At 70.7% G+C, this 57,671-nt stretch carries 40 protein-coding genes (1 of these 40 running past the window's edge); 20 read left to right on the top strand and 20 right to left on the bottom strand.

Annotated elements, in window-relative coordinates; all coding sequences use genetic code 11:
• The 3 genes in view from ABZU74_RS21175 to ABZU74_RS21165 are tightly spaced (at most 47 nt apart) and all read left to right on the top strand, a layout consistent with a single transcriptional unit that may run on beyond the window.
• Window positions 1-432, top strand: partial view of an RNA methyltransferase gene (locus ABZU74_RS21175; RefSeq protein WP_355426377.1) — the 3' end only. It extends 483 nt beyond the left edge of the window; 432 of the gene's 915 nt are visible here — the last part of the coding sequence; its start codon lies off the left edge, out of view; its stop codon occupies window positions 430-432.
• A gap of 47 nt (window positions 433-479) precedes the next feature.
• Window positions 480-1,931: an argininosuccinate synthase gene (gene argG / locus ABZU74_RS21170; protein ID WP_355426374.1), complete on the top strand. Its 1,452-nt coding sequence runs from the start codon at window positions 480-482 to the stop codon at window positions 1,929-1,931.
• Window positions 1,928-3,868 carry a PucR family transcriptional regulator gene (locus tag ABZU74_RS21165; RefSeq protein WP_355426503.1) on the top strand — a complete coding sequence of 647 codons (1,941 nt, stop codon included), beginning with the start codon at window positions 1,928-1,930 and terminating at the stop codon, window positions 3,866-3,868. Before argG ends, ABZU74_RS21165 begins: the two co-directional genes overlap by 4 nt.
• A 35-nt stretch (window positions 3,869-3,903) precedes the next feature.
• Here the strand turns inward: ABZU74_RS21165 and ABZU74_RS21160 are convergent, their stop codons facing one another.
• Window positions 3,904-5,256 (bottom strand): hypothetical protein, encoded by a 1,353-nt coding sequence (locus ABZU74_RS21160; protein WP_355426372.1) that lies wholly within the window; start codon window positions 5,254-5,256, stop codon window positions 3,904-3,906.
• An 82-nt stretch (window positions 5,257-5,338) separates the two neighbouring features.
• Here ABZU74_RS21160 and murD point away from each other — a divergent pair, with 82 nt between their 5' ends.
• Window positions 5,339-6,685, top strand: a complete 1,347-nt coding sequence (murD, locus tag ABZU74_RS21155) for a UDP-N-acetylmuramoyl-L-alanine--D-glutamate ligase (RefSeq protein ID WP_355426369.1) — start codon at window positions 5,339-5,341, stop codon at window positions 6,683-6,685.
• A 33-nt stretch (window positions 6,686-6,718) separates the two neighbouring features.
• Here the strand turns inward: murD and ABZU74_RS21150 are convergent, their stop codons facing one another.
• Window positions 6,719-7,687 (bottom strand): hypothetical protein, encoded by a 969-nt coding sequence (locus ABZU74_RS21150; RefSeq protein WP_355426367.1) that lies wholly within the window; start codon window positions 7,685-7,687, stop codon window positions 6,719-6,721.
• Window positions 7,688-7,774: 87 nt separating this feature from the next.
• On the opposite strand from ABZU74_RS21150, the gene ABZU74_RS21145 reads away from it, so the two are divergent.
• Window positions 7,775-8,647, top strand: coding sequence for a hypothetical protein (locus ABZU74_RS21145; RefSeq protein WP_355426364.1), 873 nt, complete (start codon window positions 7,775-7,777; stop codon window positions 8,645-8,647).
• A gap of 33 nt (window positions 8,648-8,680) precedes the next feature.
• Entirely contained in the window at window positions 8,681-9,493 is an 813-nt protein-coding gene (locus ABZU74_RS21140) for a hypothetical protein (RefSeq protein ID WP_355426362.1), read from the top strand.
• On the opposite strand, the gene ABZU74_RS21135 is transcribed toward ABZU74_RS21140, so the two are convergent.
• The gene (locus ABZU74_RS21135; RefSeq protein ID WP_355426359.1) at window positions 9,477-10,373 is read right to left on the bottom strand and encodes a glutamate cyclase domain-containing protein; all 897 of its coding nucleotides are present in this window, start codon (window positions 10,371-10,373) and stop codon (window positions 9,477-9,479) included. The genes ABZU74_RS21140 and ABZU74_RS21135 overlap by 17 nt on opposite strands.
• Before the next feature lie 239 nt (window positions 10,374-10,612).
• Here ABZU74_RS21135 and ABZU74_RS21130 point away from each other — a divergent pair, with 239 nt between their 5' ends.
• Both ABZU74_RS21130 and ABZU74_RS21125 read left to right on the top strand, forming a co-directional pair.
• Complete coding sequence (locus tag ABZU74_RS21130; RefSeq protein ID WP_355426356.1) at window positions 10,613-11,911, top strand: aspartate aminotransferase family protein; 1,299 nt, start codon at window positions 10,613-10,615, stop codon at window positions 11,909-11,911.
• Window positions 11,908-13,395, top strand: a complete 1,488-nt coding sequence (locus ABZU74_RS21125) for a CoA-acylating methylmalonate-semialdehyde dehydrogenase (protein WP_355426354.1) — start codon at window positions 11,908-11,910, stop codon at window positions 13,393-13,395. Before ABZU74_RS21130 ends, ABZU74_RS21125 begins: the two co-directional genes overlap by 4 nt.
• Here the strand turns inward: ABZU74_RS21125 and ABZU74_RS21120 are convergent.
• Window positions 13,367-14,830: an acyltransferase gene (locus ABZU74_RS21120; protein WP_355426351.1), complete on the bottom strand. Its 1,464-nt coding sequence runs from the start codon at window positions 14,828-14,830 to the stop codon at window positions 13,367-13,369. The two genes, ABZU74_RS21125 and ABZU74_RS21120, sit on opposite strands and share 29 nt — an antisense overlap.
• Window positions 14,831-15,023: 193 nt before the next feature.
• Here ABZU74_RS21120 and ngcE (ABZU74_RS21115) point away from each other — a divergent pair, with 193 nt between their 5' ends.
• The 3 genes from ngcE (ABZU74_RS21115) (at window position 15,024) to ABZU74_RS21105 (ending at window position 18,299) form a co-directional block, all read left to right on the top strand.
• Complete coding sequence (gene ngcE / locus ABZU74_RS21115) at window positions 15,024-16,439, top strand: N-acetylglucosamine/diacetylchitobiose ABC transporter substrate-binding protein (RefSeq protein ID WP_355426348.1); 1,416 nt, start codon at window positions 15,024-15,026, stop codon at window positions 16,437-16,439.
• A 64-nt stretch (window positions 16,440-16,503) separates the two neighbouring features.
• Window positions 16,504-17,412 carry a sugar ABC transporter permease gene (locus ABZU74_RS21110; protein WP_355426346.1) on the top strand — a complete coding sequence of 303 codons (909 nt, stop codon included), beginning with the start codon at window positions 16,504-16,506 and terminating at the stop codon, window positions 17,410-17,412.
• Window positions 17,409-18,299: a carbohydrate ABC transporter permease gene (locus ABZU74_RS21105; protein WP_355426343.1), complete on the top strand. Its 891-nt coding sequence runs from the start codon at window positions 17,409-17,411 to the stop codon at window positions 18,297-18,299. Before ABZU74_RS21110 ends, ABZU74_RS21105 begins: the two co-directional genes overlap by 4 nt.
• A gap of 331 nt (window positions 18,300-18,630) precedes the next feature.
• Here the strand turns inward: ABZU74_RS21105 and ABZU74_RS21100 are convergent, their stop codons facing one another.
• Together ABZU74_RS21100 and ABZU74_RS21095 are read right to left on the bottom strand one after the other, a co-directional pair.
• Window positions 18,631-19,383 carry an SDR family oxidoreductase gene (locus ABZU74_RS21100; protein ID WP_355426340.1) on the bottom strand — a complete coding sequence of 251 codons (753 nt, stop codon included), beginning with the start codon at window positions 19,381-19,383 and terminating at the stop codon, window positions 18,631-18,633.
• Window positions 19,384-19,566: 183 nt separating this feature from the next.
• On the bottom strand, window positions 19,567-20,553 hold the full coding sequence (locus tag ABZU74_RS21095; RefSeq protein WP_355426337.1) for a BadF/BadG/BcrA/BcrD ATPase family protein: 987 nt from the start codon (window positions 20,551-20,553) through the stop codon (window positions 19,567-19,569).
• Window positions 20,554-20,759: 206 nt separating this feature from the next.
• On the opposite strand from ABZU74_RS21095, the gene ABZU74_RS21090 reads away from it, so the two are divergent.
• The 5 genes from ABZU74_RS21090 to ABZU74_RS21070 are packed head-to-tail and all read left to right on the top strand — an operon-like array spanning window position 20,760 to window position 25,793.
• The gene (locus ABZU74_RS21090; protein ID WP_355426334.1) at window positions 20,760-21,713 is read left to right on the top strand and encodes a MurR/RpiR family transcriptional regulator; all 954 of its coding nucleotides are present in this window, start codon (window positions 20,760-20,762) and stop codon (window positions 21,711-21,713) included.
• On the top strand, window positions 21,710-22,459 hold the full coding sequence (locus ABZU74_RS21085) for an SIS domain-containing protein (RefSeq protein ID WP_091403970.1): 750 nt from the start codon (window positions 21,710-21,712) through the stop codon (window positions 22,457-22,459). Before ABZU74_RS21090 ends, ABZU74_RS21085 begins: the two co-directional genes overlap by 4 nt.
• A 26-nt stretch (window positions 22,460-22,485) precedes the next feature.
• Window positions 22,486-23,937 carry an N-acetylglucosamine/diacetylchitobiose ABC transporter substrate-binding protein gene (gene ngcE / locus ABZU74_RS21080; protein ID WP_355426330.1) on the top strand — a complete coding sequence of 484 codons (1,452 nt, stop codon included), beginning with the start codon at window positions 22,486-22,488 and terminating at the stop codon, window positions 23,935-23,937.
• A gap of 18 nt (window positions 23,938-23,955) precedes the next feature.
• The gene (locus ABZU74_RS21075; protein WP_238660884.1) at window positions 23,956-24,864 is read left to right on the top strand and encodes a sugar ABC transporter permease; all 909 of its coding nucleotides are present in this window, start codon (window positions 23,956-23,958) and stop codon (window positions 24,862-24,864) included.
• A complete protein-coding gene (locus ABZU74_RS21070) occupies window positions 24,864-25,793 on the top strand; it encodes a carbohydrate ABC transporter permease (protein WP_355426327.1) in 930 nt (309 codons plus the stop codon). Before ABZU74_RS21075 ends, ABZU74_RS21070 begins: the two co-directional genes overlap by 1 nt.
• Before the next feature lie 6 nt (window positions 25,794-25,799).
• On the opposite strand, the gene ABZU74_RS21065 is transcribed toward ABZU74_RS21070, so the two are convergent.
• The gene (locus tag ABZU74_RS21065; RefSeq protein ID WP_355426500.1) at window positions 25,800-27,491 is read right to left on the bottom strand and encodes an ABC transporter ATP-binding protein; all 1,692 of its coding nucleotides are present in this window, start codon (window positions 27,489-27,491) and stop codon (window positions 25,800-25,802) included.
• Between the two features lie 50 nt (window positions 27,492-27,541).
• Complete coding sequence (locus ABZU74_RS21060) at window positions 27,542-29,275, bottom strand: ABC transporter ATP-binding protein (protein ID WP_355426497.1); 1,734 nt, start codon at window positions 29,273-29,275, stop codon at window positions 27,542-27,544.
• Window positions 29,276-29,395: 120 nt separating this feature from the next.
• On the opposite strand from ABZU74_RS21060, the gene ABZU74_RS21055 reads away from it, so the two are divergent.
• Both ABZU74_RS21055 and ABZU74_RS21050 read left to right on the top strand, forming a co-directional pair.
• Complete coding sequence (locus tag ABZU74_RS21055; RefSeq protein WP_355426495.1) at window positions 29,396-31,105, top strand: bifunctional 3'-5' exonuclease/DNA polymerase; 1,710 nt, start codon at window positions 29,396-29,398, stop codon at window positions 31,103-31,105.
• A 270-nt stretch (window positions 31,106-31,375) separates the two neighbouring features.
• Complete coding sequence (locus ABZU74_RS21050) at window positions 31,376-31,969, top strand: nucleotidyltransferase family protein (protein WP_355426492.1); 594 nt, start codon at window positions 31,376-31,378, stop codon at window positions 31,967-31,969.
• A gap of 49 nt (window positions 31,970-32,018) precedes the next feature.
• On the opposite strand, the gene ABZU74_RS21045 is transcribed toward ABZU74_RS21050, so the two are convergent.
• The 12 genes from ABZU74_RS21045 to ABZU74_RS20990 form a co-directional block, all read right to left on the bottom strand.
• Window positions 32,019-33,428: a GH1 family beta-glucosidase gene (locus ABZU74_RS21045; protein WP_355426324.1), complete on the bottom strand. Its 1,410-nt coding sequence runs from the start codon at window positions 33,426-33,428 to the stop codon at window positions 32,019-32,021.
• Window positions 33,425-35,656 (bottom strand): alpha-xylosidase, encoded by a 2,232-nt coding sequence (gene yicI, locus ABZU74_RS21040; RefSeq protein ID WP_355426322.1) that lies wholly within the window; start codon window positions 35,654-35,656, stop codon window positions 33,425-33,427. The genes ABZU74_RS21045 and yicI overlap by 4 nt, the downstream gene beginning before the upstream one ends.
• A complete protein-coding gene (locus tag ABZU74_RS21035) occupies window positions 35,653-36,540 on the bottom strand; it encodes a carbohydrate ABC transporter permease (RefSeq protein ID WP_355426319.1) in 888 nt (295 codons plus the stop codon). The genes yicI and ABZU74_RS21035 overlap by 4 nt, the downstream gene beginning before the upstream one ends.
• A gap of 1 nt (window position 36,541) precedes the next feature.
• Window positions 36,542-37,510 carry a sugar ABC transporter permease gene (locus tag ABZU74_RS21030; protein ID WP_355426316.1) on the bottom strand — a complete coding sequence of 323 codons (969 nt, stop codon included), beginning with the start codon at window positions 37,508-37,510 and terminating at the stop codon, window positions 36,542-36,544.
• Window positions 37,511-37,577: 67 nt separating this feature from the next.
• Window positions 37,578-38,882: an extracellular solute-binding protein gene (locus ABZU74_RS21025; RefSeq protein WP_355426313.1), complete on the bottom strand. Its 1,305-nt coding sequence runs from the start codon at window positions 38,880-38,882 to the stop codon at window positions 37,578-37,580.
• 84 nt (window positions 38,883-38,966) lie between these two features.
• Window positions 38,967-40,016 (bottom strand): LacI family DNA-binding transcriptional regulator, encoded by a 1,050-nt coding sequence (locus tag ABZU74_RS21020; RefSeq protein WP_355426488.1) that lies wholly within the window; start codon window positions 40,014-40,016, stop codon window positions 38,967-38,969.
• Between the two features lie 299 nt (window positions 40,017-40,315).
• Window positions 40,316-41,224 (bottom strand): amidohydrolase family protein, encoded by a 909-nt coding sequence (locus ABZU74_RS21015; protein WP_355426310.1) that lies wholly within the window; start codon window positions 41,222-41,224, stop codon window positions 40,316-40,318.
• Complete coding sequence (locus tag ABZU74_RS21010) at window positions 41,221-42,030, bottom strand: metal-dependent hydrolase (RefSeq protein ID WP_091404025.1); 810 nt, start codon at window positions 42,028-42,030, stop codon at window positions 41,221-41,223. Before ABZU74_RS21010 ends, ABZU74_RS21015 begins: the two co-directional genes overlap by 4 nt.
• A 103-nt stretch (window positions 42,031-42,133) precedes the next feature.
• The gene (locus tag ABZU74_RS21005; RefSeq protein WP_355426307.1) at window positions 42,134-43,756 is read right to left on the bottom strand and encodes a serine/threonine-protein kinase; all 1,623 of its coding nucleotides are present in this window, start codon (window positions 43,754-43,756) and stop codon (window positions 42,134-42,136) included.
• A gap of 119 nt (window positions 43,757-43,875) precedes the next feature.
• Window positions 43,876-45,582, bottom strand: a complete 1,707-nt coding sequence (locus ABZU74_RS21000; RefSeq protein WP_355426305.1) for a serine/threonine-protein kinase — start codon at window positions 45,580-45,582, stop codon at window positions 43,876-43,878.
• Window positions 45,583-45,665: 83 nt separating this feature from the next.
• Window positions 45,666-47,000: a glycosyltransferase family 4 protein gene (locus tag ABZU74_RS20995; RefSeq protein ID WP_355426302.1), complete on the bottom strand. Its 1,335-nt coding sequence runs from the start codon at window positions 46,998-47,000 to the stop codon at window positions 45,666-45,668.
• Window positions 47,001-47,136: 136 nt separating this feature from the next.
• Window positions 47,137-49,080 carry an amylo-alpha-1,6-glucosidase gene (locus ABZU74_RS20990; RefSeq protein ID WP_355426299.1) on the bottom strand — a complete coding sequence of 648 codons (1,944 nt, stop codon included), beginning with the start codon at window positions 49,078-49,080 and terminating at the stop codon, window positions 47,137-47,139.
• Window positions 49,081-49,122: 42 nt separating this feature from the next.
• On the opposite strand from ABZU74_RS20990, the gene ABZU74_RS20985 reads away from it, so the two are divergent.
• Entirely contained in the window at window positions 49,123-51,831 is a 2,709-nt protein-coding gene (locus tag ABZU74_RS20985; RefSeq protein ID WP_355426296.1) for a glucosidase, read from the top strand.
• A 135-nt stretch (window positions 51,832-51,966) separates the two neighbouring features.
• Window positions 51,967-57,671, top strand: a 5,705-nt coding sequence (locus tag ABZU74_RS20980; RefSeq protein WP_355426293.1) for a DNRLRE domain-containing protein, incomplete at its 3' end; no start/stop codon positions are given.

The following is a 57,671-nucleotide window of genomic DNA, read 5'->3' as shown; positions in this document are numbered from 1 at the left end:
CTGGGCGCGATCTTCCGGGGTGCCGCCGCGCTCGGTGTCGACGCGGTGCTGCTCTCGCCGACCTGCGCCGATCCGCTGTACCGGCGCAGTGTCCGGGTCAGCATGGGTGAGGTCTTCGCCATGCCGTACGCCAAGCTCGACCACTGGCCCGGGGGCCTGGACCAGGTACGGGAGGCCGGCTTCACGGTGCTCGCCATGACGCCCGCGCCGGACGCCGTACCGATCCAGCGGTTGACCCCGGCGCAGCGTGAGCGGGCGGCGCTGCTGCTGGGCGCCGAGGGGCCCGGCCTCACCGCGGCGGCCCAGGCCGCCAGCGACGTGCGGGTGGTCCTTCCGATGCGCCGTGGCGTCGACTCGTTGAACGTGGCCGCCGCGGCGGCGGTGGCGTTCTGGGAGCTGGGCCGCGACGATCCGCCGTTCGGTGGCGAGTAGAGCGCATCAGCTTGCATGGCCATGCGTTCTATTGCATAATTTTCCCCGTGTCCAAGGTTCTCACCTCCCTGCCCACCGGCGAACGTGTCGGCATCGCCTTCTCCGGCGGCCTCGACACCTCGGTCGCGGTCGCGTGGATGCGCGACAAGGGCGCGATTCCGTGCGCCTACACCGCCGACATCGGCCAGTACGACGAGCCCGACATCGCCTCGGTGCCCGGTCGCGCGCTCAGCTACGGCGCCGAGGTCGCCCGCCTGGTCGACTGCCGCGCCGCCCTGGTCGAGGAGGGCCTGGCCGCGTTGACCTGCGGCGCCTTCCACATCCGCACCGGCGGGCGGGCGTACTTCAACACCACCCCGCTGGGCCGCGCGGTGACCGGCACCCTGCTGGTGCGCGCGATGGTCGCCGACGACGTCCAGATCTGGGGCGACGGCTCGACCTTCAAGGGCAACGACATCGAGCGGTTCTACAGGTACGGCCTGCTGGCCAACCCGATGCTGCGGATCTACAAGCCGTGGCTCGACACCGCCTTCGTCACCGAGTTGGGTGGGCGTAAGGAGATGTCCGAGTGGCTGCTCGAACGCGGCCTGCCCTACCGGGACAGCACCGAGAAGGCGTACTCGACCGACGCCAACATCTGGGGCGCCACACACGAGGCGAAGACCCTGGAGCACCTCGACACCGGCATCGAGACGGTCAACCCGATCATGGGCGTCCGGTTCTGGGACCCGTCGGTCGAGATCCCGACCGAGGACGTCACCGTCGGCTTCGACCAGGGCCGCCCGGTCACCATCAACGGCAAGGAGTTCGGCAGCGCCGTCGACCTGGTGCTGGAGGCCAACGCCATCGGCGGCCGGCACGGCCTGGGCATGTCGGACCAGATCGAGAACCGGATCATCGAGGCCAAGAGCCGCGGCATCTACGAGGCGCCCGGCATGGCGCTGCTGCACTACGCGTACGAGCGGCTGGTCAACGCAATCCACAACGAGGACACCCTGGCGAACTACCACAACGAGGGTCGCCGCCTCGGTCGGCTCATGTACGAGGGCCGCTGGCTGGACCCGCAGGCGCTGATGCTGCGCGAGTCGTTGCAGCGGTGGGTCGGCACGGCGGTCACCGGCGAGGTGACGTTGCGGCTGCGCAGGGGCGAGGACTACTCGATCCTGGACACCACCGGCCCGTCGTTCAGCTACCACCCGGACAAGCTGTCGATGGAGCGTACCGAGGACTCGGCGTTCGGCCCGTCGGACCGGATCGGCCAGCTCACCATGCGCAACCTGGACATCGCCGACTCGCGGTCGAAGCTGGAGCAGTACGCCTCCCTCGGCCTGGTCGGCGGCGGGAACCCGCAGCGGATGATCGGCGCCGCGCAGGCCGCCTCGACCGGGTTGATCGGCGCGATGCCCCAGGGCGGCGCGGAAGCCATCGCCTCCCGGGGCGTCACCTCGGCCGAGGACGAGGCACTCGACCGCGCCGCGATGGAGTTCGGCGTCGACTGAGCCCGGCTGCCCCGAACGCCGGTGGCAAGTCGAGTTCCGACGTCACGGACGGTAGCGTGGCGGCCGTGTTCCCTACCGTCCGTGAGGTCCTCGCCCTGGACCCGGTCCGCCACGGCGCGCCACGCGTGGTCGCCGGCGACGAAGGGCTGGACCGACCCGTCCGGTGGGTGCACGTCGCCGAGGTACCGGACATCGCCACCCTGCTCGGCGGCGGCGAACTGGTGCTCACCACCGGCATCGGTCTGCCCGGGGACGACGCCGGGTTGCGCGCGTTCATCGGCGATCTCGCCGACGTCGGAGTCTCCGGGCTGGTCGTCGAGCTGGGCCGCCGGTACGTCAGCGGGGTGCCCCGGGTGATGGCCGCCGCCGCCGAGCGACGTGGACTGCCCCTGGTGGAGCTGCGCCGGGCCACCCCGTTCGTCCGGATCACCGAGGCGGTGCACGCGCTGATCGTCGACGCGCAGCTCACCGAGCTGCGCGCCACCGAGGAGATCCACCAGCGGTTCAACGACCTCTCCGTCGAGGGCGCCGACGCCACCGAGGTGATCCGACAGGCCGCCGAGCTGTCCGGTTGCCCGGTGGTGCTGGAGAACCTGTCCCGGCAGGTGCTCGGGTACGACCCGGCGGGGGAGAGCGCCGAGCTGCTGCTGGACGGCTGGGAGCAGCACTCCCGACGGATCCGTCCGGCCGGGCGGACCGCGTACGACCCGGACAGCGGTTGGCTCGTCACCACCGTCGGCGCCCGGGGGCAGGACTGGGGTCGGCTGCTGCTGCGCTGGCCGGCCAGCGGCGACGTGCCCAGCGCCCAGGCCATCGAGCCGACCGTTGGCCCGCCCACCCGGCTCACCATCCTGATCGAACGGGCCGCGTCCACCCTCGCGCTGGGCCGGCTGATCCGCCGCGACGCCGAGGGCCTGGAACGACAGATCCACCGCACCCTGCTCACCGCGCTGCTCGACCACTCCCGCCCGGTGGACGAGGTGGGGCTGCGGGCCAAGGCCCTCGGCGTGGTGCTCGACAGGCGACACCTGGTCGGCGTGATGGTCCGGCACCGCGCCGACGACCCCGCCGGGGAGGTCGGCCCCGAGGCCGGCCAGGCCCGGCTACGGGACCTCTCCGAGGCGGTCGGCCAGGCCCTGCGGGAGGCGAAGCTGACCGCGCTCACCAGCGCCGTCGACGACCACTCGGTGGGCGCGCTGCTGGCCCTGCCGGACCCGGCCGCCGAGGACCGGGCACTGTCCGCGTTCGCCAGCGCCCTCCGTCGGGTACGCCTCGACGCCGGCACCGGCCGGGCGGGGCTCGGCGTCGAACCGGCGCGGGCTGCTTCCGGCGTCGACGTGGCCCGTTCGGCGTCCGACTCCTCCCGCGCGGCTCTCGGCGCCGATCCGTCCCGTGCGGCGTTCGGTGTGGATCCGTCCCGTGCGGGCTTCGGAGTCGAGGCCGCTTGGTCGGGGGTCGGCGTCGATCCGCTCCGTGGTGCCGGCCCGGGTGCCGTGATCGTTGCGGCCGGGTCCGGGGTGAGCACTCTGCGAGAGGCCCGGCGCTCGCTGGTCGAAGCGCGGCAGATCGCCGAGGCGGCCCGGCGGGACCGGCGTGACCTGCCGATCTTCCGGCTGCCGCACGTCGGCCTGGCCGGGCTGCTGCACCTGCTGCGCGACGAGCCCCGCCTGCAGACGTTCGTGGAGCGCGAACTCGGCGCGCTGCTGGAGTACGACGCCCGGCACCCCCGGGAACGGCTGCTCGACACCCTGCGCGCGTACCTGGAGCAGGGGCGCAACAAGTCCGCCGGCGCCGCCGCCGCCCACCTGTCCCGGCCGGCTTTCTACGAACGCCTGGCCCGCATCGCCCGCATCCTCGACGTGGACCTCGACTCGGTAGAGGCCAGCCTCTCCCTACACGTAGCCCTACTAGCCCTAGAAGCAGTCCGAACCCCCTAACCCCACCCAACGGGGGGCCGGGGAGGGGGAGGGGGTCAGGCTCCGAGGGCGTTGAGGGCTTTGGCGTAGGTGGGGGGGATGTGGTTGGGGCCGCCGGGGGTGAAGACGTCGGACGTCGCCACCGCGGACCAGGCCGTCTCTGGGACGGCGTCGACCAGGGCTTGGACCACCGGGGCGTCGCGCCACTGGTCCTGCTCGGCGAGCAGGCCGAGGGCCACCACCGACTCCTCGACCTCGCCCACGCACTCGAACGGCTTGTGCCCGTCCACGCCCAGCAGCTCCCGGTAGCCGGGGATCTGCTCCGGGTCGGCCAGCAGGTCCCCGCCGAAGATGTGGGTGACCCGCTCCCGAGGCATGAACGGCGCCATGGCCAGGAACACGAACCGGCACTTCGGGCAGTCACGACACCAGCGCTCACTCGCGTCGCGCAGCTTGAACGCCTGGTTGCAGCTGGTCACCACGTCGTCGTACCGGGTGAACTCGGCGAACAGCCGGGCGATGTGCAGCTCGGACAGCGAACGCAGCAGGGAGAAGTACGGGTCGGTCAGGCCGGCGTGCTCGGCCAGCGACGCCCGCAGCAACCCCTCCGCCTCGACACCCTTGGACCACTGGTGGTTGATCTCGTGGCCGTCCCAGACCAGGTTCGGGTCGGACGCCGAACGCTCGTTGGACATCACCACCGGGCCCAACCCGTGCAGGACGGCGGTGGCCACCGCGATCAGGGAGTTGATGGCGGTGACCGGGATGTGCCCGTTCAACGCGCCGGCCGCGTTCAGGTCGAACAGCACCGGGTCGATGCGCCGCCGGGCGGCCAACGGGACCAGCCCGGACGCCTCGTTGACGGCGACGATCACGTGGTTCGGGTTGACCGAGAACGGCACCGGGTCCAGCTCGGCTCGGCGCAGCGCCTCCAGGCTGACGATCGAGTCCTTACCGCCGCCGACCGCCGAGAGCGGGCGACGCTCCGAGTCGTCGTACACCCGGGGAGACTCCGGCGTCCCGGCCGGCACCTCCGGGCGCAGCTCGAGCACGTGCGGGAGTTGGTTGCGGTACGCGAACTCCGCGAGGCCCTTGGTGTAGACGGCCGTGGCGTAGTCGACGGTGGCTGCGCCCAGCGGCGCCGGCAGCACGAGTCGGGGCGGCGCGGCGGCCTTGTAGTAGCTGACCCCGGCGACGACGTGCAGCACCTCCAACACCCGGTTGAGGGTCGCCACCGTCTCGTCGGAGGGCGGCTCCGCCGGCAGCGGAAGTGTGATCACCTCGGTGAACCGCTGCTCACCGGCCGGGCCGGTCAGCGCGTAGTCGAACAACACCTCGCCGGTGGCGAAGTCGATCGAGTAGGACGGGAAGGTGAAGGCGTCCATCCGCCGGAGCTGCTCGTTGGGCACACGCCATACTAGGCCCTGGTTCGTCCGGCCGTGTCCGGACCGGGCCCGCCCTGCCGCCGCCGTGACCCCCGAGGAGAGCCCCGTGCGCCTTTCTGACCTGCGCGGACGTACCGTTGCCGTCTGGGGCACCGGTCGGGAGGGCCGGGCCGCTGTGACCGCCATCGCCGCACACGGCCCGGCCGAGCTGGTCGCCGTCGACGACAGCGCGAACTTCCTGTCGCTGCCCTGGGACGGCCCGCTGGCCGAGGCGGCGCCGCTGGTCACCGGCGAGGCGGGCTTCGAACGACTGGCCGCCGCCGACGTGGTGGTCCGCTCCCCGGGCGTGCCGCAGACCCACCCGTGGCTGGTCGAGCTGCGCCGTCGCGGGACCCTGGTGACCCAGGGCACCGCGCTGTGGATGGCCGACCACGCCGCGCGCACCGTCGGGGTCACCGGCAGCAAGGGCAAGAGCACCACCTCCAGCCTGATCAGTCACCTGCTCACCGCGATGGACCGGCCGAACGTCTTCGGCGGCAACATCGGGGTGCCGACCCTGGACCTGCCGGACGCGGAGCTGTACGTGCTGGAGCTGTCCAGCTACCAGTGCAGCGACCTCACCGACTCGCCCCGGGTGGCGGTGGTCACCGCGCTCTTCCCTGAGCACCTGGACGCGCACGGTGGGGAACGGGAGTACTACCGCGACAAGCTCAACCTGCTCGCCCACGACCCGCAGGCGATCGTGGTCAACGGGGGCGACCCGCGGCTCGCCGCGGAGCTGGGTGAGCTGCCGGCGGTCCGGGCCGGTCGCCCCGATACCACCCACGTCGCCACCGGCGCCGACGGCACGCAGTGGTTCCACTTCGGCGACCAGCCGCTCTTCCCGCGTGCCGTGCTGCCGCTGGTCGGCCGGCACAACGAGGGCAACCTCTGTGTCGCGCTCGCCGTGCTCGACGCGCTCGGCGTGGACGTGGTGGCCGGCAAGGACCACCTCGCCGTCGCGGTCGCCGAGTTCCAGGGGCTGGCGCACCGGCTCACCGAGATCACCGACCCGTCCGGGCTGACGTTCGTCGACGACACCCTTGCCACCAGCCCGTACGCGGCCATGCACGCCATCGACGCGTACGACGGACGGCCGTTGACGGTGATCGTCGGGGGCAACGACAGGGGTCTGGACTACACCCCGCTGGCCGAGCACCTGGCCGAGCGGGAGCTGACCGTGATCGGGATTCCGGACAGCGGCGCCCGCATCGTCGAGGTGCTCGCCGGCCTGCCGAAGGTGCGTACCGAACTGGTCGACGACCTGGTGGACGCGGTCCGGCTGTCCCGGGAGGTGACCCCGGCCGGTGGGGTGGTGCTGCTGTCCCCGGCCGCGCCCAGCTACGGCCGGTTCCGCAACTTCGAGCACCGCTCCGAGGTCTTCGCCCAGGCCGTCGCCGACACCGCCCGTTGAGCCGGGATCAGCGGCGGGTCAATACCAGCGAGGTCAGTGCGGGCGAAGGCCGGCGTGCAGGGCGCGCATCGAGCGGATCGCCGACCGGATCTCCTGGAGGTAGCGCCCCGGCGTGAGGGTCTGCTCGGGCAGCACCGCCAGGTCGGCCAGCGTCGGGTTCACCCCGACCGTGTCGATGGCGCACCCGTACGGCAGGGCCAGCGTGCGCAGTGCGTCGCAGTGCTGGAACGGCACGTAGATCGGCGCGGTGACGATCAGGACCTGGTCGCCCGGGGTGAGTCGGACGTGGCCGGCCCAGAACCGCTGGGTGTCGGCGGTGTGCGCGCGTCGCTGGTCCGGTTCGCTGGACGGCGCGGCCAGCACCCGGATCGGGGGCAGTCCGTCCGGTCGGTAGGTCCGCGACGACCAGGAGTGGTGCGGATGGCCGGCGTCGACGCCGTCCTGCTCCGCCGGGGCTGTCACCTCGAACACCCGGCGGACGGCCGTGTCCAGCACGTCCACCTCGGTGTCGTCGGCCGGCAGGCCCGCGTCGGCGAGCGTGCGGCGTTCCCACTCCGACAGCTGCCGGAAGCTGCCCAGGACGGCGACCTCACCGCTGACCGGTAGGCCGGCGCGGAGCAGGTGCGCGGCGTACCCGACACGGCGTACGCAGGCGTGCGCCAGGCCGCCGAGCACCACCAGGTGGGCGTACGCCGACCGGGCCGGTGGCACCGCGTGGATCAGCCCGAGCGCGGCAGCCGCGTCGAGCACACGTGTCGCGGTCACCGGGTCGAGGTCGGGCTCCCGGGCGTCCGACCGTTCCCGGCCGCCGCGGAAGTCCCAGTGGTGGGCGGAGAAGTCGTCGAGGAAGCGGAGCACGTCGGTGAGGTCGCCGTCGGGCCAGGTGCCGCCGAAGTGGGCGACCAGGTCGCGGAGCGGGGTGGAGCAGACCCAGGCCCGGACCTCCGCCGTGATCCGCTCGTCGTCCGTTCCGCGCGACGGCGCCGCGTCCGCTCTGTGCATCTGCCGGATGCTACCGGCCCGCTGCGACGGCACCTGCGGTTGTGGTTGCTGTCTACGCTGGCGGGAGCGGCTGATTGGGGGATCTCGATGAACCGTGACGTGGCCCGTCAGCGGTTACGGGAGGGCGGCGGTTCCAGCGCGGGCTTCGTCCGGCTGCTGGCGCACACCGACCCGGTGGCGTTGGTCGGCATCACGCTGTCGGTCACCCTCAGCATCGTGCTCGACCTCAGCAACGCCGCCTCCGGGGTGGAGTCGCTGTTGGCCGGCCTGATGGGCATCACCATCTCGCTGTTGGTCGACTCACTGGCCCGCGCGGAGCGCCGCTTCCACCTGCGCACCCTGTTGGACGGTCCGCCCTGGCTGGTCCGCACCACCACCGAGCTGGCCGGGGCCATGCGGGAGGCGGCCGAGCAGCACGCGGGCACCCGGGTCGCGGTGGAGGCGCAGCGGCGGTACGAGCAGTTCCGGTTGGAGGCCGAGCAGCTCGCGGACGGTCGGATCATCCGGCGCGGCGACGAGGACGAGGACCTGGTCGGCGCGACCCGCACCTGCGTGCAACGGTTGGATGGGTTGACGAATGTGATGCCCCGGGTGAGCGGGGAGTTGAGCTGGTGGCGCAGCGAGATCGGCCGGCGCTACTGGGAGGCCAACGTGGAGGCCCTGCAACGGGGCGTCCAGATCACCCGGGTCTTCGTCTACGCCACGCTGACCGAGGAGTTGTCCGCCCTGGTGCAGAAGCAGCGCGCGGCCGGGGCCCGGGTGGGTCTGCTGCCCCTCGGGGTGGTCAGTCCGCACCTGCACGTCAATTTGACAATCTGGGACGGGTCGAGCTGTTGGGAGGCCCACATGACCGCGCACGGCGAGATCGGCGAGAATCAGTTCTCGGTCAACCGGACGGACGTCGCTCGGCTCACCCGCGTGTTCGACAGCTGCGCGAACGCCGCGACCTTCCAGGACTGACGGCCCCCCAACCGGGGCGGGAACGGGTGAGCCATGACGTGGAGCGCGGTAGTGCTGGTGACGGCCGTGGTCTGGGCGGTCAGCGTGATCCGCTCCGTCCGGCTTCGCGCGCTGGTCTACAGTCTGCCGCTGCCGATGACGCTCGCACTGGTCACCACCGACTACCGGGTGGCCGGCGCGCAGTTGCTCGGCGTGCTCGGGCTCAACCTCTTCTTCGTCATCGTGGCGGTCACCCACCAGCGGTGGCGTTGGCCGATCCTGCTTGCCGACATCGCGGGGATCGCCGGGTACGTGGCGCTGAGCGCCGGCCTGTTGGCCGTCGACATCCCGTTCGAGGTGGCCCTCGCCGGCACCCTCGTGCTCTGGCTGGCGACCATTCTGTGGTTGCGTCGTGCCCGCCGACGGGTCGCTTCCGCTGCGGCGGAGGCGGTCGCCGTCGCGGAGACTCGCCCGGACGGGTTGCCGGCGTTGCTCAAGCTGGTGGTGATCTTCGTCGGGGCGGTCCTCACCCAGCTGCTCGGTGCCGTGCTGCGCGGCATGGTGGTGACCTTTCCGTACTCGGGGGTGCTGGTCGCCGTCGAGGCCCGCCGGCAGTTGGCCGAGTTCAGTCGACACTTCGCCCGCAACAGCCTCGCGCTGGTCGGCTTCCTGACCGCGTACCACTACCTTCAGGACGTCTCGTCGGTCGTGGCGTTGGGCGCCGGCTGGGCGACCTTCGCGGTGGTTGCCGTCGCCCTGCATCTGCCGTTGCGTCCCCGCCGGGTTGCCCAGGCGCGAGCGGCGAGCCGCCCGCCGAGGGCATTGCGGCCGGCGACCGAGCCACCCACCCCTACCGGTCGGCCCTGACCAGTTCGGCGATCGCGGTGAGCGGTTCGGTGTACGCCTGCCAGTCGAGGCCGTCGACGCTGAGCGTGGGGCGGCGGCGCACCCCGTCCACAGCGCCCGCCCGCACCATCGCGGTCAGCAGGTCGTACGACCAGGTGGGCGCCAGCAGCGTCCGCAGCTCGGGCACCTCGGGCCGGAGCAGCGACAGCGCGCCGACCAGTGCGGCGGCGGCCCAGTTGGAGGTGCCGCCGACGATCAGCGCGTCCGCGCCCACCACGCACCGGATCCGCTCGCCCGAGGCGACCACCCGTCCGATCAGGTCCGCCGGCAGCCGGCCCATGCCGAGTTCGTTGCCCCCGTCGCCGATGCCGATCCGGTACGCCGATCCGGCGGTGTAGAGCCGGTCCAGGGGTGCCGTGTGCGCGCCGATGTCCTCGCCGCGCATGTTGCGGGGCCGACCGTCCACCCCGGGCCCGACCCGTTCGCAGGCGATGAGGTGGGTCAGCCGGCCGTACTCGGGCAGGCGGGCGGCGGCCCACTCCTGGTAACCCCGCAGCGGCGCGACGTCGACCGGCAGGCCGGGCGCGGCGGCGGCGACGGCCGCCTCGACCACCGGGGCGCAGGGCTCGTCGGTGAGGAGCCGGCACCGGCCATTGAGCAGGCGCAGGGCGGCGGCGATCTGGACCGCGCCGAGCGGGCCGTCGGTCTCCGCGGCGGGTGGCTCGGCACCGGGGATGAAGAACCCGGTGAAGACCGCGGCGTCGGGCGCTCCGGCGGCGGCGAGCGACCGGGCGGCGGCCAGCAGTCCACCCGCGGCGGGCGCGGCCAGCGCCTCGCTGCCCCGGCCCACCTCGCGCGCCGCGACGCGCTCCAGTTCGGCGATCGTCTCTTCGATGCGCACCGTGTGCCTCCCCGGCGACAGTGGACCGACCCAGGGTAACGGTGGGCGGCCATGCTGCGGATCGAGTGGATGGAACCCACGAGCGCTGCGGAAATCAGTGGTCGATCCCGATCATGGCCGTGGAAACCGTTGACGTGCTGTCAGCTGGCGACGTCCTTGCGCTACAGGCTGACAGTTGTTCGCGTCGGCCGGCGGTGGGAGCGTGCGGTATCCACGATCGCCGCTGAAGGGTTGCCACGATGACCGACGACCTGCTGGCCCGGCACCGGGCCGTGCTCCCGTCCTGGATGCCCCTCTACTACGACGAGCCGATCGAGCTGGTGTCCGGCTCGGGCCGCCGGGTCACCGACGCGCAGGGTCGCAGCTACCTGGACTTCTTCGGCGGCGTGCTGACCAACATGATCGGGTACGACATCCCGGAGATCCGGGAGGCGGTCGAGCGGCAGCTCGCCACCGGCATCGTGCACACCTCGACGCTCTACCTGATTCGCCAACAGGTGGAGCTGGCCGAGAAGATCGCCCAGCGCTCCGGCATCCCGGACGCCCGGGTGTTCTTCACCAACTCCGGCACCGAGGCGAACGAGGCGGCGCTGCTGGTCGCCACCAACCACCGTCGCTCGCACCAGATCCTGGCCGTGCGCAACAGCTACCACGGCCGGTCGTACGCGGCGATGGGCGTCACCGGCAACCGCAACTGGTCGGCCAGCGGCCTCAACCCGCTCCAGGTGGCCTGGCTGCACTCAGGTGACCGGGTGCGCGGTCTGCTGGCCCGGCTCAGTGCCGAGGAGCAGGTCGACGCGGCGGTGGAGGACCTGCGCGAGGTGTTGGCCACCCAGACCGCCGGGGACGTGGCCGCGCTGATCGCCGAGCCGATCCAGGGCGTGGGCGGTTTCGTGCACCCGCCGGACGGGCTCTTCGCCGGTTGGAAGAAGGTCCTCGACGAGCACGGCATCCTGTTCATCGCCGACGAGGTGCAGACCGGCTGGGGCCGTACCGGGGAGCACTTCTGGGGTTACCAGGCGCACGGCGTCACCCCGGATCTGCTCACCTTCGCCAAGGGCATCGGCAACGGGTTCGCGCTGGCCGGTGTGGTCGGCCGGGCCGAGGTGCTCCAGGCGGTGCCGGCGATCAGCTTCTCCACCTTCGGCGGCAACCCGATCTCCACAGCCGCCGGCAACGCGGTGCTCGACTACCTGATCGAGCACGACCTGCAGGCGAACGCGGCCCGCGTCGGCGCGATCCTCGCCGACGGCCTGCGGTCCGCCGTGGGCGGGCTCGACTGCGTCGCCGAGGTACGCGGAAAGGGGCTGATGCTCGGCGTCGAGTTCGTCCGGCCGGGCGGCAGTGAGCCGGACCCGGCGCTGACCAACCAGGTCTTCGAGGCGTGCCGTTCCGGTGGCCTGCTGGCCGGCAAGGGCGGTCTCTACGGCAACGTGCTGCGGATGGGTCCACCGTTGACGTTGACCGAGGAGGAGGCCCGCGAGGGCCTGGCGATCCTCGTCGACGCGATCCCTTCGGCGGCGGGGGTGGCGGCATGAGCATCGGTCACTTCATCGACGGTAAGCGGGTCGGCGGCACGTCGCAGCGGCACGGCGACGTGTTCGACCCGGCGACCGGTCGGCGTACCGCCGCTGTCGAGCTGGCCTCGGCCGCGGACGTCGACGTCGCGGTGCAGGCCGCCACCCGCGCCGCGCGGGCCTGGCGGGACGCGTCGCTCGCGAAGCGGTCGTCGGTGCTGTTCGCGTTCCGGGAGTTGGTGCACGCCCGCCGGGACCGGCTCGCCGAGGTGATCACCGCCGAGCACGGCAAGGTGCTCGCCGACGCCGCCGGCGAGGTGCAGCGCGGTCTGGAGGTCATCGAGTACGCGTGCGGTCTGCCGTCGGCGTTGCGCGGCGCGTTCAGTGAGAACGTGTCCACCGAGGTCGACTCGTACACCATCCGGCAGCCGCTCGGGGTGGTCGCGGTGATCTCCCCGTTCAACTTCCCGGTGATGGTGCCGTTGTGGTTCGTGCCGGTGGCGGTGGCCTGCGGTAACGCGGTGGTGCTCAAGCCGAGCGAGAAGGATCCGAGCGCGGCGTTGCTGCTGGCCGAGTGGTTCGCCGAGGCGGGCCTGCCCGACGGGGTGCTCAACGTGGTCAACGGCGACAAGGAGGCGGTCGACGCGTTGCTGGAGCATCCGGAGGTGCGGGCGGTGTCGTTCGTCGGCTCCACCCCGATCGCCAGGTACGTCTACCAACGTGGCACGGCCGCCGGCAAGCGGGTGCAGGCGCTCGGTGGGGCGAAGAACCACATGGTGGTGCTCCCGGACGCCGACCTGGACCTGGCCGCCGACGCGGCGGTCAACGCCGGGTTCGGCTCGGCGGGGGAGCGGTGCATGGCCATCTCGGTGCTGGTGGCGGTGGAGCCGGTGGCGGACGCGCTCGTCGAGCGGATCGCCGCGCGGGTGACCGGTCTGCGCACCGGCGACGGCCGACGGGGCTGCGACATGGGCCCGCTGGTCACCGCCGCGCACGCGGCGACTGTGCGCTCCTACGTGGACGCCGGTGTCGAGGCCGGCGCGGTGCCGGTGGTGGACGGGCGGGACGTCACGCCGGACGGCGACCCGGCCGGGTTTTGGCTCGGCCCGACGCTGTTCGACCGGGTGACCCCGGACATGTCGATCTACACCGACGAGATCTTCGGGCCGGTGCTCAGCGTGGTCCGGGTCGACTCGTACGACGAGGCGGTGGACCTGGTTAACGCCAGCCCGTACGGCAACGGCACGGCGATCTTCACCAACGACGGCGGTGCGGCCCGGCGCTACCAGCACGAGGTGGAGGTGGGCATGGTCGGGATCAACGTGCCGATCCCGGTGCCGATGGCGTACCACTCGTTCGGCGGCTGGAAGTCGTCTCTCTTCGGTGACCTGCACGCCCACGGCGAGGACGGGGTGCGCTTCTTCACCCGGGGCAAGGTCGTCACCAGCCGCTGGTTGGATCCCCGGCACGGCGGGGTCAACCTCGGGTTCCCCACCCAGACCTGAGCAGTCGCAGCACGCCCGCCCCGGCCAGGTACGCCAGCAGCGCCGGGGCGGGTGTGCCGAGCGGCTCCGGGGCCTGCTGCGGTGTGGTGCTGTTGACCAGCAGCGCGGCCACCACGGCGGCGTAGCCGGCCACCGCCAACACCGTCCGGGCCGGGGTGCCCCGACCGGTCCGCCGCCCGGCGCGGTGCCGGCCGCTGCGCGCCTCCACCGGCCCGAAGATGGCGACCAGCACCACCAGGACGGCGCTGAGCAGCAGCAACCAGGGCACCCGCCAGGCCCACCAGGCAGCGGTGCCGACCGCCGGGGTGGGCAGCGTGCCGACCGCGTCGAGCAACCCGATCAGCAGGATCGCGGCGGTCAGGTGCCAGAGGAAGACGGTCAGCACCACCAGGTTGACCCCGATCACCAGCTGCCACGGCCGGGTGCGGCGCAGCAGCCGCTCGGCCGGGCCGCGCAGCAGCAGGATCACCCCGAGCTGGCCGGCGGCGACGGCCAGCAACGCGAGGCTGGGCGGCGCCGCGTTGTCGAGCCGCTCGTCGGGCACCTTGAGCATGGCCACCGGCCAGGGGCCGAGCACGGTGAGCAGCAGCACCGCCGCCAGCCCGCCGGCCAGGAACGCCAGGGCGGCCCGGCGGGAGGTGGGCAGCCGCTGTCGGCGTACCCCTGGACGGTCGGGAGCCGACGGCCCGGCGGCGTCGGTCGCCGCCTGCGGTGGCGCGGTCTGACCGGTGGCGTCGGTCGCCGCCTGCGGTGGCCCGGTTGGACCGGCGGGTGGGGGCACGGCGCGGGTGTCATGCCAGGCGAAGCCGAGCTGGTGGACGGCCAGCCAGCCGAACAGGTAGTTGCCGTAGCTCAGCTGCTCCGGCCCGGTCAGCCGGCCGAGGTCGCCCAGACCGACCAGGGCGACGAGCGCCAGCGGTACGGCGAGGCCGAGCCGGCGGTGCAGCGCGTACATCGGTGGGGTGAGCGCGACCGCCGCCAGGTAGGCGACCAGGAACCAGAGCGGAATGGTGGCGAACCAGAAGACCTCGCGGATCTGGGTCGGGTCGGCGCCGCCCAGCCGGGCGGCCGCCGCCGCGGCGGTGAGCACCAGCAGCAGCGTGCTGGTGGGGCGGACCAGGCGGGCACTGCGGTCGATCAGCCAGCCGGCGGCGTCGCCGCCGCGGGCCCGCAGCCGGGTCAGCGAGGCCGCGTTGGCGTAGCCCCCGACCAGGAAGAAGACGGGCATCACCTGGGCCAGCCAGGTGAGCGGGTACGCCCAGGGCAGGTCGCCGAGCGCGGAGTGCCCGGTGGCGCGCCCGGCGGCGTCGCGCCCGATCACCGCGACGCCCCAATGTCCGAAAACGACCATGATGATGGCGAGGGCGCGGAGCAGGTCGACATACCGCTCCCGCCCAGCCGGGGTGCGCTCGGCCAACTGGCGCAGACGGCGCATCGCCTCAGGCTAGGCGACCCCGCGACGGCTGGTGGTGATAACGGTTCGACCGTCAGGACTTGAAGTCCGGGCCCGGCTGTCGTAGAAATTCTTCAGCAACAGAGCATGAACTGAAGAGAATCACCGCCCCTCGCGCGGCGAACGCCTCCCCCCACAGACCGGCGATCCGCCCGACCCGACCCGAGGAGAACCCATGAACAGGCGTGACATCCTGCGGCGCAGCGCCGCCGCCGGCCTCCTGGCCACACCCGCCGCCGGCCTGCTGTCCGGCTGTGCCACCGGCGGTGGCGGCGACAAGAACGATGCCGAGACCTACCAGGGCACCAAGAGCGCGGAGAACCCGCTCGGCGTGAAGGAGGACGCCCCACTCGAGGTGGTGATCTTCGGCGGCGGGTTCGGTGAGGAGTACGCAAAGGCCCACGAGGCCATGTACACCGAGAAGTACCCGAAGGCGAAGATCAAGCACTCGTCCACCCAGGAGATCAGCAAGACGCTCCAGCCGCGCTTCGTCGACGGCTCCCCGCCGGACGTGGTGAACAACTCCGGCACCGGCCAGATCGACTTCAACGGCCTGGTCAGCCAGAACGCACTCGCCGACCTCGGTGAGCTGCTCGCCGCCCCGAGCCTCGACGTGCCCGGCAAGACGGTCAAGGACACCCTGCTGCCCGGTGCGGTCGAGATCGGCTCGTACGACGGCAAGTTCCTGGTGCTCAACTACACCTACACCGCCTACGGCATCTGGTACTCCAACAAGCTGTTCACCGAACGCAAGTGGGAGTACGCGAAGACCTGGGACGAGCACATCGCGCTCTGCAAGCAGATCAAGGCCGCCGGCATCGCCCCCTGGACGTACGCCGGCCTGCACCCGCGCTACATGAGCTGGCCGCTGATCTCCACCGCGATCAAGCTCGGCGGCCCGTCGGTGGCCCTCGCGCTCGACAACCTGGAGCCGAACGCCTGGAAGTCCGACTCGATGAAGGCCGCGGCCGACGCCTGGCACCAGATCGTCAAGGACAAGTACATCCTGGAAGGCTCGCCCGGCCTGGACCACAAGCAGTCGCAGACCGCCTGGTGCCAGGGCAAGGCCGCCTTCATCTCCTGCGGCTCCTGGCTGGAGAGCGAGCAGAAGGACGTCACCCCGGCCGGATTCAACATGACCATCGCGCCGACGCCGAGCCTGGGCAGCGGCGACAAGCTGCCGTTCGAGGCGATCCGGGGCACCGCCGGTGAGCCGTTCCTGGTGCCGGCCAAGGCCCGCAACGTCGCCGGCGGCCTGGAGTACTTCCGGACCATGCTCTCCAAGAAGGGCGCCCAGGACTTCACGAAGAAGGTCGCCAGCCTCACCGTGGTCGCCGGCGCCAGCGAGGGCGTCGAGCTGCCGTACGGGCTGAACACCGTGGTCAAGGCCCTCGACGCGTCCGGCGCCAACGGCTTCAACTGGGTCTACAACAACTACTACCGCAAGTTGGAGCGCAACCTCGTCGACGCCGCGTGCGGCGAGTTCTTCAGCGGCCGGATCGGGCCCGCGGAGTTCCTCGAACAGTGCCAGAAGGGCGCCGACTCGATCGCCCAGGACAGCTCGATCAAGAAGTACAAGCGAGCGGCCTGACCGCCCGGCCGGTGGGGGAGACATCCGCCTCCACCGGCCGTCCCCCCTCGGAGAGGTCCTTCTCGTGAAACATGGCAAGTGGCCGCTGATCGTCACGTTCCTGGTGCCGCCGGTGCTGCTGTACGTGTTCTTCGTCGTCTCGCCGTACCTGCAGGCGTTCCAGATCTCCACCACCGACTGGCTCGGCTACTCGGCCGACGCCAACCCGGTCGGCCTGGCGAACTTCAAGACCCTCTGGCACGACGACTACGTGTGGAACGCGCTGAAGAACAACGTGATCCTGCTGGCCCTGGTACCGGTGCTGACCATCGTGCTCGGGCTCTTCTTCGCCACCATGCTCGCCATGGGCGGGCGCAAGGGCAGTGCCGGCGTCACCGGCGTACGAGGCGGCGCGCTCTACCGCACCGTCTACTTCTTCCCGCAGGTGCTCTCCGTGGTGATCATCGCGTTGCTCTGGAAAGAGGTGTACCACCCCAACCAGGGGCTGCTCACCAGCGCCGCACACGCTGTCGGCCTGCCCGCGCCAACCTGGCTCGGTGACCCGGCGACCGCCTTCTGGTGCGTAGTGGCGGTGATGGTCTGGAGCAACGTCGGCTTCTACGTGGTGCTGTTCGGCGCGGCGATGTCGGCAGTGCCGAAGGAGATCTACGAGGCGGTCCTGCTCGACGGCGCGTCCCGGTTCACCACCCTGCGCCGGGTCACCCTGCCGCTGCTCTGGGACACCGTCCAGGTCGCCTGGGTCTACCTGGCCATCTTCGCCCTGGACGGGTTCATCCTGGTGCAGCTGATGACCAACGGCGGGCCGAACTTCTCCACCGACGTGATCGGCGTACGGATGTACGACACCGCCTTCGGCAGCGAGACCAAGTTCGGCTACGCCTCCGCGATCGGCGTCGTGATGTTCTTCCTGACCCTCTCGGTGGCGGTGCTGTCGCTGCGCATCGGCCGGCGCGAACGGATCGAGTACTCGTGACCACTCTGGATCAGCCCACTGCCACCTTGGTTGTCAGCCGGGACCGCCCGGTGCGCCGGGAACTCGGCGTGGCCAACGCCCTCTCGCACGGCTTCCTGCTGCTCTGGGGCCTGCTCACCGTGCTGCCACTGCTGTGGATGTTCATCAGCTCGTTCAAGACCAACGGTGAGATCCTCGCCGACCCGTGGGGGCTCCCCGGCGCGCTGCACCTGGACAACTGGGCGCGGGCCTGGACCGGCGCGCACATCGGCAGGTACTTCCTCAACAGCCTGGTGGTGGTGGCCGGCTCGGTCAGCCTCACCATGCTGATGGGCGCCACCGCCGCGTACGTCTTCGCCCGGTACGAGTTCCGTGGCCGCCAGGTCGTCTACTACCTGTTCGTCGGCGGCCTGATGTTCCCGGTGTTCCTCGCCCTGGTGCCGCTCTTCTTCGTGGTCCGCAATGCCGGCCTCTTCAACACCTGGCTCGGGCTGATCCTGGTGTACGCGGCCTACTCGCTGCCGTTCACTGTGTTCTTCCTGACCGCCTTCTTCCGGACTCTGCCGACCTCGGTGGCGGAGGCCGCACTCGTCGACGGCTGCGGTCACTTCCGGCTCTTCTTCCGGGTGATGCTCCCGATGGCACGTCCGGGACTGATCAGCGTGGCGATCTTCAACTTCCTCAGCCACTGGAACCAGTTCCTGCTGCCGCAGGTGCTGTTGCAGGGCGACGAGTCCAAGTGGATGCTGGCGCAGGGGCTGTTCGCGCTCTCGGTCAGCCAGGGCTACGCCGGTGACTACGCCCGGCTGTTCGCCGGACTGAGCATCGCGGTGCTGCCGGTGCTCGCCGTCTACGTGGCCTTCCAACGGCAGGTGCAGGCCGGCCTGACCGCAGGGCAGCTCAAGTAGGCTCCGTTTCTGCCTCCTCGCCATCGTGCCTGCAGCTGCTCTCCGTACCTTCGACGACCGCGACGGCACTGGCATCGTCCTCCAGGTAGTCCAGGTCTGACCGATTCCGATCAGTCGCCGGTGCACCCATTCGGTGCACCAGGGCCGTTGAGACCCGAGGGGCGGGCACAGGGGCTCCCCAGCTCCGCTGCGGGAGCCCCTGTGCGTACCGACGACGTTGCGAGGAGTCGAGCTGTCGTTGTGCGCTCGCCAAGGGTCGTGGGACAGCCCTCGCTGGTCGATGAGGGCTACTCGCGGAGGCTCGGCGCCGACGCGCCAGGCCGGCCTGTCCTCAGATCGCGAGGGCCCCGCCGTCCACGGGGAGGAGTACACCGTGGATGTGTGACGCGTCCTCACTGGCGAGGAAGATCACTGCCGCGGCGGTGTCCTGCACGTTGCCCGTACGCCTGTCCGGGTTGCTCTCGGCGAGCTTCTCCAGGAGAGGGCGGAGGTCTTCGTTCCCCTGCGTGATGGTGGGTCCTGGGGCGACGGTGTTCACCCGCACACCGTCAGCGGCCAGCTCCGCGGCCCACGACCTCGTCAGCGAGTGCAGGCCTGCCTTGCTGGCGCCGTACAGCGAGGTGAACTTGATTCCGTCCACGCCGCCGATCGAGCCGATGTTGATCACAGAGCCGCCGCCGTGCTCCACCATGCCGGGCACCAGGGCTGCCGTCAGAAGGTACGGGGCCTTGATGTTGACCTCCAGCACCTTGTCGATCTGTTCCTCGGTCGACTCGGTCATGGGGTGAGGCGGCACGAGAAAGGCCGCATTGTTGACCAGGATGTCGATCGGCCGACCCGCCAGGGCTGTCGCCTCCTGTGCAAGGCGGCGGATCTCGGAGGCACCCGCGGAGAGGTCTGCCTCGACGAAGTGCGCGATGCCGCCCTCCGCGACGATTCCGTCGACGATTTGAGCACCCTGCTCCGCGCCAAGTCCGGTCACGACGACGACGGCGCCTTCGCGGGCCATCGCCTCCGCCACACCGCGCCCAATTCCGCTCGTCGAGCCGGTGACCAGGGCGGCGCGCCCTTTGAGACGGTTCATGTCAGTACCTCCGGTTCCTACCTTAAATGTCGTGACGCGGAACGGCTGAACCTCTCGTCGAACCCGTCAGTATTTGGTTGCTTGAACAAGCAAATATACTCGGTGATTCCCTGGTGGGTGGCGGGCTCTGGCGCAATGCCCCAACCGGAGGCGGGTGCCGAGACCGCACCCGCGCCGAGGGCTTCAGGGGGTGGGGAAGAGGCGGGCGTGCAGGGCGGCCGGGTCGGTCACCTCGCGTAGGCCACGGGCGGCCAGCCAGGCTGCGGCGGCGGCCCCGTCTCCGGCGGTGCGCAGTGGCGCGTCCGGCCAGTGTCGCGCGATCTCGGCCCGGACGGCGGCGGCGAGAGGCGTGTCAGCGGTGAGCAGGCCGCCGCCGAGCACGATCGGCGTCACTGCCCCGGCGGGGCGGATGCGGCTCACGCTCTCGGTCAGGTGCGCGGCGGCTTCGGTGATCAGCGCGGTCGCGACCGGGTCGTGGTGGGCGGCGGCGTCGACGACAAGCGGTGCGAGCCGGGCCAGTTCGACGGGGGGTCGACGGGTCACCGCCTGGATGGCGGCGTCGACGGTGTCCCGGGGGCGGGCGGCGATGTCGGCGCTGCCCAGCAGTTCGGTGAGTACGGTCGTGGCCAGCGCCCCGGGGGTGCGCCCCGCGTCGAGGTCGGCGAGCAGGCGGCGTACCGCTTCCCGGCCGAGCCAGAAGCCCGAGCCGGCGTCGCCGAGGAGCCAGCCGTGACCGTCGGCGACCCGGTCGAGCCGCAGCTCGTGGACCTGCGCGGTGATGGCGCCGGTGCCGGCGATGAGGATGGTTCCGTCCGGGGCGGCAGTGCCGGAGGCGTACGCGACCAGGGCGTCGCCGTGCACCTCGTACGGGCAGCGCAGGCCGGCGTCGTGCCAGGCCCTGTCGAAGGCGGCCCGCCCGGCCGGATCGGCGAGCAGCCGGCCGGCTCCGGCGAGCCCGATGGTGCCGGCGGCCACCCGGGCCGGGTCGAGGTCGGTGAGCGCTTCGCGGAGGGCGGTCAGCAGTTCGGCGGCGGCGCGTTCGGCGCCGTGACTGGTGGGGTTGCCGCCGCCGGCGCGGCCGGTGCCGACGCGGTGCCCGGCGAGGGTGAGGGCGGTCGCCCGGGTGGACGTACCGCCGACATCGAGACCCACCACGATGGTGTCGGACATCGGCACGAGTCTCCTTGCGCAGCGCGGCGATCTGGCTTGTTCATGCTGGTCGGCGGGGTCGTGTGGGGCAAGTTCCAGCGGGCGTGCGGGGCTGTGCAGCAGGTAACAGTTTGAAAACTTCGCCCACAGTCTTGACACAGAGGGCCGTTCAGTAAGAACTTTTACCACTAACAGTTAACAGTCTTTTCGGAAAGTTGAGGCGGCTCATGGTTGATCACGAGGTGGACACCGTCGCGGGGACCGCGGTGGTCGACGCCTCTGTGACCGACCGGAGGACCTCGGCCTCCGACGGGGTCCTGGCCCGGGTCCGCAACGGGCTCGGTGAGTTGACCGGCGCCCTGCGCCGGGTCGCCGAGCACGTGCTCAGCGACCCGGAGGCCGCCGCCCGCTCGACAATCGTCGAGCTGGCCGAGCGCAGCGGCACCTCACCGGCGACCATCACCCGCTTCTGCCGGGCGATGGGCTTCGAGGGATACGCCGACCTGCGACTGGGCATCGCCTCCGAGACCGGCCGGGCGCGCTCGGCCGGGTGGACCGTCGACATCGGACGGGAGATCCAGCCGAGTGACCCGCTCGCCCGGGTGCTCGACCAGATCATGGCCGCCGACACCCGGGCCATGCACGACACCGCCACCCTGCTGGACCTCGCCGAGGTGGAGCGGGCCGCGGTGGCGATCGCCGGCGCCAGCCGGGTGAACATCTTCGGCGCCAGCGGCAGCGCCCTGGTCGGCGAGGAGATGCAGTTCAGCCTGCACCGCATCGGTGTGGCGGCGTGGGCGTGGAACGACGTGCACGAGGGATTGGCCAGCGCCGCGTTGCTGCGATCGGGGGACGTGGCGCTCGGCATCTCGCACACCGGGCAGACCCGGGAGACGATCGAGATGCTCGCCGAGGCGGGCAGCCGGGGCGCCACCACACTCGCGCTCACCGGCTTCCCCCGCTCACCGTTGGCCGAACTGGCCGACATCGTGCTGCTCACGGCCAGCCAGGCGACCACCTTCCGACCGGACGCGCTCTCCGCCAGGCACCCCCAGTTGGTGGTGCTCGACCTGCTCTACATCGCCGTCGCCCAACGCACCCACGACCGCGCGCACGCGGCCTTCCGGCGGACCGCGCAGGCAGTCGACGGGCACAAGGCAGCGAAGGGAGCCCTCTCATGATCAGCGCCCAGGGGTACGCGGACGCCGTCCGCCCGGTGCTCGACCGGCTGCTCGACTCGGAGGCCGACGGGATCACCCGGGCCGCCGACCTGATCGCCGACAGCCTGCGCGACGGCGGCGTGCTCCAGGCGTTCGGCGCCGGGCACTCGGAGGCGTTCGCCGCCGAGCTGGTCGCCCGGGCCGGCGGGCTGGTCCCCACCAACCGGCTCTCGGTACGGGACCTGGTGATGCACGGTGACGCCCCGCGTGACGTGCTCGCCGACCCCAAGTTGGAACGTGATCCCTCCATCGCCCACCAGATCTACGCGCTCGCGGCACCCCAGCCGCGCGACGTGTTCGTGGTGGCGTCCCAGTCCGGCATCAACGGCTCGGTGGTCGAGCTGGCGGCGCTGGTCACCGAGCGCGGTCACCCGTTGATCGCGGTCACCTCGGTCGAGCACACCGCACGGGTGGCTCCACGGCACCCGTCCGGGCATCGGCTCGCCGACCTCGCCGACGTCGTGCTGGACAATGGCGCGCCGTACGGCGATGCACTGCTGCCGCTCGAGGGCGGCGGCGCGGTCTGTGCGGTCTCCTCGGTCACCACCGCGCTGCTGGCGCAGTTGCTGACCGCTGAGGTCGTACGACGGTTCCACCAGGCCGGGGAGGTACCCCCTATCTACCTCTCCGCCAACGTCCCCGGCGGGGACGAGCACAACCTCGCCCTCGAGTCGCGGTACGCCGGACGTCTCCGGCGTACCGCATGACCCGAATTCCACAAGGAGACACGACGATGTCGATTACCCCCGAACACCCGGCCGCACTCGACCGTCGCACGGTGCTGCGCCGCGCCGCCGCCGTGGGCATGCTCGCCACTCCGGCCATCGGCCTGCTCAGCGCCTGCGCCACCAGCGGCAGCGACGGTGACAACGAGCAGGTCGCCGGCGGCACCAAGAGCGAGAAGAACCCGCTGGGCGTCAAGGAGGACGCCGCGATCGAGGTGGTCATCTTCAACGGTGGCTACGGCGAGAAGTACGCCACCGACGTGCACGAGCCGCTGTACAAGACGGCGTTCCCCAAGGCGGAGATCAAGCACCAGGCCACCCAGGCCGTCTCCACCGTGCTCCAGCCGCGGTTCGCCTCCGGCAACCCGCCGGAGTTCGTGAACAACTCGGGCGAGAAGTTCCTCGACTTCGGTGCGCTCGTCAACGACGGCCAGCTGCAGGATCTCACCGAGCTGTGGGACGCGCCGTCGGTCGACGACCCGAGCAAGAAGGTCCGCGACACCGTCATCCCGGGCATCGTCGAGCAGGGCATGTTCAGTACGGCCGACGGGCAGCGCAAGCCGTTCGTCCTGTACTACGTGTCGACCGTCTACGGCATCTGGTACTCGGGCAAGCTCTTCAAGGACAACGGCTGGACCGCGCCTACCAACTTCGACCAGTTCAAGGCGCTCTGTGAGCAGATCAAGGCCAAGGGCATCACCCCGTACGGCTATGCCGGGGCGAACGCGGCCTACTACCAGTGGAACGTGATCCTCACCCAGGCCGCGAAGATCGGCGGCGCCGACGTCCTGAAAAACATCGACAACCTGGAGGACGGCGCCTGGAAGCAGGACGCTGTCAAGCAGGCCGCGGAGGCATGGGCGGAGATCGGCGCGAAGTACTCGGACAAGAGCTTCGAGGGGCTCAAGCACACCGACGTGCAGCTGCGACAGAACCAGGGCAAGGTCGCCTTCTACCCGTCCGGCGACTGGCTGGAGAACGAGCAGAAGAAGGACACGCCGGCGGGCTTCACCTACCAGCTCATGCCGGTGCCCAGCCTCACCGCGTCGGACAAGCTGCCGGCGGCCGCTATCCGGGCGGCCGGTGGCGAGGGATACTTCGTTTCGTCCAAGAGCAAGAACCCGCGTGGCGGCCTGGAGTACATGCGCCAGATGCTGTCGAAGGCGGGCGCCCGGGGCTTCACCGAGACCGTCGGTGCGGCCACGGTCGTCCCGGCCGGCAGCGAGGGCTTCCAGTTCCCGCCGGGTGTGGCCAGCGCGCAGATGGCCCTGAAGGCAGCCGGTAAGGACGTGTTCAACATGCTCTTCGACAACTGGTACAAGGAGCTCGACACGGAGGCGCGTACCGCCACCAACGAGCTGATGTTCGGCCGGATCAACGCGGACGCCTTCGTGGAGCGGATCCAGAAGCGCGCCGACGCCATCAAGAAGGACAGCTCCGTCACCAAGTTCAAGCGCTGATCGATCGGAGCTAGGGTCATGCGGCACGGCAAGTATCCATTCGTGATCGGGTTCCTGTTCGCCCCGGTCGCGCTGTACGTGACATTCGTGATCTGGCCGTACGCGCAGGCGTTCCAGATCTCGATGACCAACTGGCGGGGGCTTTCCGCCCCGCAGTGGGTGGGCTTCGACAACTACCGGAGGCTGCTCGACGACGGCGCCTTCTGGAAGGCGGTCCAGCACCACGGCGTACTGCTGCTTGCCCTGCCGCTGATCACCATCGCCATCGCCCTGTTCTTCGCCTTCCTGCTCAACGTGGGCGGCAAGAGCAGCGGCGGGCAACGCCAGGGGGTCTGGGGGGCGAAGTTCTACCGGGTGGTGTTCTTCTTCCCCCAGGTCCTGGCGGTGGCGATCATCGCGGTGCTGTTCCAGATGGTGTACCGGCCGAACGAGTCCGGCCTGATCAACGGCGTGCTGATGAAGTTCGGCCTGGAGCCGGTCCTCTTCCTCATCAAGCCGAACCTGGCCCTCTGGTCGATCATCGCGGTGCTGGTGTGGCAGGCGGTCGGCTTCTACGTGGTGCTCTTCTCGGCGGGGATGGCCTCCATCCCCGGTGAGATCTACGAGGCCGCCGAGATGGACGGGGCGACGAAGGTGACCCTGTTCTTCCGGGTCACCCTGCCGCTGCTGTGGGACACCCTCCAGGTGGCCTGGGTGTACCTCGGGATCGCGGCGTTCGACGCGTTCGCCATCGTGGCGGTGCTCTCGGTGGACGGTGGCGGCCCGGACGGCGCCACCACCGTGCTGGCCATGGAGATCTACCGCAACGCGTTCGTCTACTCGAAGTACGGCTACGCCTCGGCGATGGGCGTGGCGTTGTTCTTCCTCACCCTCACGTTCGCGGCGCTGACGCTGCGGCTCACCAAGCGGGAAAGCGTGGAGTACTGATGAATCCGCAGTCGACGCTGCCGCCGACCCCGGCGGCGCTACCGCCGAAGACCGGTGACCCGTCCGCCCCCGCCGGGCCGGGGCGCAAGGGCCCCCGCTCGGAGGTACGGTTCTTCGCCGGCCTGGGGCACGTCGCGCTCGCCGTGTGGGCGGTGATCGTCATCGTGCCGATCCTCTGGACCTTCCTCGCCGCGTTCAAGAACACCAGCGAGATCTTCAGCAGCCCGTGGACGCTCCCGGCCGAGCTGCGCTGGGAGAACTTCTCCCGGGCCTGGACCAAGGCGCACGTCGGGCGGTACTTTCTCAACAGCGTGATCGTGGTGTCCTGCAGCACGTTCCTCACCATGCTGCTCGGCTCGATGGCCGCGTACGTGCTGGCCCGCTACAGGTTCTGGGGCAACCGGGCGGTCTACTTCCTCTTCGTCTCCGGGTTGGCCTTCCCGGTCTTCCTGGCGCTGGTGCCGCTCTTCTTCGTGGTGAAGAACCTGGGTCTGCTGGACACCCACACCGGCGTGGTGCTGGTCTACACCGCGTACTCGTTGCCGTTCACGGTGTTCTTCCTTGCCGCGTTCTTCAAGACGCTGCCGTCGTCGGTGGCCGAGGCGGGGATGATCGACGGCTGCGGGCACAGCCGGCTGTTCTTCCAGGTGATGATGCCGATGGCGAAGCCGGGCCTGATCAGCGTCGCGATCTTCAACATCATCGGTCAGTGGGCGCAGTACCAACTCCCGTTGGTGCTGCTCTCCAACGCCAAGGACAAATGGGTGCTCACCCAGGGCATCGCCGACATCTCGGTCAACGCCGGCTACGAGGCCGACTGGTCCGGGTTGTTCGCCGCGCTGACCATCGCCATCCTCCCGATGATCATCGTGTACGCGGTCTTCCAACGGCAGATCCAGGCCGGCCTCACCTCCGGAGCGGTGAAGTAGGACGCCTCACCGCTCATCGACGCGGGTGTGCCAGGAGCGCCACAGGGCGGCGTACGCGCCACCGGCCGCGACCAGCTCGTCGTGGCTGCCGATCTCGGTGATCCGGCCGTCGGCCAGCACGGCGACCCGGTCGGCGTCGTGCGCGGTGTTGAGTCGGTGCGCGATCGCGATGACGGTCCGCCCGACCAGCACCGCGGCCAGCGCCCGCTCGGTCCGCCGCGCGGTGGACGGATCGAGCGCGGCGGTCGCCTCGTCCAGGATCAGCGTGTGCGGGTCGGCGAGCACCAACCGGGCCAGCGCGAGCTGCTGGGCCTCGGCCGCACCGAGTTGACGGGCCCCGTCGCCGAGCGGGGTGTCCAGGTCGTCGGGGAGTTCGGCGAACCAGTCGGCACCGACCGTGGCGAGCGCGGCGCGCATCTGTTCGTCGGACACGTCGGGCGCGGCGAAGGAGAGGTTGTCGCGCACCGAGCCGATGAAGACGTGGTGCTCCTGGGTGACCAGGGCGATCCGGCGGCGTCGCTCGGCCGGGTCGAGGTCGGTGACCGGGCAGCCGCCGATGCTGACCACGCCGTGCCGTGGCGCGTCGATCCCGGCCAGCAGCCGCGCCAGGGTGGACTTGCCGGCGCCGGACGGGCCGACCACTGCCAGCCGCTCACCGGGCTGCACCTCCAGGTCGATGCCGTGCAGCACGTCCGGCCCGTCCGAGTAGGAGAACCGCGCCCCCCGGACGACGAGCCGCTCACCCCGTGACGAGGCGGTCGTGCCGGGTGGTTCCGGCGGGACCATGCCGACGCCGAGCACCCGGGCGTACGACGCGAAGCCGCGCTGCGCCTGCTCGGTCCACTGCAACAGCCGGTCCAACGGGTCGATCGCCTGTTGCAGGTAGAGCGCTGCGGCGACCACCGCGCCGAGCGACACCATGTCCCGGGAGAGCAGGTTGCCGCCGACGAGCAGCACCATGGCGACCGGCAGCGGATAGCTTGCCTCGACGACCGAGAAGAACACGGTACGCAGCGCGAGGGTCGCCCGGCGGGCCTGCCACACCAGTGTGACGCGGTTGGTGCCGTGCCGGATCCGGTCGTCGGCCAGCCGCAGCGCCTCCACAGTGCGCGCGCCTTCGGCGGTGGTGGTCAGCGTCTCGGTCAGTTCGGCCGCCGCAGCGCCCTCGCTGAGGTACGCGGAGCTGGCCCGGCGCAGGTACCAGCGGGTCACCGCCACGATCGACGGGAGCCCGGCCAGCGCGGCCAACCCGAGCAGCGGGTGCAGCAGGAAGATCGCCCCGAACAGCAACGTCAACTGCACGGTGGCGATGACGATGGTGGGCACCACGTCCCGGACGGTGGTGCCGACCGTCGACACGTCGACCGAGCTGCGGGTGGCCAGGTCCCCGGAGCCGGCACTCTCGACGACCGAGACGGGCAGCCCGAGAGTCCGGGAGACGAACTCCTCGCGCAGCTCGGCCACGGCGCGTTCGCCGAAGCGGTGACCGGCGTACTGGGCGTAGCGGGAGAGCAGGGCGCTGACCACGACGCAGCCGGCGATGGCCAGTGCCAGCCGGTCCACAGTGGCCACCTCCGCGCCCGCGGTGACCCGGTCGACGATGGTGCCCAGCAGCCACGGCGGGGCGAGCCCGGCGACCGCTGCGGCGCTGTGCAGCGCCAGCACCACTCCGACGGCGCGCCGGTGCCGGCTGATCATGCCCCGCAGGGCCTGGCGTACGGTGCCGCGGTCGGCCACCGGCAGCCGGCTCACAGGTACGCCTCCTCGCTGCCGCGGGCCACCAGGTGCCGGTAGGCCGGGTCGTTGTCGAGCAGGTCGGCGTGGCTGCCGGTGGCGGTGATCCGTCCGTTGCTGAGGTGCGCGACCAGGTCGGCCCGGCCGAGCAGCAGCGGGGACGTGGCGATCAGCACTGTGGTCCGCCCGGCCCGCGCGGCCCGCAGCCGCTCGGCGATCCGCGCCTCGGTGTGCGCGTCCACCGCCGATGTCGGGTCGACGAGGATCAGCACCTCCGGCTCGGCGTGCAGCGCCCGGGCCAGCCGGACCCGTTGGCGTTGACCGCCGGAGAGCGTCCGGGCTCGGGCGTCGATCGGGGTGCCCAGCCTGGCGGGCAGGGCGTCGACGATGTCCTGCGCCGAGGCGGTCCGCAGGGCAGCGCCGATCCGTTCGTCATCGTCGTCGGCCCCCGCTCGCAGGATGTCGCGCAGCGTGCCGGCGAAGAGGTACGAGTCGTGGTCGGCGACGAGGATCCGCGCGCGGACCTCGTCCAGGGCGACCTCGCGCAGCGGTACGCCGCCCCAGGTGACGCCGCTGACGACGTATCGGCCGAGCCGGTCGGCCAGCGCCACGGCCGCCGCCGGGTCGTCCGCCGCCACGCCGGTCAGCCGGCCGGCGCGCACGGTCAGGCCGGTCAGCGGGTCGTGCAGGTCGGCCGGGCCGTCCGGCGCGGCCGAGTCACCCGGCCGGCGTGCCTCGGGCACCGAACCCGGCCGGCGTGCCTCGGGTCGGGAACCCGGCCACCGGCGACCCGGGCCGCCGACGTCGTCAGGTGTCACGGTGAGCAGGTCGGCGATCCGCCGGGCGGCAACCCGCCCTCGGATCAGCACGTAACTGCCCTCAAGGAGGAACCAGACCGGCACGACCAGGGTGGCCACGTAGCCGTAGACGGCGACCAGCTCGCCGATCGTGACGTCACCGGTCACCGCCATGCGGGCCGTCAGCCACACCACGGCAGCCAGGAACAACCCGGGGATGGCGACGGTCACCGCGTCGATCCAGCTGTTGACCGCGCCGACCCGGTAGCCCTCGGCGCGTAGCTCCTGGGACCGGGCCGCATACCGCCGGGCGAACAGGTCCCGGCCGCCCACCCCGGCGAGCACCCGCAGCCCGGCCACGATGTCTCCGGATCGGGCGGTGAGCGCGCCCTGTTGCCGGCGGTAGACCGATTCGGCCCGCTCCAGGCGGCGCAGCAGCGGCCCCACGACCAAACCGACCGCCGGCACCCCCACCAGCACGCAGAGCGCGAGCATCGGGGAGATCGACCAGAGCACCACGGCGATGACCCCGTACGCGACGACGGCGCCGACGCCCGGCCCGGTAAGCGTCAGCGCCTGCGCCGTCCAGTCGATGTCCGAGCCGCCGATGGTCGACACCTCGCCCGCCCCGACCCGGCGCGGCAGCACCGCGCCGATGCGGGACAGGTGGCGCAGCAGAACCTCCGCCGAGCGGGCCTTGGCGTCCTCCCGGATGAAGGTCATCGTGCGGTGCCGCATGATGCCCAGGTAGGACAGGGCCACGCCCGCGACGACGATCGCCGCGACCCAGAGCGCCAGGGCCTGGGTGTCGCGTTCGCGCAGCCCGTCATCGACAGCGCGGGCGATCAAATAGGGCCGGGCCGAGAGCCCGATCATCCAGGCCGTGCCGATCAGGCTGCCGCGCAGCACCCGCCAGGGTTGGCAGCGGACCAGCCACCAGAGGTAGCGCATCGGACCGCGGGTGTCGGGAGTGCCAGGATCGGGATGCGGGATCTGCGGAGGCACCTGGTCACGCTACCGACCGGCTCCGACACCCCACCGACCCGAGCACGGTGAGGTGCGCCTCCATTCCTGTCGCACGGGACAGGCAGAATCGCGTTCGTGCTGGTGGCGGTGGTGTCCGACGAGCGGGGTGGGGGAGTGCTGTGCCCGCTGGACGCCACCGGCCGGCCGACCGGCCCGGCCGAGGTCGTCACCGACCTGGTCGCCGCGGTCGCCGCCCGCGAGGCCGCCGGGCACCCGCGCTGGGTCTGGTCGACCACAACGGCGCTCTACCCGACGCTGCTGCGCGCCGGCGTCCGGGTCGATCGGTGTCACGACGTGGAGTTGACCGAGGCGTTGCTGCTCGGGCACGCGGGCCGCTGGGGCGAGCCCCGCTCACTGGCCGCCGCCTGGGCCCGGCTGACCGGCGCGGCGGTGCCGTCGGACCCACCGCCGCGCGCCGCCGCGCCACCCGGGCACGGGCAGGGCGCGCTCTTCGACACCCTGCCCGGTCCGCCGGGCCCGGGCATCGAGGCGCTGACCCAGGTGTACGCCGACCAGCTCGCCCGGGTCGCCGCGACCGAGCACCCCGGCCGGTTCCGGTTGCTGGTGGCCGCCGAGTCGGCCGGGGCGCTGATCGCTGTGGAGATGGGCGTCGCCGGGCTGCCCTGGCGTGCCGACGTGCACAACGAGATCCTGCACGAGCTGCTCGGTGAGGCGTCCCCGGTCGGTGGTCCGCCACGCCGACTCGCCGAGCTGGCCGCCCGGATCGCCGACGCCCTCGGCGTACGCGGTCTGCACACCGACTCCCCGGCCGAGCTGCTGAAGGCGTTCGCCCGGGCCGGGGTGGAGCTGCCCAACACCCGGGCCTGGGTGCTGCGCGGGGTGGACCATCCGGCGGTGCCGCTGGTGCTGGAATACAAGGAGCTCTACCGGATCTGGACGGCGCACGGCTGGGCCTGGCTCGATCAGTGGGTGCGCGGCGGCCGGTTCCAACCGGAGTACGTGCCGGCTGGCGTCGTCTCCGGCCGGTGGGCCACCCGGGGTGGTGGCGCCCTGCAGATCCCCAAGGTGATCCGGCGGGCGGTGGTGGCCGATCCGGGCTGGCGGTTGGTGGTCGCCGACGCCGGCCAGTTGGAGCCTCGGGTGCTGGCCGCGGTCTCCGGCGATGCGCGGCTGGCGGTGGCGGGCGGTGCCGGTGACCTCTACGCGGCCCTGGCCCGGGACTCGTTCGGCGGTGACCGGGCCAAGGCCAAGGTGGCCCTGCTCGGCGCGATGTACGGGCAGACCGGCGGGGCCGCGGTGCCCGCGTTGGCGGTGCTCAAGCGCAGTTACCCGACGGCGTTCGGTTACGTCGAGGCGGCCGCGCGCACCGGTGAGACGGGTGGATTGGTGCGGTCCTGGCTGGGGCGCACGTGCCCGCCCGGCTCGGCCGGGTTCGGTGATCTCGACGACGAGCCCTCCGATCCGGAGGGGGCAGGTGATCCGCACAGTCCGCGGGCGCGCGCCGCCCGGTCCCGGGGGCGCTTCACCCGCAACTTCGTCATCCAGGCCACGGCGGCGGAGTGGGCCTCCACGTTGCTGGCCACACTGCGCACCGAGTTGTCCGGCACCGACGCCGAGCTGGTCTTCTTCCAGCACGACGAGGTGGTCGTGCACGCGCCGGCCGGTCAGGCGGACGCGGTCGCCGAGGCTGTCAACCGGTCGGGCGAGCGTGCCTCCGCCCTGCTCTTCGGTGCGACGCCGGTCCGGTTTCCGCTGGATCTGTCCATCGTCGACTGCTACGCCGACGCGGCCTGATCGCCGCTCTCACCATGATCAAGTGATGGAAAGTAGGTTCCGGGAGCTCTCCTGACCTACTTTTCATCACTTGATCAACGATTCCCGGCAGGGGGTGGCGGCGAGGGTGCGGGGGCTCTGCCACGGTCCGGTGTATAACGGTTGTGCTATTTCTCCTTTTCGCCCCGCCACCCTCGGCTGGCCGTCCTCGTTGCAGTGTCCGTAGGAGGGGACGGATCGGACACGGTCCGTCCCGTGCTGGAGGGGGCGCAGCTGAACCGGATCGCAGGAATGATCATCGCCGCAGGCGGGGGACGACGGATCGGTGGTCCCGAGGCGCTGCTGCACCAGGGGGGCAAGCCCCTGGTCAATCAGATGATCGACACGATGACCGAAGCGGGCTGCGAGCAGATCGTGGTCGTGTTGGGTGCCGCCGCCGAGCAGGTCCAGGAGACCGCCGACCTGGGTAGGTCCACCGTTGTGATCAACAAGGCGTGGGGGACCGGAGTCGGCTCGTCCATCCGGGCGGGCCTGGCCGCCATGGACGACGAGGGGATCGAGGCGGTGGTGGTGGTTCCGGTCGACATGCCGGGCCTGACCGCTGCGGCGGTCAGCCGGGTGGCCGCGCTGCCGTACCCGGACGTGCTGGTCTGCGCCACCTACGACGGGTTGCGCGGCTACCCGATGCTCTTCGGCCGCCGGCACTGGCCCGGCATCGCCACGCTGGCCAGCGCCGATGTGGGCGCCCGGCCGTACCTGTTGGCGCACAAGGACCAGATCGTCGATATCGCCTGCGACTCGGTGGCCGACGGTAGCCGGATCGACACCCCCGAACTGATGAAGCTCTACGGCCTCACCGTCCCGCCGCAACGCGTCGGGGTCTAGCGCCACCTGCGGCTGGGCAGCCCCGGTACGGGGCTGCCCAGCGGGGTGTCTACTCCGGGGCCTGGTCCAGCTCACCGGTGGCGGCGAGGCGCTGGTACCAGTGGGCGCTGTCCTTCCAGGTGCGGACCTGGGTGTCGTAGTCGACACGGATGATGCCGAAGCGACGGTCGTAGCCGTAGCCCCACTCGAAGTTGTCCAGCAACGACCAGACGAAGTAGCCGCGCACGTCCGCGCCCTGCGCGCGGGCGTCGGCCATCGCGCCGATGTGCCGACGCAGGTAGTCGATCCGCCGGTCGTCGTGGATCCGGCCGTCGGCCGACACCACATCGTCGAACGCCGCGCCGTTCTCGGTGATCATCATGGGCTGGCTGGGGTATTCGCGCTGGAGACGCAGCAGCAACTCGGTCAACGCCGGCGGGTCGATGTTCCAACCCATCGCCGTGTACGGGCCGGGCTGCGGCAGGAAGTCGACGTTCTCCGCGGCGACCCACGGCGTCGAGGTCGACGCGCCGTGCCCGTCGGCGTCGGAGCGGGCCGACACCCCGTCCCAGGCCCGGACCAGGGTGCTGGAGTAGTAGTTGACCCCGAGCACGTCCAGCGGCACCGCGATCAGCTTCTCGTCGCCCTCGCGGACGAACGACCAGTCGGTGACGGAGGCGGTGTCGGCCAGCAGGTCGGCCGGGTATTCCCCGTCCAGCATCGGGCCGAGGAACGCCCGATTCGCCAACGCGTCGATCCGCCGGACCGCGTCCTGGTCGGCGGCCGAGTCGGACGCGCCCCGGATGACGTGCAGGTTCAGCGTCACCGACAGCTCGGCGGACGGGGCCAGCTCCCGGACCACCCGGCCGGCCAGGCCGTGCGCGAGGTTGAGGTGGTGCACCGCGGCGAGCGCCGCCGCCGGCTCGGTCCGACCCGGCGCGTGCACCCCGGAGGCGTAGCCCAGGTACGCGGAGCACCACGGCTCGTTGAGCGTCGTCCAGGTGTGCACCCGGTCGCCCAGCGCGCCGACGATGCCCGCCGCGTACTCCTGGAAGCGCAGCGCGGTCTCCCGCGCCGCCCACCCGCCGGCGTCCTCCAGTTCCTGCGGCAGGTCCCAGTGGTACATGGTGGCCACCGGGCGGACGCCCCGCTCCAGCAGCCCGTCCACCAGCCGTGAGTAGAAGTCGATGCCGGCCTGGTTGAACCGACCCGAGCCACCCGGCTGCACCCGGGGCCAGGAGATGGAGAACCGGTACGCGCCGAGCCCCAGGTCGGCGATGTGCCCGAGGTCGTCGGCCCACCGGTGGTAGTGGTCGGCGGCCACGTCACCGGTGTCACCGTTGAGGGTCCGACCGGGTGTGTGGCTGTAGGTGTCCCAGATGGACGGTCCGCGCCCGTCCTCGGTCGCCGCGCCCTCGATCTGGTACGCGGCGGTCGCCGAGCCCCAGACGAAGCTTTCCGGGAAGTGGTGTTGCGTCATCGTTCCGTCCCCTGGATCTCGCAGATGTAGCCCGTCGAGGTGCCGGCGACCAGTTCGGCGCTGGCCGTCCCACCCTCGTAGCGCACGTCGAACTCGGCGCCCGGTCCGTTGCCGGGTGACGGTACCCGTACCCGGGTCCGCTGCCCCTCGGTCGGTGCGTACACCCGCAGCCGCACGTCGTCGGCCCACTCGTAGTCCGGTCGGTCGGTGCGCGAGCCGAACGGAATGACCGCGCCCGGTCGGGCCAGCACCGGCAGGCTGTCGAAGTCGTGCTTCTCGGTCCGCCAGGCCGGGCCGGTGACCTGCGCGCCGGTGACCAGGTGCGTCCAGGTGCCGGCGGGTACGTAGTACGTGACGTCGCCATCGGCGCTGAGCACCGGGGCGACGAGCACGTCCGGGCCGAGCATGTACTGCCGGTCCAGGTGTGCCGTCGCCGGGTCGTCCGGGAACTCCAGGAACATCGGCCGCATCACCGGCGTCCCGTCGCGGTGCGCCTCCTGGGCGGCGGCCGCCAGGTACGGCATCAGGCCGAGCTTGAGGTGGGTGAAGTGCCGCAGCACGTCCACGGCCTCCTCGTCGTACGCCCACGGCACCCGGTAGGAGCCGGAACCGTGCAGCCGGGAGTGCGAGGAGAGCAGCCCGAAGGCGACCCACCGCTTGAACACCGCCGGGTCGGGGGTGCCCTCGAAGCCGCCGATGTCGTGGCTCCAATAGCCGAAGCCGGACGACGCCAGGGACAATCCGCCGCGCAGCGACTCGGCCATCGCGACGAACGTCGACTCGCAGTCGCCGCCCCAGTGCACCGGGAACTGCTGCCCGCCGGTGGTTGCCGAGCGGGCGAACAGCACCGCCTCGCCCTCGCCGCGTTCGGTCTCCAGCAGCTCGAAGACGGCCTTGTTGTAGAGGTACGAGTAGTAGTTGTGCATCCGCTGCGGGTCCGAGCCGTCGTGCCACACCACGTCGGTCGGGATGCGCTCGCCGAAGTCGGTCTTGAAGCAGTCGACGCCCATGTCCAGCAGCGCCTTGAGCTTGCCGGTGAACCAGGCGACCGCGTCCGGGTTGGTGAAGTCGACAAGCGCCATGCCGGCCTGCCACTTGTCCCACTGCCAGACCGAGCCGTCGGGGTTGCGCACCAGGTAACCGGCCGCCCGGCCCTCCTCGAAGAGGTACGAGCGCTGCGCGATGTACGGGTTGATCCAGACGCACACCTTCAGGTCGCGCTCGTGCAGCCGGCGCAGCATCCCCTCCGGGTCGGGGAAGGTCGCCGGGTCCCAGACGAAGTCGACCCAGTGGAACTGACGCATCCAGAAACAGTCGAAGTGGAAGACCGACAGCGGCAGCCCGCGCTCGGCCATCCCGTCGACGAACTCGGTCACGGTCTTCTCGTCGTACGAGGTGGTGAACGACGTGGACAGCCAGAGCCCGTACGACCAGGCGGGGACCCGGGCCGGACGGCCGGTGAGCGCTGTGTACCGGCGCAGCACGTCCTTCGGGTGGGGCCCGTCGATGACGTAGTAGGTGAGCGACTGACCCTCGACGCTGAACTGGGTCTGTGTGACGACCTCGGAGCCGACCTCGAACGACACGTGCTCCGGGTGGTCCACGAAGACCCCGTAGCCGGCGCTGCTGAGGTAGAACGGCACGTTCTTGTACGCCTGCTCGCTGGCGGTGCCCCCGTCGGCGTTCCAGATGTCGACGGTTTGCCCGTTCTTGACGAACGGGCCGAAGCGCTCGCCCAGCCCGTACACCGTCTCACCGACACCGAGGGCGAGCCGTTCGTGTACGTGCCGGCGGCCCTCGGCGTCGGTGACGACGCCGATGCTGCGCGCGGTGGACGCAGTGACCAGCCGGTCGCCGTGCAGGAAGTCGACCCGCCACCCGTCGATGAGCGCGACCCGCGCGGTCAGCTCGCCGGTGGTCAGCGTCGCGCTGAGCCCGGTGACGTCGACGGTGACCGGGTGCGACTCGTCGGTGCTCAGCCCGAAGTGCGGCTCACGGGGCAGCCCTCCGGTGTGGTGGGCGATGGTCACCCCGATGACGCCGGGGGCGGGGGAGAAGAACCGGACGGTGACCAGGGGGCGGTTGAGGGTGTCACCGCGGCCGGTGATCTGACCGGTCGGTGCGAAGACGGTGAAGCCGCGCTCGTCCGGCTCCACCGACTCCACGGTGCCGGGGCGCAGGACGCTGACGCCGGGGCGCAGCTGCCAGTACCCGTCGGTGAACTTCACTTCTCGGCTCCTGCCGTGATGCCGCGCGCCAGAGTGCGCTGGAAGATGAGGAAGAAGAGGATGGCCGGCACCAGGCTGATCAGCGCGCCGGCGTTCGTGGTCGGAGCGTCCATCAGCCGGTCGCCCTGCAACGACGCGAGCGCGACCGGAATGGTCTGCGTCTGGTTGTCGATCAGCATGACCAGCGGGATGAGGAACTCGTTCCACGTCCAGATGAAGAAGAAGATGAGCAGCACCGCGAGGGTGGGCCGCAGGTTGGGGAAGACCACCCGCCACAGCACCGTCCACTTGCCGGCGCCGTCCAGCGCGGCGGCCTCCAGCAGCGAGCGCGGGAACGTGCCCATCACCGAGGCGAGCAGGTAGGTGCCGAACGCGCTCTGGATCACGGTGAAGATGATGATCACCGAGAGCTGGGTGTTGTAGAGGCCGACCTGCTTCGCCACGTAGTACAGCGGGTAGATCAGCGCCTCCTGCGGCAGCATGTTGGCCAGCAGGAAGAGCCCGACGATCCACAGCCGGCCGCGGACCCGGCCGATGCCCAGCGCGTACGCGTTGAGCAGCGACACGGCGACGCCGAGTACGGCCACCGAACCGGCGATGACAGCCGAGTTCCAGAACTTGAGCGGGAAGTTCACAGCGGTCCAGTAGGTGCGCAGACCCTTTGTGTAGAACTCCGTCGGCCAGCTCAGCGGGCCGCCCGACGAGTAGTCGCCGGGCGACTTGAACGCGTTGAGCAGCATGAACGCGAACGGCACCAGCATGACGAGCGCGCCGAGGGCGACCAGGGCGAGCACCACCCAGCGGCTGACGCCACGGTGGTGTCGATCGCGTACCGGCCGGGCCGGCGTCACCGGCGCGGTGCTCGGCGTGAGCATGACGGCCATCTCAGAACCCCCGGTCCCGGCGCTCGCTGCGGGCCTGCATCCAGATGAAGATCCCGGCCACCACCACGATGATCAGCGTCAGCACCATGGAGATCGCGGAGCCGTAGCCGACCTGCAGCTTCTTGAAGAACGTGTAGTAGGCGAAGTACGACGGCACGTTCGTCGCGTTGTCCGGACCGCCCCGGGTCAGGGCGAAGATCGGCCCGAACACCTTCAACGCGGCGATGGTGCAGGTCAGGGCCACCACGAAGGTCTCCGGCCGGATCTGCGGGAGGGTGATCGCCCGGAACCGGTGCAGCCAGTTAGCGCCGTCGACCTCGGCCGCCTCGTACAACTCGGGGTCGACCCGCTGCAACGCCGCCATGAAGACGACCACCGGGTAGCCGATCTGCACCCAGATCATCACGGCCATCACGGCCGGCAGCGCGGTGCCCGGGTCGCCGAGCCAGTCGTGGCGTAACGCGCCGAGACCGACAGCGTCGAGGAGGCTGTTGAACGCGCCGTCGGGGCGCAGGATCCAGCCCCAGACGATGCCGGCCACCACGACGGGCAGTACCTGCGGGAGGTAGAACGCGGCTCGCAGGGCGGCGGCGGTGCGGGGCTTGAACCGGCGGCCGATGACGTCGAAGAGCACAGCGGCGAGCAGCAGCCCGAGCACGGTGGGCACCACCACCATCGCGACGAGCATCCAGACGGTGTTGCGGAACGACGCCCAGAACACGTCGTCGTGCAGCAACTGCTGGTAGTTGTCCAGGCCGACCCACCGGGGGTCGCCGATGCCGGACCACTTGGTCAGCGACAGGTAGAGGGTGCCGACCAGCGGCGCGCCGATGACCAGGAGGAAGAGCGCCGCTCCGGGGAGCAGGTAGAGCCAGTACGCCGCGTTGCGGCCGCGGCGTCTGCGGCTGGGCGCGGGCGGGGTGGGGGTCGCGGCCGGTGGTGTGGCGGCGACCGTCTCGGAGACTGCCATGGAAGATCCTTCCCGGCGGGGCGGGCGGGCGCGCCGGTCGTGCCGGTCGCGCCCGCCGCTCGCCGTGTCACTTGCCGGTGATCTCCTTGACGCCATCGGCGTACGGCTTGGCGATCGTGTCCAGGACCTGGTCGGGCGACTTCGAGCCGTTGATCAGACCCTGGAAGCCGGAGACCAGCACGTCGTAGTAGCCGGGGACCGGCCAGTCCGGGTAGAAGGCGAGCCCGTCCTGCTTGCTGACCGTGTTGAAGTCCTCGATCAGCTTGCGGTCCTTCGGGTCACTGATCTTCGACGCGTCAGCGGCGACCGGAACACCACCGTTGTTGCCGATCAGATCCTGGATCTCCGGACGCAGGGTGATGTCGATGAAGTCGTACGCGAGGCTCTTGGCCTTGCTGTTCTCCGGGACCACCCAGAGGTTGCCGGAGGAGCCGGCCTGCAGGGTGTTGCCGGGGAAGAGGAAGGTGTCCCAGTTGGCCTTCATCTCGGTCTTGAACCGGCCGTACCACCAGCTACCCGAGACGATCATCGGAACCTTGCCGCCGATGAAGGCGGTGCCCATGTCCTCGGCCTTGAGGCTGGCCGAGTTCTTCGCGACGTAGCCCTTCTGCACCCACTGGGCGAAGGTGTCCGCGCCGTACTTGAGCGGGTCGGCCTTGAAGTCGACAGGGTTCTTGTAGAGCTGGTAGTTGTCGACGAACTGCCGGTCGCCCTTGGAGAGCGCGAGCTGGTAGAAGAGCTGTCCGGCCGGGTACTCGGCGCCGGCCATGCCCAGCGGGGTGACGCCCTTGCCGACGAAGGTGTCCATCGCGGCGGTCATCTCGGCCATGGTGGTCGGGACCTTGACGCCGTTCTGCTGGAACAGGTCCTTGTTGTAGTAGACAGTGACGTACTCGCCGTAGTTCGGCACACCGAACCACTTGCCGGAGCCCATCACGCCCTTGTCGCTGTAGCGGGCGGTGGTCTGCAGGCTGGGGCTGAGCTTGCCGGCCCAACCGCGCTTGTCGGCCTCGCTGCTCAGGTCGGCCAGCAGGCCCTGGGAGGAGAGCAGGCCGGCGGTCGCGTTGCCCTTGTTGTACTCCATGATGTCCGGGCCCTCGGACGAATTGATGATCATGCCGGCGTTCTGCTGGATCTGCTCGAACGCCTTGCGCTCGAAGCGCACCTCGACGCCCGGGTGCTCGGACTTGAAGATCTCGATCGCCCGGTTCCAGCCGATCCCCATGGCGCTGTTCTCGCTCTCGTAGTGCCAGAGCTTCAGAACCTTGGCGTCGCTGTTGTCCCCGTTGTCACCACCGCCGCAGGCGGCCACGGTGGTCGTCGCGGTCGCTGCCAGGGCGATCGCGGCGACAAGCCGGTGGAATCGCTGCATTACTATCCTCCTCGTTGAGTACTAGCCGGTACTTCACGAGGCCCGTCGTCGCGTTGCAGCGCGATGACGGGCCGTTTTCGCTGGTCAGCCTCCGTCGTTGGACGATGGAGCAGAGGTGGCCAGTGCCGACCGCCGTGGTGCGGCGGTCGACCCCCGGATCTCCAACGCGCACGGCAGCAGTTGCTGGTGTCGAAGGTCGGCGGGGCCGTCCAGGTGGCGCGTCAGCGCCTCGATCGCGATCCGGCCGAGCGCCGAACCGGGTGACGTCATGGCGGTCAGCGCCGGGGTGGCCAACTCGGCGACCTGCGGCGAGGTGACCATCGAGACGACGGAGACGTCGTCGGGCACCGACAGGCCGCGCCCGGTCAACTCGCCGAGGATGCCGAAGATCGCCGTCTCGTTCATGGCCAGCACCGCGGTCAGCTCCGGGGACTGCGCGAACGCGGCGGCCAGGGCGGCCCGCCCGCCGGCGGCGCTGTCCTCGGCCGCGATCATCACCGGCTCCAGGCCGTGCCCGGTCATCGCCGCGGTGAAGGCGTCCCGGGTACGCAGCGCGGGCCCGTAACCGCTGGCCAGTGTGGCGGCCGAATGGTTAACGTAGACGATCCGCCGGTGCCCGAGGCCGACCAGGTGCGCGACGGCCTCCCGGACGGTCTGGTCGAAGTCGATGTCGACGTAGGAGAGCGTGCTGGTGTCGCCGGTACGGCCGATCAGCACCAGTGGCACCCCCGCCTCCTGGAGCACGGTGACCCGCTCGTCGGCCAGCTGGACCTCCATCAGCACAACCCCGTCGAGCATCCGCTGGCTGGCGAGCCGACGCAGGTCGTCGAGGTCGCCGCCGCCGACCGGCGAGAGCACCAGGTGGTAGCCGGCGACGCTGGCCGCGGCGGCGGCGCCGGTGACGAAGGCGGTTTCGGTGGCGCCGAGGCCGCGTTCGTCCATCGGCATCAGCAGGCCGAGGATCCGGCTGCGGCGACTGGCCAGCCCGCGCGCCATCGCGTTGGGCTGGTAGTCGAGCTGGGCCATCGCGGCGAGCACCTTGTTGCGGGTGGCCTGCGAGATCGGCCTGGTGCCGGTGAGCACGTACGAGACGGTGCTGACCGAGACCTGCGCGAGGCGGGCGACGTCATGCATGGTGGCCACCGCGCACCTCCTTCGGCCTGGGGTGGGACCGCTCCCGAACTTCGTCGAAGCGTTTCGACGAAGCGGTTCGACAGGACGCTAGGCCACCTGTTACGGAGACGTCAATAGCCGATGTCGAAAAGAATTCAGCGCCCGTGCGACACCCCCGCGCCCCGGGGCTGCGCTCCTGGCACGCCTCAAGATCGCGCTCGATCCTGGATGTAGTCCCGTCGGACCGTCGCGGAAGCCACTACAACAAGGATCGAGCACGATCTTGAGGGCGCGGCGGGGCGGCGGGAGGGTGCGGCGGGTCAGGCGAGGTCGAAGAGGGCGGCGGCGCTGTTCCAGCAGACCGCGCGCAGCCAGTCGTCGCCCAGGTCCAGTCGGGCCAGCCCGGTCAGCTGGTCGGCGTACGGGTACGGGATGTTCGGGAAGTCGCTGCCCAGCAGCACCTTGCCGGCCAGCCCCAAGTCCCGCAATCGGGGCAACTCGTCGGCGGGGAAGGGGACGAACTGGTCGAAGAAGGGCGTGAACGCCATCGTGGTGTCCAGCCGGACCCGCTCGTACGTCTCGGCGAGGTCGAGGAAGGCCCGGTAGTCCGGGGCGCCCAGGTGCGCCACCACGGCGGGCAGCCGAGGGTGGCGGGCGAGCAGGGCGGCGAACGGGTCCGGGCCGGTGTGGGTGGTCCCCACCGGGGCGTGCCCGGCGTGCACCACCACCGGCACCCCCGCGTCGGACAGCATCCCCCACACCGGGTCCAGCGCCGGATCAGTCGGCGCGAACCCGCCCACCTGCAGGTGCAGCTTGAACACCCGGGCGCCTTCGGTGAGGGCCGCCTCGACGTACGCCGGGGCGGTCGGCTCGGGGTAGAACGTGGCCGAGGCGAGGCACCCGGGGTTGTCCTGGGCGAAATCCAACGTCCAGCGGTTGAGCTCCGCCGCCATGCCCGGCCGGTGGGCGTACGCCAGGGCGCTGAACGCCCGCACCCCGAGCCGGCGCAGGTGCGCGACCCGGTCAGCGTCGCTCCACCGGTAGCGGATCGGCCATTCGGTGCCGACCAGCGGCCCGGCGGCGTCGAAGTAGGCCCACACCCGACGCAGCAGTCGCGGCGGCAGGAAGTGCACGTGCACATCGGCGAGGCCGGGCAGCCCCAGGTCGTGGCAGAACTCCGGTACGCGTTCGTCCGCGGCTGGCGGGACCACCGGCGCCGGATCGGTCATATGTCGATGTCGAATCGGCTCAGCACCGATGGCGCGATCAGGCCGACGGTGGCGAGCGCCGAGACGACGGTCAGTGCGATGCGCATTCCGACCACCTCGGCCTTGCTGCCGACGCGCAGGGCGATGCTGTTCGGCAGGCCGATCATCATCCACATCCGACGTTTGATCGGGATCGGCCAGAGGATCGGCACGCCGGCCCGGGTGATCATGTCGCCGAGGATGTGGACGAAGCAACCCACGCCCAGCGCGGTGCCGATCAGCGGATAGCCGCGCCCGCCCGGCAGGTTGGCGAACGTGAACCAGGCCGCTCCGGCCGACGCGAGAGTGATGATCACCCAGCCGGCGCGCTCGGCCCACTCGTCGAAGAGCCCGCGCAGCGCCAGGCCGAACATGAAGAACAGGATGGTGATGACCGCCCACTTGCCGTAGGCGGCGCAGAGCGCTGTGGTGCCCCAGCCGACCAGCAGTGTGAACGGCAGCGTGTGGGTCAGCGTCCGGTGCCCGTTGTTGCGGCGTGGGTCCCTGCTGAGCTTGGTGGCGTAGTAGACCCCGAGGGAGATCTTCTCCATCACCTCGGCGGCGAAGAGTGAGAAGACCCCGAAGGTGCGGGCCACTGTGGCCCCACCCTGGTTCTTGGTCACCTTGCCCGACATGTCGAGGTCGGGAAAGAGCGCGCCACCGGCGCACACCGCGGTGCCCACCGCCAACGCGAGCGGCGACTGGTGGTAGTCGGCGAACTGCTCCAACGCCCAGGAGCCCGCCAACCACACCGCCGCGCCAGACAGCGCGTGTTGCGGTCCCATCATCTCGGCTCACCCTCCCCAGGGATCTTGAGCGCCCAAAACTACGCCACTGTAGTCAGCGTCGGCGCCGCAGGGGCATCACCCGGAAGGTCCTCATCGGACCGTGTCACAGGGTGGGGGTGAAGCTCTGCCGGATCATCGGCAAGTATGCCGCGTTGACCTGCCAGTCGAACTCTTCTGTCAACCACGAGACGGTGTAGGAGCGGTCGGTCGAGGTGTTGGCCAGCAGTCGGAAGCTGTGCACCGGAACGCCGACGGCGTTGCGCCAGCCGCACTCCCACACCGCGCCGCCATCGAAGATGTCCATGGCGGAGATGTCCACCTTGCGATAGTCCGGCAGCGCCCCGGCCACGGTCAGCCGAGCCTCCTCGGCCTTCCAGTACGCCACCGGATCCGCCCGGGCGGGCCCGGCCTCCACGCTGAGCACCCGGGTCCCGCCCGACCTTCGGAAGCACGTCGCCGAGCCCTCGGTCCAGCGCGCCCAACCCACCGGCGCGGCGATCCGGAAACCGGTCGGGTCGTCGTACCAGGTCCAGCCCTCGCGCAGCCCGTACCTCACGTCGGCCGGCGGCGACACCGACACCACCGGGGTCGCCGACGGTGGCGGGGACGACGTGCAGGCGAACGCCGCCGGCCGGGAGCTCGGCGCACCACCACCCGATCCGGACGGTGGGGTCCGATCATCGTGCCGGTTGACCAGCGCCAGCGTGACGCCACCCGCCACGAGCAGAGCGGCGGCCGCGCCACCGAGGGCGATCAGGCGCCGTCGCCGTCCGGGTCGGCGCGGCGGGCGACGACTCGGCGTCGCCGGCTCGCCCGCCGGGGACACCGGTTCGACCGGGTGCGCCGAGATGGCCCGGCCGGCGCTGCGGAGCGCCGCGACCGCCGAGGACCGGGCCGCGGCGGGCTCGTCGTGGCTGGCCGCGGCGCTGCGCAGCAGTGGCTCCGCCTCGGCAGCGGTCAACCGCCGCCACGGGTCGCGCTGCAACAGGCCGGTGAGGACGGGACCCAACGGACCGGCCCGACGCATCGGGTCCGGTGGTTCGGTGGCCAGCGCGCTGAGCGTCGCCATCGCGCTCGAGCGCGCGTACGGCGACTGCCCCTCGACCGTCGCGTAGAGCGTCGCGCCCAGCGACCACATGTCGGTGCGTGCGTCGGACACCCCTTCGCGGGCGCGCTCGGGGGCGACGAACTGCGGTGAGCCGAGCACCGTGCCGGGCCCGGTCATCACACCGTCACCGCCGTCGAAGGTGGCCAACCCGAAGTCGGTGAGCACCACCCGCCCGTCGTCGGCCACCAGCACGTTGTGCGGTTTCACGTCCCGGTGCAACACCCCGGCGGCGTGCGCGGCCCGCAAGGCGGCGAGCACCGCCAGCCCGATCCGGGCGGTGCGCTGCGGGCTCAGCGGCCCCTCGGCGCCGATGATCTGCTGCACCGACCGCGACGGCACGTACTCCATCACGATCCAGGGGCTCTCCCTGTCGTGCACCACGTCGTAGAGGCGGACGACGTTGGGATGGTTGAGCCGGGCGGCGGTGCGTGCCTCGCGCAGGGTTCGTAGCCGTAGTTCCTCGCGCTCGGTCTCGGCCAGCCAGGACGGCGGCACGATCTCCTTCACCGCCACGTCGCGATGCAGCATCTCGTCGCGAGCAAGCCACACCCGGCCCATTCCGCCGATGCCGACCAGGTCGAGCAGCCGGTACCGACCCGCGATCAGCAACTGATGCACGGTCGCTCCCCCTCGGTCACCCCGGGATCCACGATAGCCACCAATGCTGGCTTTCTCATCCACTGAGCGGGCTCGATCCACGCCGGACGGTGGCCCGGATCATGGCCATACGGTGCAGGTCAGCGGGGTGGTCGGAAACTTTCTCGTACCAGTTCCCAGTTGGCTGCGGCCCCGGCCCAGTCCCCGTCGTCGGTGATCCAACCCAGCGTCCAGCGGTCGGCGCCGAGGATCTGTTGCCGGGCCCGCAGCCAACCCCCGTGCGGTGTCTGCCAGCGGCACTCCCACTCGGCCCCGCCGTCGCCCCCGGCGAGCCGGATCTCCTCGTACCCCGGCAACGCCCCCGCCCCGGCTGCCGCGTCGCGGACGGCCCGTAGCCGCTGCACCGGATCGGCCGCGCCGCCCTCGGTGACGCTGAAGGTCCGGCCGGTCGCCGGGTCCTGGAAGCACGCCACCCCGTCGTCACGGGAGGTCAGCCACGTCGCCGGTACGGAGACCCGGAAGCCGGCGGTGTCGACGTGCCAGACCCAGCCGGGCGGCGGCCGGAACCCTTCACCCGAGGCCGGCTTGACGGCCAGTACCGGAGCACCGGACACCTCCGGGCGGACGCAGGCGAACGGGGGCGGGGGGACGTCACGCCGGTTCGGCGGCGGTCCGGGCGGGCGGCCGGGGCCGAACGGCCCCCCGTCGGGCGGACGGTTCGGTGTCGGGGAGGACCAGCCGGTGGTGTCGCGGGGTTTGTCACCGCCGACGGTCAGCGCGGTGCCGACGCCGGCCACGACGGCGACCAGCAGCGCCACGGCGACCACCGCCACCCGGCGCGCGGTTCGCCCGGCGGCCGCCGGATCCGGGGCCGGCGTGGGGGAGGCGCCGCCGGCTGCGGCCGGAGCGTCCAGGCCAGCGGCCGGGTCGGGCAGCGGAACGATGGGGTCCTGGTCGTCGGGGTCGTCGGCGGGCTGGTCGACCGGGCCCGGCGCCGGCCCATCGGCCGAGGGTCGGTCGGCTGCCGGCGGCGACTCGGCCCGGCCGGTCGCGGCGGCCCTGAGCAGCCGACGGGCCGTGTCGTGATCGAGGCGGTCGTGCGGGTCGCGGCGGAGCAGCCCGTCCAGCACCGGCGCGAGCGCCCCGGCGTGCGGGGCCGGGTCCGGTGGGCCGGCGGCCAGTGCGCTCAGGGTGGCCATCGCGGTGCTGCGGGCGTACGGGGACTGCCCCTCCACCGCGGCGTGCAGGGTCGCCCCGAGCGACCACAGATCAGCGGCCACCGTGGACGCTCCCTCGGCGGCCCGCTCCGGGGCCACGTACTGCGGGGAGCCGAGAACCATGCCGGGGCGGGTCATCGCTCCGTCGCCGCCGTCGAAGGTGGCCAGCCCGAAGTCGGTGAGCATCACCCGCCCGTCGTGCGCTACGAGCACGTTCTGCGGCTTGATGTCGCGGTGCAGCACCCCGGCGGTGTGCGCGGCCTGCAGGGCGTCGAGCACGGCCAGGCCGATCCGGGCCGCGCGGGCCGGCTCCAGGGGCCCCTCGGCGTCCACGACGTCCTGAAGGGTGCGGGACGGGACGTACTCCATGACGATCCACGGGCTGCCGTCGACGGCGACGACGTCGTAGAGCCGGACCACGGCGGGGTGGTTGAGTCGGGCCGCGGCACGCGCCTCCCGCATGGTGCGCGAGCGCACCTCGGCCCGTTCACGATCGGTCAACCAACTCGGTGGGACGATCTCCTTGACCGCCACCTCGCGGTGCAGCATCTCGTCGCGGGCGCGCCACACCCGACCCATGCCCCCGCGACCCACCAGGTCGAGCAGCTGGTACCGACCGGCGATCAGCACCTGTGCACGCTCCTCCTCAGCCGCTGTCCGGGCTACACCCTAACCAGCGGATCGGAAGTCACCTATCGGTCGTCCGACTCGGCTCAGCAGGCGGCGTGGTCGACGGCGGCGAGTAAATTCCCCTCCGGGATGGCGATCCGGGTCCGTCCGCCGGCCAGTCGGGCGGCGGCGCGTCGGGCCCGGACAGGGCCGTGTTCGCGGCGAGCGGTGGCGTAGCTGGCGGCGGTGCGGGCCGCGATGGCGGCCCAGCCGTACCGCTCGCCGACCATCGTGCGGGCCCGGCGGGCCAGCCGCCGGGCGAAGACCTCGTCGCCGAGCAGTTGGCCGACCGCGCTGGCGAGCGCGTCCGGGTCGCTGTGCGGGAACGTCACCCCGGTCACGCCGGGTTCGACGATCTCGGCCAGGCCGCCGGTACGGGCCACCGCCAGCGGTGCTCCGGCGGCCGCCGCCTCCAGCGCCACCATGCCGAACGGCTCGTAGAGGCTGGGGACCACCGTCGCGTCGGTGGCGCCGAGCATCGCGGGAAGTTGGGTGGAGTCGAGGAACCCGGTGAACCGGACGGTCGAGCTGAGCGCCAGCCGCCGAGCCTCGGCCTCCAACTCGGTGCGGTACGGGCCGTCGCCGGCGATCACCACGCGCAGCCCCGGGTGCCGTTCGCGGAGCCGGGGTACGGCGTTCACCAGGTGCTGGACGCCCTTCTCGTAGACCAGCCGCCCGGCGTACCCGACCAACGGGCCGTCCCCGGCGAACCGGGCGCGGGCCGACGCGACCGCTCGGGGACGGGCCCGCCAGGCCCGGTCGTCGACCCCGTTGGGCACCACGTCGACCTGGGCGGCCGGTACGTCGAACAGCGCGGTCACCTGGTCGCGCATGTACCCGGAGCAGGTGATCACCCGAATGGATGAGTTGCTGAGCCAGTGTTCGACGCCGTGGATGGTGCGGTTCATCTCCTCGGGCAGCCAGCCCTGGTGCCGGCCGGCCTCGGTGGCGTGCATGGTGGTGACCAGGGGTAGGTCCAGGTGGTCGGCCAGGGTGACGGCCGTGTGGGCGACGAGCCAGTCGTGGGCGTGGATGACGTCGTACGAGCCGGCCTCTGTGGCGCGTAGTGCGGTGCGGGTGAGGGTGTGGTTGAAGGCCATCGTCCAGGCCAGCAGTGAGTTGGTGGCGAGGGGGAAGGTGACCGGGTCTTCGGGGGCGCGCAGGATGCGGACGCCGTCGGCGTACTCCTCCAGGGGTGCGCCCTCGGAGTGGCGGGTGACGACGGTGACCTCGTGGCCGGCGGCGGCGAGGGCCACCGACAGCGCGTGCACGTGTCGGCCGAGACCGCCGACGAGCACCGGCGGGTACTCCCAGGAGAGCATCAGCACCCGCAGCTGTCGGGCGGGGTTGATGTCGATCACGTGGGCATCGAGTGACATGCGGCCCCCTTTGAGTTGTCCCCGGGCGCGCGCCGACCGACACCGGAATCGATGTCGCCGTCGCGTCTGGATCGAGCCAATCCTGCCGGGATCGCGATAACCAGCGGCGACACCACCGTTGCGGTCGTGTAAAGCGCTACTGGCCCTTTCGCCGCACCCGCAGCAGCTCGGCCACCGACCATGCCTGGAACGGGCACCCGGTAGCGGTGTGCGGCGCGAGGCCATCGGCCGTCTCGCTCACTGAGCCTAACCCATATTCCATCAAATGCGCCTCAATGCCGACGAATACGTCATCGACGGACATCTTCCCCCGGCGTGCGGCGTCCACGTACGGGCCGAGCAGCCACGGCCAGACCGTGCCCTGGTGGTAGCCCCCGTCCCGGTCGGCCGGGCCGCCCCGGTGCCGGCCCACGAACTCCGCCGAGTCCGGGGCGAGACTGCGCGGCCCGAGCGGGGTGAGCAGCCCGCCCCCGACCCGCCGCAGCGTCGCCTCGTCCGGCTCCATCGGCGCGTACGGCAGCGACCAGGCCAGCAGCTGGTTGGGGCGCAACGCGTCGTCGTCGTTTAGGGCGGCGCCACCCAACGGGTACGCCGGCGCCGGCGCGTCCAGCACGTCGTGCAGCCAACCGGTCGGGGCCGGGAACCGCTCCCGGAACGAGGCGTTGGCCTGCCCGTGGCGTCGCCACAGCTCGTCGGCGTCCCGCCCGGCCAGCTCGGTCAGCTCCGCGAGCCCGGCCAGGCCATTGATCCACAACGCGTTGACCTCGACCGGCTTGCCGGTCCGCGGGGTGACCGGCACCCCGTACACCCGGGCATCCATCCAGGTCAACGCGGTGCCCGCGGCGCCCTGAGTGAGCAATCCGTCGGCCGGGTCGACGCGGATTCCGTACCGGGTGCCGGCGACATGCGCGTCGATCACGGCGCGCAGCGCGGGCAGCAGCTCGTCGCCGAGGTCGGTGTCGCCGGTGACCGTGACGTGCCGGCTCACCGCGTGCAGGAACCACAGCGTGCCGTCGACGGTGTTGTACTCCACCCGACCCGTGTCGGCCGTGTTGGCGAGCATCCCCTCGGACAGCGTCGCCGCGTACGCCCGCAGCAGCGACCTTCCCAGGTCGGCGCGACCGGTGCAGAGGAACAACCCCTCGTACGAGATCATCGTGTCCCGGGACCAGGCCCCGAACCACGGGTAACCGGCGACCACGTCCACCGCCGCCTGGTTGGTGCGCACCACGAACGCGTCGGCGGCCAGCGCCAGGGTGGCCTCCACGTCGTCGGCCGGCTTCGCCGTCGCCACCACCTGCCGGTTGCGCCGCCGGGCCGTCGCCACGATCTCCTCCGCAGACAGTGGCTCCACGCCGAGCGGATCGGTCCAGGCCCGCACCGACACGGTGTCGCCGGGGCGTTCCAACTCTCCCGAGAAGCGGCCCGCGTACCAGAGGTCCTCGTCCGGGTGCAGCCCCCGGTTGGCCTCCTCGCGGTGGTGCACGCCCAGCCACCACTGCCCCTCCGGCGCCCAGCCCGGGCCGGCGAGCCGGTACGCGCCCTCGACCACAGCGCCGTCGGCCACCGCCTCGACCTGCGGGACCGGGCCGTCGGCCCGTCGTTCGCCGTGCGCGTCCCGCCAGGTGCAGGCGGCTGACAGTTCCAGCCGGACGGGACCACCGGCGACCAGCCGGTGCACCACAGCGACGCAGGAGCGGCCGCGCAGCATGGCCAGCTCCCGTTCGATCACCACAGCGCCGATCCGCCACCGCCACCGGGGCAGCCCGTCGATCAGGTCGAAGCGCTCCAACAGCTCGAAGCCGCGCGGGTCCACGTCGCCGGAGGCCCACTCGTGCGCGCCGAGGCGTACCCGGGCGCCGGACGGCAGGGTGACCGCCGGGTCGAGACTGACCAGTCCCACCTGGCGGGACGCCGGCGTTTCGCCGGGAACCACCAACAGACCGTGGTAGCGACGGGTCCGTAACCCGCCGACAGTGCCCATCGCGTAGCCGCCGAGGCCGTCGGGGACCAGCCACTCCCGGCTGGCCGCGCTGGTCAGGTCGCCACAGATCTGCGGGCCGAAGTGAATGTCGATCAACTTTCCTCCACCGGCGGCGGGGTGTAACACGCCACGACGAGAATGGCCGCTGTGGTCAAGTACCGCGGCGACGTCAAAGATGTGCACGTGATCACTGACCGATCGTCCTCCGACGCCTCGCCACCCGACGCTGAGCGGCTCCGGCTCGCCCAGGCCGACTCGGGGGAGCAGGACTGGCGTGCATGGGGTCCCTATCTGTCCGAACGGGCGTGGGGGACGGTACGGGAGGACTACAGCGAGCACGGTACGGCCTGGGACTACTTCCCGCATGACCACGCGCGGTCCAGAGCCTACCGGTGGAATGAAGACGGGATGGCCGGCGTCTGCGACGAACGACAGACCTTCGCGTTCGCCCTGGCCCTCTGGAACGGCAAGGACCCGATCCTCAAGGAGCGGATGTTCGGCCTCGGCGGCGACGGCGGCAACCACGGCGAGGACGTCAAGGAGTACTGGTGGTACGAGGACTCCACGCCCACCCACTCCTGGATGCGCTGGCGCTACCACTACCCGCAGGCCCCCTTCCCGTACGACGAACTCGTCGCGGTGAACGCGTTGCGCGGCCGCGACGACACCGAGTACGAGCTGGTGGACACCGGGATCTTCGACGACGACCGGTACTGGGCGGTGACCGTCGACTACGCCAAGGCGTCCCCGACCGACCTCTGCATGGTGGTGACCGTCGCCAACCGGGGCGACCAGGCGGCGACCCTGCACGTCCTGCCCACCCTGTGGTTCCGTAACACCTGGTCCTGGGGCCTGCCCGGCGGCGACCGGATCCCCCGGCTGACCGGCCAGGGCACCCGGCTCGTCGGCGAGCACCGGGTGCTCGGCCAACTGCTGCTGGAGGGCGACGGCGGCCCGGTGCCACTGCTCTGCGACAACGACACCAACGCCGAACGGCTCTGGGGCTTGCCCGGCCGCTCCAAATATCCGAAGGACGGCATCAACGACCACGTCGTCAACGGCGCGGCCACCGTCAACCCGGCCCGGGAGGGCACCAAGGGCGCGCTGCACTACGTCCTCGACGTGCCGGCCGGCGGGCAGCGCCAGATCCGGTTGCGGCTGACCCGTACCGCGTCGCCGCCGGCTGCCGCGCCACCGCCCCCCGCCGATCTCAGCGAGGGCTTCGAGGCCGTGGTGTGGGCGCGCCGGGCCGAGGCGAACAGGTTCTTCGCCGGAGTGATCCCGCCGGCCGCCACACCCGACGAGGCGCTTGTCGCGCGGCAGGCCATCGCCGGGCTGATGTGGGGCAAGCAGTTCTACCACTTCGACGTCAAGCGTTGGCTCGAAGGCGACCCGGGCTCGACACCGCCGCCGGCCGGGCGTCGGCACGGGCGCAACAGCGCCTGGTGGCACATGACCAGCTTCGACGTCATCTCCATGCCCGACCCGTGGGAATACCCCTGGTACGCGGCCTGGGACCTGGCCTTCCACTGTGTGAGCATCGCCCGGGTCGACCCGGGCTTCGCCAAGGAGCAGATCCTGCTCCTGCTCCGCGAGTGGTACCTGCACCCCAACGGGCAGATCCCGGCGTACGAGTGGGCGTTCGGTGACGTGAACCCGCCGGTGCACGCGTGGGCGGCGCTGAAGGTGTTCGAAATCGACGGTGGCCGGGACTACGAGTTTCTGGCCCGGGTGATGCACAAGCTGCTGCTCAACTTCACCTGGTGGGTCAACCGCAAGGACACCGGCGGCAACAACGTCTTCGAGGGCGGCTTCCTCGGGCTGGACAACGTCGGGCCGTTCGACCGCTCGGCGGCGCTGCCGGTCGCCGGGGTGCTGGAGCAGTCCGACGGCACCGGCTGGATGGGCATGTACGCGCTCAACCTGCTGGACATGGCGATCGTGCTCGCCGAACACGACCGGACCTGGGTGGACACCGCCACCAAGTTCTTCGAGCACTTCGCCTACATCGCCGCCGCCGCGTACGAACAGGGGTTGTGGGACGACGAGGATGCCTTCTTCTACGACGTGCTGCGCCTCGCCGACGGCACGAAGGTGCCGCTGAAGGTCCGCTCCGTCGTCGGGCTGCTGCCGTTGGCCGCCACCACCCGGCTCACCGCCAGGACCCTGCACCACCTACCGGAGTTGGGCGCCCGGCTGCGCTGGTTCCTCACCAACCGCCCGGAGTACGCCCAGGTGATCGGCACCCGCCGGCTGGGCCCGGACGGCCGGCAGCAGCGGCTGCTCTCCATGGTCGGCCCGGAGCAGGTCGTCCGGCTGCTCGCCCGGATGCTCGACCCGGACGAGTTCCTGTCCGACTTCGGCCTCCGGACGCTGTCCCGCGCGCACCTGGACAAGCCGTTCTCGGTCACCCTCGGCGGGCAGGAGTTCTCCGTCGGCTACGAGCCGGCCGAATCGACCAGCGGACTGTTCGGGGGCAACTCGAACTGGCGCGGTCCGATCTGGATGCCGACGAACTTCCTGCTGATCAGCGCGCTGCGCGACTACGCGGCGTTCTTCGGCGACGACCTCCAGGTGGAGTACCCGACCCGCTCCGGGGTGAAGCACACCCTGGACGAGATCGCCGACGACCTCTCCGCCCGGCTGATCTCGCTCTTCACCCAGGACGACTGGGGTCGACGGCCGATCTACGGTGCCGCTCAGATGTTCCAGACCCACCCGGACTGGCGCGACCTGATCGCCTTCCCCGAGTACTTCCACGGCGACAACGGGGCCGGCCTGGGCGCCTGGCACCAGACCGGCTGGACGGCTCTGGTGGCCGACCTGATCCTCACCCTGCGCCGCTGACGTCCTCGTGGAGGTTTCCCGAGCCCCTGTTCGGCCGGGGTCGGCTGCTGGAAAGTAGCTGAGTGATGCCTCTGCGTGTATCTCCCGTTCCTAGCCTCCACCCGACGTGTCTGTCTCCAGACCGGAGGAAAACGGGTGAAGAAGAGATTGCGGGGTCCCCTGATCGGGGGGCTGGCGCTGGCCCTGGTGGTCACGCTGGGCGGGACGGAGGTCCTATCGGACCACCAACCCGACAGTGCGGATGGCGCGGCGAGCGCTGCGGAGGAGGACGGTTTCCTCTCCACGCTCGGGAAGGCCGCCGGCAACCTGGTGGGTGGGAGCGGATCGGATCGGGCCAAGCCCGAGGCGGTCAGCGCCGCGTTGGCGGTGCAGGAGAAGCCGCCACCGGCGCAGGCGTGGCCACCGCAGAAGCGGGTCAAGGAGCTGCCCGGTAAGCGCACCGCGAACAGCCGCGTCTACCAGCTCGCCGACGGGCGCACCCAGGCGGAGATCTCGGCGGTGCCGCTGCACTACAAGGACTCCAAGGGCCGCTTCCAGCCCATCGACACCACGGTCAAGCCCACCAGTGACAAGGGTTACGTCCAGGGCAACCGGGCCAATACCTTCACCAGCCTCTTCGGCGACAGCTCGAAGGAGCTGGTTCGTTTCGAGCAGGGCGGCCGCAGCATCGAGCTGGGCCTGGCCGGGGTCGACAAGGGTGCGAGCCCGACGGTCACCGGTTCCACCGTCACCTACAAGGGCCTGGCCGGTGGTGCGGACGTCGTCTACGACGTGACCGCCACCGCCCTCAAGGAGAAGATCGTGCTGCGCAAGGCCCCCGGCGGGCCGGCGTCGTACACGTTCACCCTGGACACGGCCGGTCTCACCGCGCAGCAGCGCCAGGACGGCTCCATCGCGTTCGTGGGTCCGGACGGCGGTGAGCCGGTGTTCGTGATGCCGGCGCCGTTCATGTACGACGACAAGGACGACGCGTCGTCGCCGCACGGCAAGGTGTGGAGCGACAAGGTCTCCCAGCGCGTGCAGCAGGTGTATGGGCAGACGACGGTCACGGTGTCCGCGGACGCCGCGTGGCTGGCCGACCCGGCGCGGGTCTACCCGGTGGTGATCGACCCGACCATCAAGATCCAACCGGTGCCGCAGGACGCCCAGGACGTGGCGATCTACTCGGGTGCCACCGCCACCAACTACAACGAGACCTACCAGTTGCCGGTCGGAACGACCTCGACTGCCGCATGGCGATCGTTGCTGAAGTTCAACTTGGACACGATCCCGGCGAACACGCCGATCGACGATGCCCAGCTTCAGCTCTACTACTCGCAGACCCACACGGACTGGGCCTACGACGTGCCGATGCAGGCGCACCGGGTGACCGCGGACTGGACCGAGGACAACGCGACGTGGGCCACCATGGGCGACAAGCTCGCCGGAGCACCGGCGGCCAACACTGTCACCAAGGACGACGGCGACGCCGGCACCTCGGTGACCGGGTCGTGGCCGTACTCCAGTAACACCACGTTGACGCCGAAGGCGATCAACGGCGACTACAAGTACCACTCCAGCAGCCTCTCGACGGACACCCACACCTGGGTGCCGACCATCACCGAGCCGGGCAACTACCAGGTCGAGGTCCACTACGTGGGCGAGTCGGACCGGCCGACGAATGCCCCTTACACGGTGTCCTACTCGGGCGGGTCGAAGAAGTACACGGTGGACCAGACCACCCCGACTGCCGCCGGCAAGTGGCTGACACTGGGCACGCATCCGTTCGTGGCGGGCACCACCGGCAAGGTGGTCCTCAACGGCGTGCCGGGCACCTCCGCCAACGCCGACGCGGTGCGGTTCACCAAGGCCGGCGCGGTGAAGCAGACCGCCAAGTCCAGCGTGTGGAACTCCTTCCCGGTACGCAACGTGGTGCAGGAGTGGGTCAACGGCACGGCCAACTACGGGTTCATGGTCAAGGCCCTGGACGAGGCGACCAAGGGCCGCGGCGGGCCGATCTACGAGGCCTCCGAGTACGCCTACAACAACGACCGCCGGGACTTCAACCTCCCGAAGCTGGTCGTGACGTACGGCCGGCAGGGTGTCACGGTGAACCCCCCGACGACGATCGCGGCGACGGGTGCGCTGCTGGACTGGCCCGCGTACGCCGACCCGTCCACGTCGACCGGTGACGACATCATCGAATACCAGGTGCACCGCAGCGTCCACCAGAACTTCGTCCCGTCGGCGACGACGCTGATCGCCCCGGTCTCCACCGGCACCCGGACGTATCAGGACACCACGGCGGTGCCGACGGCGGCGGACATCACCGACCCGATGGCCCGGAAGTTCTACTACTACATGGTCGCGGTGAAGACCCGCGACGGGCAGCTGCTCGCCGGCCCGACGCAGCAGGCGATGCTGCCGAAGGCGGGCCAGATCACCCGGATCTACCGCACCGGTCAGACCGACACGACCCTGTCGGCGGGACGGCCGACGGAGAACGTGGACGTCTACGACGGTGACCCGTACGTCAGCCCGGGCAACAACTCGCCGTACTACGGCGACACCCGCGGCCTGGTCAAGTTCCCGACCCTGACCGGCATCCCGGCCGACGCCAAGATCGTGAACTCCGAGCTGCGGATGTACAACACGTATCTGTACCCGGGCACGGACACCGACGAGTATGCCGACGTCTACAAGCTCAAGCGAGCCTTCAACGAGACGTCGGCGACCTGGAACAGCTACGACGGCACCAACGCCTGGACCACCGCCGGTGGCGACTACGACACCGCGTGGAAGGCCGGCTTCAACGGGTTCACCAACGACCCGGAGTGGGCGACCTGGGACGTCACCACGGCCGTCGACGGCTGGGTCAAGACGCCGGCCAGCAACTACGGCCTGATGCTGCGTCAGCGCGACGAGGTCAACCAGACCGCGCGCGCGATGCTGCTGTCCTCCGAGGGCGCCGAGCCGCTGCTGCGGCCGACGTTGGAGGTCACCTACCTGGAGCAGACCGCCGAGTCGACCTACTACGCGGCCGCCACGCCGACGCTGACCACGCCGAACTCGACGTATAGCGTGCCGGTGACCCTGTCGAACCCGACGCTGGCCGCCTGGAACCCGACGGACTGGGAGTTGGCGTACGACTGGAAGCGGGCCGACGGGCTCACCGACGGCGCCGACACCACCTACGAGCTGAAGACTCCACTGCCCAAGAGCATCCCGGCCGGTGGCACTGTCGACGTGACCGCGCAGGTGAAGACCCCTCCGTCGTCGACGGAGGGGAACAAGCGCACCGACTACGTGCTGCAGTGGGACCTGCGCAACAAGCTGACCGGTAAGAAGCTGTCGGAGACCGTCCCGGCGATCACGCCGCTGCCGCAGAACGTGGCGGTGGAGGAGCCCACCTCGGACCAGCTGGGTCTGGAGAAGTTCTACTCCTACGCGGGGAAGAACACCGGCGCCGGCGGCACCCTGATGAACAACCTGTACGCCGGCAACACCGTCTGGTCGTACAACGCGTTGAGCAACCCGTCGCGGGGCCTGTCGACGTTCGTCCGGATGTCCTACAACTCGTTGGACACCTCCGACACCGTCGCCGGGTACGGCTGGTCCCTACAGGCGTCGTCGCTGATGCGCCTCGGCAGCCCGCTGGACTTCCACCCCAACCCGAACCCCACCAAGATCACCATGACCGATGGTGACGGCACCAGCCACTGGTTCACCTGGGACTCGGCGACCTCCACGTGGAAGAGCCCGAAGGGCGTGCACCTCTACCTGGAGAAGGTCACCACCTCGGACTGCAAGCCGAACACGCAGGAGCCGAAGGCCTGGCGGCTGACCAAGCCGGACCGCACGCAGTTCTACTACGACTGCGAGGGCTTCCTCACCAGCACGGTGGACAAGAACGGCAACACGATGACGTTCACCTACGAGGAGCGGAAGTCGAACAACAAGCCGACCAAGTTCCTCCGGTACATCACCGACGCGGCCGGCCGGAAGACCCTGACGATCGACTACTACGCCAAGGGTCAGTCGTTCGACTACATCAACGACACCACCTGGGCCCGGGTGTCCGGGGCGACCAACCTGACGAACCCGAAGATCATCGACCACATCTCGCAGATCACCGACATCTCCGGTCGGAAGATGACCTTCACCTACACGGACAAGGGTCTGCTCGGCGAGCTGGTCGACGGGCACGGCTCCAGCGGCACCATGGGTGCGCCGAAGACGTTCAAGTTCGCCTACGACATGACGCAGGGGAACAAGAACGTCAAGCTGGTCAAGGTCACCGACCCGCGCGGCAACGCCACCGAGCTGCAGTACTTCTCGCCGTCCGCCGGGGACGACCCGACGTGGCACTGGCGGACCAAGCACTACACCGACCGGATCGAGAAGACCAACCTGACCCAGTTCGCCTACGTGGACCCGGACGCCACCAGCAACATCCGCACGACGGTCACCGACGCGGAGAACCACTCCACCGTCTACCTCCAGGACGGCTACGGCCGGCCCATCGAGACCACCAACGCGAAGAACCAGACCACCAAGCTCGAGTGGGACGGCGACCACAACGTCACCAAGCTCACCGAGGACAACCAGGCCGTATCGACCTGGGCGTACGACGCCAAGACCGGCTACCCGACGGAGATCAAGGACGCCGAAGCGGTCAAGAACGGCACACCGGGCACGCTGCTGACCTACCAGCGTCAGCTCAACGGTTACGTCGCCGACCTCGCCGAGAAGACCAGCCCCGAGGGGCGCAAGTGGATCTTCAGCTACGAGGCCGACGGTGACCTGGCGAGCGTCACCGACCCGATGGGCACCTCCACCGCGACGGCCGGTGACTACACCACCTACAACACCTACGACGCCTGGGGACAGCTCGACACCGCGAAGGACGCCAACGGCAACTCCACCAAGTACAGCAGCTACGACGCCAACGGCTACCCGCAGACGATCACGGACGCCCTGACCAAGTCGACCACCTTCGTCTACGACGTCCGCGGCCAGGTCACCAAGGTCACCGACGCGCTGGGCAAGAACACCACCCAGACGTACGACACCTTCGGCCGTCCACTCGACAGCAAGACGCCGAAGGACCAGGCCGCCGGGGTGTACATCACCACTCCGGCACCGACCTACGACATGAACGACAACGTCACCCAGTCGACCGCGCCGAACGGGGCCGTCTCCACGGCCTCCTACGACGCCGCCGACCAGCTCATCTGGACAAAGGCGCCGACCGACGTGGCCGGCGACCCGGAGCGCTTGACGTCGTTCACGTACGACAAGGTCGGCAACCTGCGCACCACGACCGAGCCGAAGGGCAATCTCCCCGAGGCGAACCCGGCCGACTACCGGACGACGAACGCGTACGACGAGATCTACCAGCTGGTTTCGGTGACGAATGCCAAGGGCGACAAGATCACCTACCAGTACGACAACGTGGGCAACGTGGAGAAGGTGGTGGACCCGCGTAAGAACGCGACCACCGACACCCTCGACTACACGTCGACGATGACGTACGACCTTGCGCACCGGGTCACGAAGGCCACGGACGCGTTGGGCAAGTTCACCAGCAGCACCTACGACAAGGACGGCCTGGTCACCGGCAGCACCGACCAGCTCGGCAATACCACGCTGGTCGATCTTGACCGGCGAGGTAAGCCGACCGAGGTCAAGGTGCCGTACAAGAACGTCTCCGGCACCATCTCGTACCGCATCACCAAGTACGAGTACGACCAGGTGGGAAACACCACCAAGGTCATCAGCCCGCGGGGTGTGGCGACCAGCGACGACCCGGACGACTTCGCCCAGGTCACGGTCTACGACGCGCTGAACCGGGTGAAGGA

The sequence above is a fragment of the Micromonospora sp. NPDC005171 genome, assembly GCF_040608575.1.
Classification (GTDB): domain Bacteria; phylum Actinomycetota; class Actinomycetes; order Mycobacteriales; family Micromonosporaceae; genus Micromonospora.
The sequence above is the reverse complement of the archived record's forward strand: the minus strand, read 5'-3'. Positions and strand labels throughout refer to the sequence as shown.

Coding starts and splice junctions, on each gene's coding strand:
- ABZU74_RS21150 (WP_355426367.1), bottom strand. CDS start 7,687: ATGCACAGAGCGGACGCGGCGCCGTCGCGCGGAACGGACGACGAGCGG.
- ABZU74_RS21145 (WP_355426364.1), top strand. CDS start 7,775: ATGAACCGTGACGTGGCCCGTCAGCGGTTACGGGAGGGCGGCGGTTCC.
- ABZU74_RS21140 (WP_355426362.1), top strand. CDS start 8,681: ATGACGTGGAGCGCGGTAGTGCTGGTGACGGCCGTGGTCTGGGCGGTC.
- ABZU74_RS21130 (WP_355426356.1), top strand. CDS start 10,613: ATGACCGACGACCTGCTGGCCCGGCACCGGGCCGTGCTCCCGTCCTGG.
- ABZU74_RS21125 (WP_355426354.1), top strand. CDS start 11,908: ATGAGCATCGGTCACTTCATCGACGGTAAGCGGGTCGGCGGCACGTCG.
- ABZU74_RS21120 (WP_355426351.1), bottom strand. CDS start 14,830: ATGCGCCGTCTGCGCCAGTTGGCCGAGCGCACCCCGGCTGGGCGGGAG.
- ngcE (WP_355426348.1), top strand. CDS start 15,024: ATGAACAGGCGTGACATCCTGCGGCGCAGCGCCGCCGCCGGCCTCCTG.
- ABZU74_RS21100 (WP_355426340.1), bottom strand. CDS start 19,383: ATGAACCGTCTCAAAGGGCGCGCCGCCCTGGTCACCGGCTCGACGAGC.
- ABZU74_RS21095 (WP_355426337.1), bottom strand. CDS start 20,553: ATGTCCGACACCATCGTGGTGGGTCTCGATGTCGGCGGTACGTCCACC.
- ABZU74_RS21090 (WP_355426334.1), top strand. CDS start 20,760: ATGGTTGATCACGAGGTGGACACCGTCGCGGGGACCGCGGTGGTCGAC.
- ABZU74_RS21085 (WP_091403970.1), top strand. CDS start 21,710: ATGATCAGCGCCCAGGGGTACGCGGACGCCGTCCGCCCGGTGCTCGAC.
- ngcE (WP_355426330.1), top strand. CDS start 22,486: ATGTCGATTACCCCCGAACACCCGGCCGCACTCGACCGTCGCACGGTG.
- ABZU74_RS21075 (WP_238660884.1), top strand. CDS start 23,956: ATGCGGCACGGCAAGTATCCATTCGTGATCGGGTTCCTGTTCGCCCCG.
- ABZU74_RS21070 (WP_355426327.1), top strand. CDS start 24,864: ATGAATCCGCAGTCGACGCTGCCGCCGACCCCGGCGGCGCTACCGCCG.
- ABZU74_RS21065 (WP_355426500.1), bottom strand. CDS start 27,491: ATGATCAGCCGGCACCGGCGCGCCGTCGGAGTGGTGCTGGCGCTGCAC.
- ABZU74_RS21060 (WP_355426497.1), bottom strand. CDS start 29,275: ATGCGCTACCTCTGGTGGCTGGTCCGCTGCCAACCCTGGCGGGTGCTG.
- ABZU74_RS21050 (WP_355426492.1), top strand. CDS start 31,376: ATGATCATCGCCGCAGGCGGGGGACGACGGATCGGTGGTCCCGAGGCG.
- ABZU74_RS21045 (WP_355426324.1), bottom strand. CDS start 33,428: ATGACGCAACACCACTTCCCGGAAAGCTTCGTCTGGGGCTCGGCGACC.
- ABZU74_RS21035 (WP_355426319.1), bottom strand. CDS start 36,540: ATGGCCGTCATGCTCACGCCGAGCACCGCGCCGGTGACGCCGGCCCGG.
- ABZU74_RS21030 (WP_355426316.1), bottom strand. CDS start 37,510: ATGGCAGTCTCCGAGACGGTCGCCGCCACACCACCGGCCGCGACCCCC.
- ABZU74_RS21025 (WP_355426313.1), bottom strand. CDS start 38,882: ATGCAGCGATTCCACCGGCTTGTCGCCGCGATCGCCCTGGCAGCGACC.
- ABZU74_RS21020 (WP_355426488.1), bottom strand. CDS start 40,016: ATGCATGACGTCGCCCGCCTCGCGCAGGTCTCGGTCAGCACCGTCTCG.
- ABZU74_RS21015 (WP_355426310.1), bottom strand. CDS start 41,224: ATGACCGATCCGGCGCCGGTGGTCCCGCCAGCCGCGGACGAACGCGTA.
- ABZU74_RS21010 (WP_091404025.1), bottom strand. CDS start 42,030: ATGATGGGACCGCAACACGCGCTGTCTGGCGCGGCGGTGTGGTTGGCG.
- ABZU74_RS20995 (WP_355426302.1), bottom strand. CDS start 47,000: ATGTCACTCGATGCCCACGTGATCGACATCAACCCCGCCCGACAGCTG.
- ABZU74_RS20985 (WP_355426296.1), top strand. CDS start 49,123: ATGGCCGCTGTGGTCAAGTACCGCGGCGACGTCAAAGATGTGCACGTG.